The organism is Streptomyces sp. NPDC002690 (assembly GCF_053592415.1).
The window spans coordinates 1-44,118 of the sequence record NZ_JBSFVR010000025.1 but is presented as its reverse complement, the minus strand read 5'-3'; the positions used below and the strand labels follow the sequence as shown (position 1 = coordinate 44,118).

The 44,118-nt window shown below is 72.0% G+C and carries 36 protein-coding genes and 3 pseudogenes; 14 read left to right on the top strand and 25 right to left on the bottom strand.

Translation table 11 applies throughout. The annotated features are described in order from the left end of the window. Positions 1-42 precede the first annotated feature (42 nt). Complete coding sequence (locus ACWD3D_RS06175) at positions 43-735, bottom strand: metal-dependent transcriptional regulator (protein ID WP_451459731.1); 693 nt, start codon at positions 733-735, stop codon at positions 43-45. 217 nt (positions 736-952) lie between these two features. Here ACWD3D_RS06175 and ACWD3D_RS06170 point away from each other — a divergent pair, with 217 nt between their 5' ends. Further along, the gene (locus ACWD3D_RS06170; protein ID WP_451459730.1) at positions 953-1,708 is read left to right on the top strand and encodes a sugar isomerase domain-containing protein; all 756 of its coding nucleotides are present in this window, start codon (positions 953-955) and stop codon (positions 1,706-1,708) included. 57 nt (positions 1,709-1,765) lie between these two features. Here the strand turns inward: ACWD3D_RS06170 and ACWD3D_RS06165 are convergent, their stop codons facing one another. Further along, positions 1,766-3,178 (bottom strand): PAS domain S-box protein, encoded by a 1,413-nt coding sequence (locus ACWD3D_RS06165; RefSeq protein WP_451459729.1) that lies wholly within the window; start codon positions 3,176-3,178, stop codon positions 1,766-1,768. Between the two features lie 468 nt (positions 3,179-3,646). Further along, positions 3,647-4,288: a pyridoxamine 5'-phosphate oxidase gene (gene pdxH / locus ACWD3D_RS06160; protein ID WP_451459737.1), complete on the bottom strand. Its 642-nt coding sequence runs from the start codon at positions 4,286-4,288 to the stop codon at positions 3,647-3,649. Positions 4,289-4,635: 347 nt separating this feature from the next. Here pdxH and ACWD3D_RS06155 point away from each other — a divergent pair, with 347 nt between their 5' ends. Continuing rightward, positions 4,636-5,745: a citrate synthase 2 gene (locus ACWD3D_RS06155; RefSeq protein ID WP_451459728.1), complete on the top strand. Its 1,110-nt coding sequence runs from the start codon at positions 4,636-4,638 to the stop codon at positions 5,743-5,745. 60 nt (positions 5,746-5,805) lie between these two features. Here ACWD3D_RS06155 and ACWD3D_RS06150 read toward each other — a convergent pair whose 3' ends face one another. From ACWD3D_RS06150 to ACWD3D_RS06085, 14 genes are all read right to left on the bottom strand, one after another. Continuing rightward, positions 5,806-6,648: a trimeric intracellular cation channel family protein gene (locus tag ACWD3D_RS06150; protein WP_451459727.1), complete on the bottom strand. Its 843-nt coding sequence runs from the start codon at positions 6,646-6,648 to the stop codon at positions 5,806-5,808. Between the two features lie 67 nt (positions 6,649-6,715). Beyond that, positions 6,716-8,569: an alkyl/aryl-sulfatase gene (locus ACWD3D_RS06145; protein WP_451459726.1), complete on the bottom strand. Its 1,854-nt coding sequence runs from the start codon at positions 8,567-8,569 to the stop codon at positions 6,716-6,718. Positions 8,570-8,856: 287 nt separating this feature from the next. Continuing rightward, complete coding sequence (locus tag ACWD3D_RS06140) at positions 8,857-9,573, bottom strand: TetR/AcrR family transcriptional regulator (protein ID WP_451459725.1); 717 nt, start codon at positions 9,571-9,573, stop codon at positions 8,857-8,859. Then, positions 9,561-10,337, bottom strand: coding sequence for an enoyl-CoA hydratase family protein (locus ACWD3D_RS06135; RefSeq protein WP_451459724.1), 777 nt, complete (start codon positions 10,335-10,337; stop codon positions 9,561-9,563). Before ACWD3D_RS06135 ends, ACWD3D_RS06140 begins: the two co-directional genes overlap by 13 nt. After that, on the bottom strand, positions 10,334-11,962 hold the full coding sequence (locus ACWD3D_RS06130) for an AMP-binding protein (protein ID WP_451459723.1): 1,629 nt from the start codon (positions 11,960-11,962) through the stop codon (positions 10,334-10,336). The genes ACWD3D_RS06135 and ACWD3D_RS06130 overlap by 4 nt, the downstream gene beginning before the upstream one ends. A 125-nt stretch (positions 11,963-12,087) precedes the next feature. Then, on the bottom strand, positions 12,088-13,248 hold the full coding sequence (locus ACWD3D_RS06125; protein WP_451459722.1) for an acyl-CoA dehydrogenase family protein: 1,161 nt from the start codon (positions 13,246-13,248) through the stop codon (positions 12,088-12,090). Further along, positions 13,245-15,287, bottom strand: a complete 2,043-nt coding sequence (locus ACWD3D_RS06120) for an ATP-binding protein (protein ID WP_451459736.1) — start codon at positions 15,285-15,287, stop codon at positions 13,245-13,247. The genes ACWD3D_RS06125 and ACWD3D_RS06120 overlap by 4 nt, the downstream gene beginning before the upstream one ends. A gap of 89 nt (positions 15,288-15,376) precedes the next feature. After that, the gene (locus tag ACWD3D_RS06115) at positions 15,377-16,975 is read right to left on the bottom strand and encodes an acyl-CoA carboxylase subunit beta (RefSeq protein WP_451459721.1); all 1,599 of its coding nucleotides are present in this window, start codon (positions 16,973-16,975) and stop codon (positions 15,377-15,379) included. 66 nt (positions 16,976-17,041) lie between these two features. After that, positions 17,042-18,676, bottom strand: coding sequence for an acyclic terpene utilization AtuA family protein (locus ACWD3D_RS06110; protein WP_451459735.1), 1,635 nt, complete (start codon positions 18,674-18,676; stop codon positions 17,042-17,044). A 305-nt stretch (positions 18,677-18,981) separates the two neighbouring features. Next, positions 18,982-19,842, bottom strand: a complete 861-nt coding sequence (locus ACWD3D_RS06105) for a TIGR03084 family metal-binding protein (protein WP_451459720.1) — start codon at positions 19,840-19,842, stop codon at positions 18,982-18,984. 211 nt (positions 19,843-20,053) lie between these two features. Continuing rightward, positions 20,054-20,884 carry a tetratricopeptide repeat protein gene (locus ACWD3D_RS06100; protein WP_451459719.1) on the bottom strand — a complete coding sequence of 277 codons (831 nt, stop codon included), beginning with the start codon at positions 20,882-20,884 and terminating at the stop codon, positions 20,054-20,056. A gap of 127 nt (positions 20,885-21,011) precedes the next feature. Continuing rightward, positions 21,012-21,638: a hypothetical protein gene (locus ACWD3D_RS06095; protein ID WP_451459718.1), complete on the bottom strand. Its 627-nt coding sequence runs from the start codon at positions 21,636-21,638 to the stop codon at positions 21,012-21,014. A 161-nt stretch (positions 21,639-21,799) separates the two neighbouring features. Then, positions 21,800-22,114 (bottom strand): DUF6924 domain-containing protein, encoded by a 315-nt coding sequence (locus ACWD3D_RS06090; RefSeq protein WP_451459717.1) that lies wholly within the window; start codon positions 22,112-22,114, stop codon positions 21,800-21,802. Between the two features lie 131 nt (positions 22,115-22,245). Then, on the bottom strand, positions 22,246-23,241 hold the full coding sequence (locus tag ACWD3D_RS06085; RefSeq protein WP_451459716.1) for an EamA family transporter: 996 nt from the start codon (positions 23,239-23,241) through the stop codon (positions 22,246-22,248). A gap of 285 nt (positions 23,242-23,526) precedes the next feature. On the opposite strand from ACWD3D_RS06085, the gene ACWD3D_RS06080 reads away from it, so the two are divergent. Both ACWD3D_RS06080 and ACWD3D_RS06075 read left to right on the top strand, forming a co-directional pair. Beyond that, on the top strand, positions 23,527-24,462 hold the full coding sequence (locus tag ACWD3D_RS06080; RefSeq protein WP_451459715.1) for a LysR family transcriptional regulator: 936 nt from the start codon (positions 23,527-23,529) through the stop codon (positions 24,460-24,462). A 95-nt stretch (positions 24,463-24,557) separates the two neighbouring features. Beyond that, complete coding sequence (locus tag ACWD3D_RS06075) at positions 24,558-25,709, top strand: serine hydrolase domain-containing protein (protein WP_451459714.1); 1,152 nt, start codon at positions 24,558-24,560, stop codon at positions 25,707-25,709. An 85-nt stretch (positions 25,710-25,794) separates the two neighbouring features. On the opposite strand, the gene ACWD3D_RS06070 is transcribed toward ACWD3D_RS06075, so the two are convergent. Next, complete coding sequence (locus tag ACWD3D_RS06070; RefSeq protein ID WP_451459713.1) at positions 25,795-26,565, bottom strand: DUF7687 domain-containing protein; 771 nt, start codon at positions 26,563-26,565, stop codon at positions 25,795-25,797. On the opposite strand from ACWD3D_RS06070, the gene ACWD3D_RS06065 reads away from it, so the two are divergent. Next, a complete protein-coding gene (locus tag ACWD3D_RS06065; protein WP_451459712.1) occupies positions 26,541-27,926 on the top strand; it encodes a Dam family site-specific DNA-(adenine-N6)-methyltransferase in 1,386 nt (461 codons plus the stop codon). The genes ACWD3D_RS06070 and ACWD3D_RS06065 overlap by 25 nt on opposite strands. 210 nt (positions 27,927-28,136) lie before the next feature. Here the strand turns inward: ACWD3D_RS06065 and ACWD3D_RS06060 are convergent, their stop codons facing one another. Further along, the gene (locus ACWD3D_RS06060) at positions 28,137-30,992 is read right to left on the bottom strand and encodes an FAD-binding and (Fe-S)-binding domain-containing protein (RefSeq protein WP_451459734.1); all 2,856 of its coding nucleotides are present in this window, start codon (positions 30,990-30,992) and stop codon (positions 28,137-28,139) included. A gap of 331 nt (positions 30,993-31,323) precedes the next feature. On the opposite strand from ACWD3D_RS06060, the gene ACWD3D_RS06055 reads away from it, so the two are divergent. The 8 genes and pseudogenes from ACWD3D_RS06055 to ACWD3D_RS06020 form a co-directional block, all read left to right on the top strand. After that, positions 31,324-32,988, top strand: coding sequence for an ATP-binding protein (locus ACWD3D_RS06055; RefSeq protein ID WP_451459711.1), 1,665 nt, complete (start codon positions 31,324-31,326; stop codon positions 32,986-32,988). Beyond that, the gene (locus tag ACWD3D_RS06050) at positions 32,985-33,431 is read left to right on the top strand and encodes a roadblock/LC7 domain-containing protein (RefSeq protein ID WP_451459710.1); all 447 of its coding nucleotides are present in this window, start codon (positions 32,985-32,987) and stop codon (positions 33,429-33,431) included. Before ACWD3D_RS06055 ends, ACWD3D_RS06050 begins: the two co-directional genes overlap by 4 nt. Next, positions 33,431-33,802, top strand: coding sequence for a DUF742 domain-containing protein (locus ACWD3D_RS06045; RefSeq protein ID WP_451459709.1), 372 nt, complete (start codon positions 33,431-33,433; stop codon positions 33,800-33,802). Before ACWD3D_RS06050 ends, ACWD3D_RS06045 begins: the two co-directional genes overlap by 1 nt. After that, the gene (locus ACWD3D_RS06040) at positions 33,783-34,439 is read left to right on the top strand and encodes a GTP-binding protein (protein ID WP_451459708.1); all 657 of its coding nucleotides are present in this window, start codon (positions 33,783-33,785) and stop codon (positions 34,437-34,439) included. The genes ACWD3D_RS06045 and ACWD3D_RS06040 overlap by 20 nt, the downstream gene beginning before the upstream one ends. Continuing rightward, positions 34,436-35,695, top strand: coding sequence for a cytochrome P450 (locus ACWD3D_RS06035; protein ID WP_451459707.1), 1,260 nt, complete (start codon positions 34,436-34,438; stop codon positions 35,693-35,695). Before ACWD3D_RS06040 ends, ACWD3D_RS06035 begins: the two co-directional genes overlap by 4 nt. Positions 35,696-35,751: 56 nt before the next feature. Further along, a complete protein-coding gene (locus ACWD3D_RS06030) occupies positions 35,752-36,939 on the top strand; it encodes a cytochrome P450 family protein (RefSeq protein ID WP_451459733.1) in 1,188 nt (395 codons plus the stop codon). 158 nt (positions 36,940-37,097) lie between these two features. After that, positions 37,098-38,216 (top strand): phosphoserine transaminase, encoded by a 1,119-nt coding sequence (serC, locus tag ACWD3D_RS06025; protein WP_451459706.1) that lies wholly within the window; start codon positions 37,098-37,100, stop codon positions 38,214-38,216. A 128-nt stretch (positions 38,217-38,344) separates the two neighbouring features. Then, positions 38,345-38,761 (top strand): annotated as a pseudogene (locus tag ACWD3D_RS06020) (Uma2 family endonuclease); the annotation flags it as partial. Between the two features lie 8 nt (positions 38,762-38,769). On the opposite strand, the gene ACWD3D_RS06015 reads toward ACWD3D_RS06020, so the two are convergent. The 4 genes and pseudogenes from ACWD3D_RS06015 to ACWD3D_RS06000 form a co-directional block, all read right to left on the bottom strand. Beyond that, on the bottom strand, positions 38,770-39,387 hold the full coding sequence (locus ACWD3D_RS06015; RefSeq protein ID WP_451459732.1) for a class I SAM-dependent methyltransferase: 618 nt from the start codon (positions 39,385-39,387) through the stop codon (positions 38,770-38,772). A gap of 204 nt (positions 39,388-39,591) precedes the next feature. After that, positions 39,592-40,005, bottom strand: a pseudogene (locus tag ACWD3D_RS06010) (cysteine hydrolase family protein); the annotation flags it as partial. A gap of 231 nt (positions 40,006-40,236) precedes the next feature. After that, the gene (locus tag ACWD3D_RS06005) at positions 40,237-40,944 is read right to left on the bottom strand and encodes an NAD(P)H-binding protein (protein ID WP_451459705.1); all 708 of its coding nucleotides are present in this window, start codon (positions 40,942-40,944) and stop codon (positions 40,237-40,239) included. 64 nt (positions 40,945-41,008) lie between these two features. Continuing rightward, positions 41,009-41,677 (bottom strand): TetR family transcriptional regulator, encoded by a 669-nt coding sequence (locus ACWD3D_RS06000; protein WP_451459704.1) that lies wholly within the window; start codon positions 41,675-41,677, stop codon positions 41,009-41,011. 123 nt (positions 41,678-41,800) lie between these two features. Between ACWD3D_RS06000 and ACWD3D_RS05995 the strand changes: the two genes are divergently transcribed. Then, positions 41,801-43,225 (top strand): aldehyde dehydrogenase, encoded by a 1,425-nt coding sequence (locus tag ACWD3D_RS05995; RefSeq protein WP_451459703.1) that lies wholly within the window; start codon positions 41,801-41,803, stop codon positions 43,223-43,225. Between the two features lie 155 nt (positions 43,226-43,380). Here the strand turns inward: ACWD3D_RS05995 and ACWD3D_RS05990 are convergent, their stop codons facing one another. Together ACWD3D_RS05990 and ACWD3D_RS05985 are read right to left on the bottom strand one after the other, a co-directional pair. Continuing rightward, complete coding sequence (locus tag ACWD3D_RS05990) at positions 43,381-43,743, bottom strand: hypothetical protein (protein ID WP_451459702.1); 363 nt, start codon at positions 43,741-43,743, stop codon at positions 43,381-43,383. Positions 43,744-44,024: 281 nt separating this feature from the next. Continuing rightward, positions 44,025-44,118, bottom strand: a pseudogene (locus ACWD3D_RS05985) (septum formation family protein); the annotation flags it as partial.

Here is a 44,118-nt window from a genome sequence, read left to right as displayed (position 1 = left end):
CCCGGCCCCGGGCACGGAGCGCCGGGCGCCGGGGGCGGTGGCTCAGCGCTTGGCGACGAAGACGTGCGAGGCGACCTCGCTGTCCAGCTCCGCCGCCTCACCGCCCGAGCCGACCAGCACGCCGCCCGCCGCCGCCGTCACACTGACGACGGCTCCCGGCTGGACCCCGGCGCGCCGGAGCGTGTACATGAGCTGGGCGTCGGTCTGGATGGGCTCGCCGATCCGGCGCACCACGACGGTCTTGCCGTCGCTGCCCGGGTCCAGCTCGGCCAGGCTGACCATGCCCTGTTCCAGGAACGGATCGGCTCCGGCGTGCTCGCCCAGCTCCTCCAGACCCGGAATCGGGTTGCCGTACGGGGACTCCGTGGGGTGGCGCAGCAGCTCCAGCACCCGCCGCTCCACGGCCTCGCTCATCACGTGCTCCCAGCGGCAGGCCTCGGCGTGCACCTGCTCCCACTCCAGGCCGATCACGTCGACGAGCAGGCACTCGGCGAGGCGGTGCTTGCGCATGACCCGGGTCGCCAGGCGCCGGCCTTCCTCGGTCAGCTCCAGGTGACGGTCCCCGGCGACCTGGACCAGGCCGTCGCGTTCCATCCGGGCCACCGTCTGACTGACCGTCGGACCGGACTGGTCCAGCCGCTCAGCGATACGGGCGCGCATCGGGACCACACCTTCCTCTTCGAGTTCGAGGATGGTGCGGAGATACATCTCCGTGGTGTCGATCAGTCCGGACATTCGTGCCCCTCATAACTGTGACAGTGAAACGTCATGCTGCCTTGTTGCCGCCGTGCTCTGGCCCTCGTCCAATTCTGACGCATCGCGCCGTGGACCGTGCCGGGTCCGGCCCGGACCCGGCCCGGACCCGGGCGGCACACGGCCGGGACCGCTATTGACAGTGCGGTGGTCCGGACCGCAACGTGATCGCGGTATCCACGACGGAAGGGCTCCCCCGATGAGCGAGAGCAAGCTGGCCGGTCAGTTCTTCGACGCAGCCATCGGGCTGCTGGCCCGGGTCCGCGACGAGGAGGCAGCCTCCGTCGCCGCGGCGGGCGCGGCCGTCGCCGACACCATCGCCGCGGGCGGCCGGCTCTTCGCCTTCGGCGCCGGCCACTCCTCGCTCGCCGCCCAGGACGTGGTGTACCGGGCGGGCGGGCCCGCCCTGATGAACCTCCTCGCCGTGCCGGGCACCGTCGGGGTCGACGTCATGCCCGCGACCCTCGGCTCGGCGCTGGAGCGGGTGGAGGGGCTCGCCACCACGGTGCTCGCGACCAGCCCGGCCACCGCGGGCGACCTGCTGGTGATCATCTCGCTCTCCGGCCGCAACACCCTGCCCGTCGAGATGGCCCGCGAGGCCAGGGCGCGCGGCCTCACCGTGATCGGGGTGACCTCGGTGGCGTACGCCGCCGCCACCTCGTCCCGGGCCGCTTCGGGCGGCTTTCTGCTCGACCACTGCGACATCGTCCTCGACAGCAAGATCGCGGTGGGCGACGCGGAGCTGACCACCGACGGGGTCGGAGCACCCTTCGCCCCCGCCTCCACCGTCGTGACCAGTGCGCTGATGCAGGCGACGATGGCCGCCGCCGCCGAGGAACTGGCCGCACGCGGCATCGAGCCGCCGCTGCTGCGCTCGGCCAACGTGGACGGCGGCCACGAGTGGAACCGGCGCGTCTTCGAGGACAACCGGGACCGGATCTTCTACCAGCACTGACGCGCCCGCGCCGAGCGCCCGGCCGCACCGGGCACCCGCGCGCGTCCGTCCCCCGGATCAGCCGCCCGTACGGCCGTCGAGCAGCAGGGCCAGGTCCACCGCGGAGGCCACCCGGACCGCCGCACTCTCGGCGTGGGCCGCGTCCTCCCGCTCGAAGGCGGGGCGGTCCGCCGTACGCAGGAAGGTCACCACCCCCAGCGTCCGGCCCCGGCTGCGGAGCGCCACGCAGAGGGCGTGCGCGACCTGCCGGGGCCACTGGCGTTCGACCGCCCAGGCACCCCGGGCGGCACTCGCGTCGCCACCGGCGCTCACCCGGACCGGGGCGATCCGGTCCAGCGTCTGGAAGGCCGGGTGGCCGGGGCGGTAACGGGCCGGGAGGGAGCCGCCCGCCACCAGCAGGCAGGGGCCGGGGGCGTCCGTCGGGGTGGCCGCCGTCGGGATCAGCCGTTCCCCCTCCACCAGGTCGAGCAACGCGTGGTCGGCGAAGCCGGCCAGCGAGAAGTCGAGGGTGGTCGTCGCCGCCTCCCACGGGTCCTCACACTCGGCGGCGGCCCTCGCGGCGCGGTGCAGCTGGGCGGAGCGGAACCGCAGCCTGGCCGCGGCCTGCTCGGCGGCGCGCGCCTCCGTCACGTCCTGGAACAGCCAGGCGACTCCGAGCGGTACCGCCTCTTCGGTGAGGGGCGAGGAGAGCCGCAGGAAGCCGCTGCGCCAGCAGCGCCGCCGCCCGCCCTCACGGCTGCGCAGGGTCACCCAGAGTTCGGCGGGGGCGGGCGGTGCCCCGGCGGCGAGCACATGGTGGAAGGCGCTTTCGAGGTCCTCGACACCCTGGAGCACGACCTCTCCGAGGGGGCGCCCGAGCAGGGAGGTCCGGCCGCCGCCGAGCGCGCGCGCCGCGTGCGCGTTGACGACGGTGGGCCGCAGATCGGCGTCGACCAGGACCACGCCCCAAGGCCCGTCCTGGAAGAGCGCCTCGCTCAGCGCGATGGAGCGTTCCAGGTCGATCTGGGCGTGCGCCTCGCTGAACGCGCAGTACACCCCGGCCGGTCCGCCGTCCCCGCCGCGCATCCCGGCGGCCTGCATGCGCACGAGGACCCGGCCGCCGTCCTTGCGGACCAGGGCGAATTCGTGGACCTGCCGGCCCTCGGAGTCCTGGATCGCCATCAGCCGTCGGCGTACCTCGTCGGCGTCCGGTCCACGCACCGCCCAGCCCGCGAAGCCGTCCCGGCCGACCACCTCGGGGGCGGACCAGCCGAGGACGCGTTCGGCCTGGCGGTTCCAGTGGGTGACGGTGCCCCCGGCGTCGAGGGCGAACAGCGCCGTGTCCATGCCGTCGAGGAGCGCGGCAAGGAGTTCGGCGCCGGGTGCGGGTCCGGCCGGTCCGGTGTCGGTGACCGTGGCCTCCGGTACGCCTGTGGCCCCGGTGGCTCCTGTGGCGTCCGACGCGGACGCGTCCGCCGTGCCACTGCCCATGGAAGGACTCATTCCGTACCCCCGCAGAACGTGCCGTCCCCGCCGTACGCACCGCTGCCCCGGCGGTGCGCGCTCAGTGCCGTGTCCGTGCCTGTGCCCGTGCGCGTGTCCGTGCGCGTGTCCGTGCGCGATTCCCCACGCGTTTCCGCATGTCAGAAACCCATTGAACTCGACTGTGACCCGGCGCACACCCCCTTCCGATAAATAGGTTGTGCGGCCCGGACGAGATTCCTAGGCTTCTGGCACACGCTGAAAGGAGGTGATCCGTAAGTGCAGTCTTATCGGATTCGTGAGGTGGCTGCGGGCTGACAGCCCGTCGTCGCACATCGTGCACCTCGGCAGGCTGTCTGCCGAAACCCAAGCAGTCACCGACCCGCAGGCTCGCCGGTAGATCCGGCCGGCTCCTCCTCACGGAGGGACCCGAGCCTGCGGGTTCTGCTTTTCCCGGTCTCCCCGGACCTTTCGGATTCAGGGGCAGAGGCGCTCCACGCGCCAGCCGGGGCCCTGCTCCGGCGTCGCGGGGCGTACGTACCGCAGCCGGTCGTGCAGCCGGTTCTCGTGGCCCTGCCAGAACTCCACCGTCTCGGGCGTCACCCGGAAACCGCCCCAGTGCGGCGGGACGGGCACCTTCTCGCCCTCCGGGTAGCGGGCGGCGAGTTCCTCGTACCGCTCCGTGAGTTCCCGGCGGGAGCCGATGACCGTGGACTGCGCGCTCGCCCACGCGCCGAGCTGCGATCCGTGCGGGCGGGTACGGAAGTACGCCACCGTCTCCTCGCGGCTCACCTGCTCCGCGGTGCCGGTGACGATGACCTGGCGGGCGAGCGGATGCCAGGGGAAGAGCAGCGAGACGTGCGGGTCGGCGGCCAGCTCCCGGCCCTTGCGCGACTCGTAGTTGGTGTAGAAGACGAAGCCGCGCGCGTCGAACCCCTTGAGCAGCACCGTGCGGGAGGACGGGCGGCCGTCCGGCGTGGCGGTGGACACCACCATGGCGTTCGGCTCGTGCAGTGCGCCGTGGGCGGCGACCTGCCGGAACCAGCGGGCGAACTGGTCCATGGGCTCGGGAGCGAGTTCCTGCTCCGTGAACGCCTCGGAGCGGTACTGCTCGCGCATCGCCGCCGGATCGATGGTGCAATCGGAAGCGGGGGACGCGGCCGGACGGGAAGCGGACGGAGGTGTCGGGTCAGCTGTGGGCACGGGCCCATCCTGCCGCAGCGGGCGGGTCGGCCGACGAGGCGGGCAGGAGGGACCACGACCGGTGTGCCACCCGCCCCGCGACACGTACCGCCGCCGCACGACACACGGGACACCGCCGCACCACACCAAGGGGTGCTGTGCGAGACATCACCCTTCCTTGCCCCGGCGGGAGCCGCCACTATCAGGGGTCAGGTCCCATGGAGGGCCTTCGTACCGAGGACCTTCACCGACAGAGCTCGCAGCCGCACAGAGGGAGCCGCCTGATGTCCGCATTCGTACCCGGGCTTGAGGGAGTCGTCGCGTTCGAGACGGAGATCGCCGAACCGGACAGGGAAGGCGGTGCGCTCCGTTATCGCGGGATCGACATCGAGGACCTCGTCGGCAAGGTGTCCTTCGGCAACGTATGGGGACTGCTGGTGGACGGGGCGTTCAACCCCGGTCTGCCGGCCGCCGAGCCGTTTCCCATCCCGGTCCACTCCGGTGACATCCGGGTGGACGTGCAGTCGGCGCTGGCCATGCTCGCCCCGGTCTGGGGCCTGAAACCGCTGCTCGACATCGACGAGGCGACGGCCCGCGACGACCTCGCGCGGGCGGCCGTGATGGCCCTGTCGTACGTGGCGCAGTCCGCGCGCGGGCAGGGACTCGCGATGGTCCCGCAGAGCGAGATCGACAAGGCCGAGTCCGTGGTCGAACGGTTCATGATCCGCTGGCGCGGCGAGCCGGACCCCAAGCACGTCAAGGCCGTCGACGCCTACTGGACGTCCGCCGCCGAACACGGCATGAACGCCTCCACGTTCACCGCCCGGGTCATCGCGTCGACCGGCGCGGACGTGGCCGCGGCACTGTCGGGCGCGGTGGGAGCGATGTCCGGGCCGCTGCACGGCGGTGCCCCCTCCCGGGTGCTCGGCATGATCGAGGAGATCGAGCGGACCGGGGACGCCACCGCGTACGTGAAGCAGGCGCTGGACAAGGGCGAGCGGCTGATGGGCTTCGGCCACCGCGTCTACCGCGCCGAGGACCCGCGCGCCCGGGTGCTGCGGCGCACCGCCCGCGAGCTGGCCGCACCCCGCTTCGAGGTGGCGGAGGCGTTGGAGAAGGCGGCGCTGGAAGAGCTGCACGCACGGCGCCCGGACCGGGTGCTGGCGACGAACGTGGAGTTCTGGGCCGCGATCGTGCTGGACTTCGCGGAGGTCCCGGCGCACATGTTCACCTCGATGTTCACCTGCGCCCGCACGGCCGGCTGGTCGGCGCACATCCTGGAGCAGAAGCGCACCGGCCGGCTGGTGCGTCCCTCGGCCGAGTACGTGGGTCCGGCGGCACGGGACCCGCGCGAGATCGACGGGTTCGACTCGATCAGCCCGATCACGGGCTGACGGCGGCGGGTGCCGTGCGGGGCGCGCCCCGCCCGGCACCCGGTCGCGGGTCCGGAACGCTCAGGGCCGGTGGCGGCCGTTGCGGCGTGTCGATCCGGTTGCCCGGGTCCGGGGCTCGTCGTGGGATTCGACGGTCAGACCGAGCAGGCGCAGTTCGCGGGTGGACTTGCCGGAGATCTTGCGGCCGAGGAGCGGACGTCCGTCGTCGTGGCGGTAGACACCGGACGGCTCGGCGGCCAGTGGCTCTTCCCAGCCCCGGTAGAGAGCCGTGAGGCGGACGGCGAAGCCGACGAGGAAGGCGAGCAGCGCGCTCGCGGTGCGTGGGAGTCCCGCCCGGTCGAGGGCGATCCACACGGCACCGGTCAGAGCGGCGATGGTCACGAACCACTCGCCGCGGACGAACTGCTTGGGCGGGACTCCGCAAGAGATGTCGATGAGGAAGCGACCTGCGGTAGGGCCGACGACGGCGAGGACGAGGGACCCGAGAACGGGCAGGCCGGCCTCCGTCCCGGTCTGGGCGCCGACGATGGCGTACCAGGGCAGGGCGAAAGAGGTGACGAACTGGAACAGTCCCTCGCGGAACAGCTGGCCCTCGGAATAGGCGAGGAGGTGTCCGATCGCCCCGGCGATCAGACACAGCACCACGTAGGAGGAGTTGGTCAGCGCGGCCGGGACCCGGCCGACCATGACGTCCCGGCTGACCCCGCCGCCGATGCCGCCGAGCAGCGCCATGAGCAGGATGCCGATCACCGTGAAGTTCTTGTAGTGGTCGGGGCGGCGGGCCAGCAGCGCCCCGTTCAGGGCGTTGGTGGTCGCCGCGACCAGGTTGATGAACGTGCCGCCGCCGGTGAATTCGAACGATCCGAAGCCGACGGCGCCCACGGCCAGGTGCGCCGGGCTCACCGGGCGACTCCCGCGGGCACCCGGCTCCGGCCGCCGGGCGCGGCCGGAGCCTGCGAGGTGCGGGGGGTCACGGTGTCACGATGGCGAAGTCGGGGTCGGGGGTGTCGAGCAGGCCGACGAGTGTGGCGAAGACCCGCGGATCGCCCTGGACCCGCACCTCGTCGAGTCCCTTGCCTGCCAGGACGCCGAGGAGTTCCGCCTTGGTCAGGGTGAGGGTCAGGTCGGCCCCGGGGCCGGGCCCGTACGCCCCCGTGGCGGTGTCGGTGCCTGTGCCTGTGTCGGTGGCGGCGCTGCGGTAGGTGAGTGCGCCGTTGGACAGCAGGATGTGCCAGGAACGGTGCTCGTCGGTGACGTTCCAGGTCATGGTGAGCCTCTCGTCCCACGCCCGGGGGCCGTCGACGCGGATGGCGAGGGAGTCGATGAGCATGTCGACGGTGAGTGCCATCGCCATCTCGGGGTTGGTCGTCTCCAACGCGGTGTGGGCGATCGCACCGCGCAATTCCTGAGCCCCCATCAGGTAGAAGTTGCGCCACGTGGCGTTCTCCGCGCCGTGCCCGAGCTTCTCGTACACCGAGGCCAGCGCCTGCTTGGCGGGCCCGTCGTCGGGGGCGGCGAAGACCGCGTGCCCCAACAGCGTCGCCGCGAACCGGAGATCCCCCGAGGCCGCGTACTCCTCGCCCTTGGCGATCAGTGCCGGCACACCGCCGTAGTCGGCGGCGAACCGCTTGGCCTGCTCCGTCGGCGGGTGCTCCCACAGGTGGGCCGGATTGCCGTCGAACCAGCCCATGTAGCGCTGGTAGATGGCCTTGACGTTGTGGCTGACCGAACCGTAGTAGCCCCGGTTCGCCCACCGGCGGGCGATCGCCGGGGGCAGTTCGATGAGCTCGGCGATCTCCGTACCCGTTAGTCCCTGGTTGGTCATGCGCAGGGTCTGGTCGTGGAGGTAGGCCCACATGTCGCGCTGCCCGGCCAGATGCTCGACGATGCGGCCCTGACCCCAGGTGGGCCAGTGGTGGGAGGCGAAGGCGACCTCGGCCCGATCGCCGAACAGCGTGATCGTCTCGCCCAGGTAGTGCGCCCAGATACGGGTGTCCCGGACCACCGCGCCGCGCAGGGTCAGGATGTTGTGCATGTTGTGCGTCGCGTTCTCCGCCATGCACAGGGCCCGCCGGTCGGGGAAGTAGAAGTTCATCTCCGAGGGCGCCTCGGTGTCCGGCGTCATCTGGAAGACGATCCGCACCCCGTCGACCGTCTCCTCCTGGCCGGTGCGGGTGATGTCCAGCGTCGGCGGTACGAGGGTGATCGTGCCCTTGGAGGTGGTGATGCCCAGTCCGGCGCTGATGTGCCCGGCAGGGCCCTTGGCCAGTTCGGCGCCGTACATGTAGACCGCCCGGCGGGTCATCGCGCCGCCCGCGTAGACGTTCTCCGCCACCGCGTGCTCCAGGAACCCGGCCGGAGCGACCACCGGGACCGGGGCGTGCCCGTGCGGCAGGACCCCGCGGGAACCGCCGAAGTGGTCGCCGTGGGAGTGCGTGTAGATGAGCCCGGTGACCGGTCGGTCGCCGCGGTGCGCGCGGTACAGCGCGAGAGCGGCGGCCGCGGTCTCGGCCGAGATCAGCGGGTCGATGACGATGACACCGGTGTCGCCCTCGACCAGAGTCATGTTCGACAGGTCCAGGTTGCGGACCTGGTAGATCCCGGTCGTCACCTCGAACAGGCCCTGCTTGTTGCAGAGCAGGCTCTGCCGCCACAGGCTGGGGTGCGCGCTGTCGGGGCAGTCCCCGTCCAGGAATCCGTACGCGTCACCGTCCCAGATCACCCGGCCGTCCCCCGTCCGGATCACCGCGGGAGAGAGGGCGGCGACGAACCCTCGGTCGGCGTCCTCGAAGTCGGACCTGTCGGCGTAGTCGAGATCACTCATGGACAACGAATAGCCCAGAATCCGACTATTCACGCATACCGGCTTCGCGTGCCCCGCCAGGTGTCCCGTTCGAAGGACGGCCGGGGCCGAGTGCGGGGACGGCGGACCGAGGGTGTGTCCGGCGGATCAGGACCGGAGAGGACGCGGCGTCACCGCGGAGTGGAGCCCGGGGTCCGCGATCGTCCGGAAGCAGTCGCACGCCCGCTCCCCCTCGGCCTCGCCCCAAGATCCGGCCCCGGCCCCGGCCCCCGGCATCCGGCGTGCTGGTGAACCTCGGCTCGCGTCCCTCAGTCCAGCGCGCGGTCCACCAGCTCCGCCCACTGGGCCACGACCCTCCGCCGACGCGCGGTGTCGTCGGTGAGGAGGTTGGCCAGGCCGAGGCCCCGGGCCATGTCCAGGAGTCCCTGGACCGTCTCGCGCACCCCGGGGCGGGTCTCGTCGGCACGGAGCAGGGCGACGGCGATGCGGTGGGTCTCCCGGCCGACGCGGGCTTCGAGTTCGGTGACCCGGGGGCGGAGTTGGGGTTCGTTGGAGGCGGCCACCCAGAGCTGGAGCGCGGCGCGGAAGAGCGGGCCGGTGTACAGATCCACGAGCGCCGCGACGACCGAGGCGCGGCCCTGCACGGGGAGCGCCCGCAGCGCGGCGGAGCGTTCCTCCGCGACGTACTCGACGGCCCCGGTGAACAGGTCCTCACGGGTGGGGAAGTGGTGCTGGGCCGCACCCCGGGAGACCCCGGCCCGCTCGGCGACGACGGAGACCGTGGAGCCCGCCCAGCCGTGGACGGCGAGGCAGGCCACGGCGGCCTCCAGGAGCCGCTGCCGGGTGACCCGACTGCGGTCCTGTTTCGGCGACTTGGCGTTGCCGGGAAGCGCGCTGTCCGGTGGCGCGGTGATCGGAGGCTCGTCGATCGAGGGCGCGCCGTTCGTCGCCAAGGCGTTCGGAGGCGGGCCGTTCGGAGGCAGGCCGTCGGCGGGCAGGTCGTTCGGGGGCGTCACCACAGCCATGCGGGGTCCCGTCGTTCGAGGAAGGCCGTCATCCCCTCCCGCGCTTCGTCGGAGGCGAAGAGCGCGGTGGAGAGGGCGATGAGGTCTTCGGCGTGTCGGTCGAAACTCTCCAGCACGGTAGCCGTGACCAGCTGCTTCGACGCCATCAGCCCCTGCGGGGACGCCTTGCGCAGTCCGTCCAGTACGGGTTCGAGCGCCTTGTCCACCTCGTCCGCGCCCTCGCCCGGGGCGACGGCTCCCGCCGGGTCGCCCGCGGCGAGGGTGACCAGGGAGATGCGGGCGGCCTCGGCCGCGTCGAACCGTTCGCCGGTGAGGAAGTAGCGGGCCGCCGCGGAGCGTTCGAGCCTGGGCAGCAGGGTCAGCGAGATCACCGCCGGGGCGAGCCCGAGCCGCGACTCGGTGAGCGCGAAGCTCGCCCCGGGCCCCGCGACCGCGATGTCACAGGCCCCGAGCAGTCCGAGCCCTCCGGCCCGGACATGGCCGGTGACCCGGCCCACCACGGGCTTGGGCAGCGCGACGATCTTCCGCAGCAGCGCGACGAACTCCCTCGGATCGGCCGGCGACTTCAGGTCCGCCCCGGCGCAGAAGGTGGTGCCGGTGTGGGTCAGGACGACCGCGCGCACGGCCGGGTCGGCCGCGCAGGCGTCCAGCGCCTCGGCCAGCTCGCCGACCAGCTCGGCGGAGAGGGCGTTGCGGCGGGCGGGGGCGTCCAGGGCGAGGGTGGTGATGCCCCGGTCGTGGACGGGCGCGGCCAGGCTGCTCATGCGGGGTTCCCTTCGGTGGCGGCCCCGGTTCCGTCCCCGGGGCCGGTGGCGCGTTCGCGGTCGCGGAGTTCGCGGCGCAGGATCTTGCCCGAGGTGGCCCGGGGCACCGCGTCGATGAACTCCACCCGCCGCACCTTCTTGTACGGGGCGACGCGCTCGGCGACGTACCCGATCACGTCCTCCGGGGTGAGCTTCCGCGCCTCCGGGGACGGCGAGCGGACCAGGAACGCCTTGGGGATCTCGTTGCCCGCGTCGTCGTGGACGCCGATGACGGCGGCGTCGGCGAGGAGTTCGTGGCCGAGCAGCAGGGCTTCCAGCTCGGCGGGGGCGACCTGGTAACCCTTGTACTTGATCAGCTCCTTCACCCGGTCGACGACGTACAGCCAGCCGTCCTCGTCGACCCGGCCGACGTCCCCGGTGTGCACCCAGCCGTGCTCGTCGATCATGGCGGCGGTGGCGTCGGGGCGGCCGAGGTAGCCCTTCATCACCTGGGGGCCCCGGATCAGGATCTCGCCCTCGGCGCCGGGCTCGGCGTCCGCACCGGGGTCGGTGAGGTCGACGATCCGCATCTCGGTGCCGGGGATCAGTTTGCCGACCGTGCCGTCCGGCGGGTTCTCCTCGGAGAGCGGCACCACATGGGTGCCCGGGGACAGCTCGGTCATGCCGTACGCCTGGCGGACCGGCGGCAGCCCGAGCCGCTCCGAGCAGGCGCGGGCGAGGTCGGCGTCGAGCGGGGCGGCGGCCGAGACGATGTAGCGGAGCGAGGAGAGGTCGTAACGGGCGACCGCCGGGTGCTTGGCGAGGGCCAGCACGATGGGCGGGGCCACGTACAGCCCGGCGATGCGGTGCTTCTCGATGGTGGCGAGGAACTGGTCGAGGTCGAAGCGGGGCAGCACCACCACGGTGGCCCCGTGCCGGAGCGGCCCGTTCATCAGCGCGGTCAGACCGTAGATGTGAAAAAACGGCAGAACCGCCAAAATGGGTTCACTCTGGAGCAGCGGCACGAACGGCTGGAGCTGTTCCAGGTTGGTCGCGATGGAGCAGTGGGTGAGCATCACGCCCTTGGGCGCGCCGGTGGTGCCGGAGGAGTAGGGCAGGACGGCGACGTCCTCGTCCGGGTCGATCTCCACCTGCGGCTCGGGGGCGGTGGAGCCGAGCATGTCGAGCACGGAGGTGTACCCGTCGGCGGAGTCGCAGACGAATATCTGCCGTATCCCGCCCGCCAGTACGGCGGCCCGCCGCGCGGTGTCCAGGAGCGGCGAGACGGTGACGACCCAGCGCGCGGAGGCGTCGGTGAGCTGCTTGGCGAACTCCTCGGCGGTGGCAAGCGGGTGGACCGTGGTGACGGAGGCGCCGGCCCGTGTCGCCCCGTAGAAGACGGGTGGGTAGGCGATGGTGTTGGGGCTGTGCAGGGCGAGTACGTCCCCCTTGCGGAGTCCGGCCTCGGCGAGCGCGGCGGCGATCCGGCGGTGGAAGTGGTCGAGTTGGGAATAGGTGAGGGCCATCCCGTTGGTGCCGTCGATCAGCGCGACGGTGTCCCCGAACTCGGCGGCCCGGCCGAGCACCGCTTCGTGGATGGGTGTGCTGAGGATGGATACGTCTGCGTACTCACTGCGGAACACCATGGCGGTCCCCTGTCGACGCGTGGGCGGCGGGTGCGGAGGCTGTGCGGCGGTGGCGCACCGCGCCGGGTGGACGGGTGCGCCACGTGGTGCGTACGGGTGCGTAGTGCCGAGGAACAAGCCCCGTGTCAGTACGACTTGGGCAGGCCGAGCGACTGGTGGGAGACGTAGTTGAGGATCATCTCGCGGCTGACCGGGGCGATCCGGGCGACGCGGGCCGCGGTGATGAGCGAGGCGAGTCCGTACTCGCGGGTGAGGCCGTTGCCGCCGAGGGTGTGCACCGCCTGGTCGACGGCCTTCACACAGGCTTCGCCCGCCGCGTACTTGGCCATGTTGGCGGCCTCGCCCGCGCCGATGTCGTCACCCGCGTCGTAGAGGGCGGCGGCCTTCTGCATCATCAGCCGGGCCAGCTCCAGTTCGACGTGGGCGACGGCGAGCGGGTGGGCTATGGCCTGGTGGGCGCCGATGGGGGTCTTCCAGACCTGGCGGGTCTTGGCGTACTCCACGGCCTGGCCCAGAGCGTAGCGACCCATACCGATGCCGAAGGCGGCGGTCATGATGCGTTCGGGGTTGAGCCCGGCGAAGAGCTGGAGCAGCCCGGCGTCCTCGTCGCCGACGAGCGCCTCGGCGGGCAGCCGCACGTCGTCGAGGACCAGCTCGAACTGCTTCTCCGGGGCGTGGAGTTCCATGTCGATCTGCGAGCGTCCGAACCCGGGGGCGTCGCGCGGGACGATGAAGAGGCAGGGCTTGAGCGTGCCGGTGCGGGCGTCCTCGGTCCGGCCGACGATGAGGGTGGCGTCGGCGATGTCGACGCCGGAGACGAAGACCTTCCGGCCGGTGAGCAGCCAGTCGTCGCCGTCGCGGCGGGCGGTGGTGGTGATCCGGTGCGAGTTGGAGCCGGCGTCCGGTTCAGTGATGCCGAAGGCCATGGTCAGGCTGCCGTCGGCGAGCCCGGGGAGCCACTGCCGCTTCTGCGCCTCGGTGCCGAAGCGGGAGATCACCGTGCCGCAGATCGCCGGGGACACCACCATCATCAGCAGCGGCGCCCCGGCCGCGCCCAACTCCTCCAAAACGATGGACAGTTCAGCCATGCCCGCGCCGCCGCCGCCGTACTCCTCGGGGAGGTTCACGCCGAGATAGCCGAACTTGGCGGCTTCGGACCAGAGTTCGTCGGTGTGTCGGCCCTCCGCGATGACGGAGGACATGTACGCGCGCCCGTAGCGCTTGCCGAGGGCGGCGACGGCGGCGCGGAGCGCCTGGTGCTCAGCGGATTCGAGGACGGTGCTCATGGCTGCGGTTCCTCCTGTGGCGTGTCCTGGGCGGGGGGCTCATCGTGCGCGAGGGGCGTGTCCTGTGCGTGGGCTTCTTCGTGGCCGGGGGCCGTGTCCTGGACGACGGCGAGCAGGGCGCCCACCTCCACCTGGAGGCCCGGCGCGACATGGAGCGCGGTGACGGTGCCGGTGGCGGGGGCGAGGATGCGGTGCTCCATCTTCATCGCCTCCAGCCAGATCAGCGGCTGCCCGGCCTCGACGGCCGCCCCGGGCGCCAGCCCCTCCGCGAGGCGGACGACCGTGCCCGGCATGGGGGCGAGCAGGGAGCCGGGTTCGCTGCGGGCCGCGGGGTCGGTGAAGCGGGGCAGGGCGGTGAAGGTGTGGGAGCCGTCCGCCGTGTCCACGTACACCTGGTCGCCGTGCGCGGTGACGGCGAACCGGCGCACCACACCGTCGAGTTCGAGGGCGACCCGGTCGGGACCGGCCTCCACCACGCGGATGCCGGGGGCGTCGTGCGGGACCGGCCCGGTGCGGGTGGCCCGGTAGGCGATCTCGTACTCCCCGGCGTCGGGCTCGGCGCGATAGCGCTTGGTCTGCGGCTGGGAGGGGAGGTTGCGCCAGGCGCCGAAGCGGGCGGGCACGGCGGCGGGCCCCCCGGCTCCGCCCGCCGTGCGGGTCGCCGCGTCGGCGAGGGCGGCGGCCAGGGCGGCGCGGCGGACGGCGTCCTCGTCGGGGGCGGGGGTGAGGGTGTGCAGGTGGCGGTCGTAGAACCCGGTGTCGAGGCGGGCGGCGAGGAAGTCGGGGTGGCGCAGGGAGCGGACCAGCAGGTCCCGGTTGGTGACCGGGCCGTGCACGCGGGCGCGCTCCAGGACGCGGGCGAGGAGGCGTACCGCCTCGGTGCGGGTCGCCGCGTGGGCGACGACCTTGGCGAGCATCGGGTCGTAGTGCACCCCGATGGTGTCGCCGCCGGTGTACCCGGTGTCCAGGCGCACCCCGGGTTCCTCGGGCAGGTCGAGCGCGTGCAGGAGTCCGGTCTGCGGGCGCCAGTCGTGGGCGGGGTCCTCGGCGTAGAGCCGGGCCTCCACGGCGTGCCCCTCGGGGACGGGCGGGGCGGCGGCGGGCAGCGGCTCGCCTTCGGCGGTACGGAGCTGGAGGGCGACCAGGTCGAGCCCGAACACGGCTTCCGTGACGGGGTGTTCGACCTGGAGGCGGGTGTTCATCTCCAGGAAGTACGGCCGCCCGTCGGCGGAGACGAGGAACTCCACGGTCCCGGCACCCCGGTAGCCGACGGCCCGTGCGGCGGCCACGGCCGCGTCGTGCAGCCGGGTCCGCAGTTCCTCGCCGAGACCGGGGGCGGGGGCCTCCTCGACGACCTTCTGATGGCGGCGCTGGAGGGAGCAGTCGCGGGTACCGAGCGCCCACACGGTGCCGTGGTCGTCGGCCATCACCTGGACCTCGACGTGCCGGCCGCGTTCCACGTACGGCTCGGCGAACACCTCGCCGTCCCCGAACGCGGACTCCGCCTCGGCCCGGGCGGCCGTCAACTCGTCGGGAAGTGCGCGCAGTTCGCGGACGATCCGCATTCCGCGCCCGCCGCCGCCCGCCGCCGCCTTGAGCAGCAGCGGCAGATCGGCCTCGGTCGCGGTGGCCGGGTCGACGGGGGCGAGCAGCGGCACCTCGGCGGCGGCCATCAGCTCCTTGGCGCGGGTCTTCGACGCCATCTGCTCGATCGCCTTGACCGGCGGGCCGACCCAGAGCAGCCCGGCGTCCTGCACGGCGGCGGCGAAGGAGGCGTTCTCGGAGAGGAAGCCGTACCCGGGGTGCACGGCGTCGGCCCCCGCCGCGAGCGCCGCGGCGACGACCAGGTCGCCCCGGAGATAGGTGTCGGCGGGCGTCGCCCCCGGCAGCCGTACGGCGAGGTCTGCCTCGCGGACGTGCAGGGCGCCGGCGTCCGCGTCGGAGTACACGGCGACGGTGGTGATGCCGAGCGCCCGGCAGGTGCGGAAGATCCGGCAGGCGATCTCGCCCCGGTTGGCGACGAGCAGCGAAGTGATCACGTCAGTCCTCACGGTGTTCTCGGTGCTCTCGGGCCTCGCGGCTCCCATGGCTCCCACGGCTCCCACGGCTCCCACAGTCCTCACCGCCCTCACATCCGGAAGATGCCGAAGCCGCCGCGGGCGCCTTCGACGGGGGCCGTGTGGATCGCGGAGAGGCACATCCCGAGGACGGTCCTGGTGTCGCGGGGATCGATGACCCCGTCGTCGTAGAGCCGCCCGGAGAGGAACGCCGGCAGCGACTCGGCCTCGATCTGCTGCTCGACCAGGGCGCGGAGCCCGGCGTCGGCCTCGTCGTCGTAGGGGCGGCCCTTCGCGGCGGCGGAAGCGCGGGCCACGATGGAGAGCACCCCGGCGAGCTGCTGCGGGCCCATCACGGCGGACTTGCTGCTGGGCCAGGCGAAGAGGAAGCGGGGGTCGTAGGCGCGTCCGCACATGCCGTAGTGGCCGGCCCCGTAGGAGGCGCCCATGAGTACGGAGAGGTGCGGGACCTTCGAGTTGGAGACCGCGTTGATCATCATCGCGCCGTGCTTGATGATGCCACCCTGTTCGTACTCCTTGCCGACCATGTAGCCGGTGGTGTTGTGCAGGAAGATCAGTGGGATGTCGCGCTGGTTGGCGAGCTGGATGAACTGCGCGGCCTTCTGCGACTCCTCGCTGAAGAGCACGCCCTGCGCGTTGGCGAGGATGCCGACCGGGTAGCCGTGCAGCCGCGCCCAGCCGGTGACCAGGCTGGTGCCGTAGAGCGGCTTGAAGGCGTCGAAGTCGGAGCCGTCGACCAGCCGGGCGATGACCTCGCGCGGGTCGAACGGCACCTTGAGGTCGCCCGGCACGACGCCGAGCAGCTCCTCCTCGTCGTACTTCGGCGGTTCGGCGGGTCCCGGATCGGCGTGTGCCTTGCGCCAGTTGAGCCGGGCGACGATCCGGCGGGCCTGCCGCAGCGCGTCGTGCTCGTCGACGGCGAAGTGGTCGGCCAGCCCGGAGGTGCGGGCGTGCATCCCGGCGCCGCCGAGCGACTCGTCGTCGCTCTCCTCGCCGGTGGCCATCTTCACCAAGGGGGGACCGCCGAGGAAGACCTTGGACCGGTCCTTGATCATGACGGTGTGGTCGGACATACCGGGGACGTACGCGCCTCCGGCGGTGGAGTTCCCGAACACCACGGCCACGGTGGGGATTCCGGCGGCGGAGAGCCGGGTGATGTCGCGGAAGAGCGCCCCGCCGGGGATGAAGATCTCCTTCTGCGAGGGCAGGTCGGCGCCCCCGGACTCCACCAGGCTGATGCAGGGCAGCCGGTTGGCGAAGGCGATCTCGTTGGCCCGCAGCGCCTTCTTCAGTGTCCAGGGGTTGGAGGCGCCGCCGCGTACGGTCGGGTCGTTGGCGGTGATCAGGCACTCGACGCCCTCGACCACCCCGATCCCGGTGACCAGCGAGGCACCCACCGTGTAGTCGCTGCCCCAGCCGGCCAGCGGCGACAGCTCCAGGAACGGGGTGTCCGGGTCGATCAGCAGCTCGATCCGCTCCCGCGCGGGCAGCTTCCCGCGCGAACGGTGCCGGGCCACGTACTTCTCGCCGCCCCCGGCCAGCGCCTTCGCGTGCTCGGCGCCGAGATCGTCGAGCTTGGCGAGGAGGGCGGCGCGGTTGGCGGCGTATTCGGGTCCGGCGGTGTCGAGCCCGGTGGGCAGGACGGTCATGCGGTGCCTCCGGTACGGGGAGTGGGCTCAGGGTCTTCGGGCCGGGTCGGCCGTGGCGGCCGGATCTCAGGCCGGGTCGAGCAGCGAGACGGGTACGGCCAGGTGGCGTGAGCGGAGCCACTCCCCCAGCGCCTTGGCCTGCGGGTCGAACCGGGCCTGTGCGGCGACTCCCTCGCCCAGCAGCCCCCGGACGACGAAGTTCACCGCCCGCAGCTGCGGGAGCACGTGTCGTTCGACCTCCAAACCGGCTGTCTCCGGCAGGAGTTCGCGGAACCGCTCGACGGTCAGCTCGTGCGCCAGCCACCGCCAGGCGCGCTCCTCGCGCACCCACACCCCGACGTTCGCGTCACCGCCCTTGTCGCCGCTGCGCGCCCCGGCGAGCAGCCCGAGCGGCACACTGCGGGTCACCTCCGGCTCCGGCGCGGGCGGCAGCGGGACCTCCACCGGTACGAGGTCGAGCACCCGGGTCACCGTCGGCGCGGGCACCACCTGCCGCGTCCCGTCCGGCAGTACGGCGGTGTGCGTGACCTCCGAGGCCGGCACGTGGGCGGCCTCGAAGACCCCGTACGGGGCGCCTTTTCCGGGCGGGGCGGTGACGTGGAAGCCGGGGTAGCTGCCGAGGGCGAGCTCGACCGCGGCCCCGGAGACCGCCCGCCCCACCGCCTCCGCGTCCTGGTCGCGGACCACGAGCCGGAGCAGCGCGCTCGCGGTCTCCTCGGTGGGCGCGTCGGGGTGGTCGGTGCGGGCCAGCTCCCAGCGGATCTCGGCGGGCGCCTTCCCGGAGCGGTCGAGCGCGTCGGTGAACTGGTCCCGCACGAGACGGGACTTGGCCTCGATGTCGAGTCCGGTGAGGACGAAGACGACCTCGTTGCGCCAGCCGCCGAGCCGGTTGAGCCCGACCTTCAGCGTGGGCGGCGGCGCCTCGCCCCGTACCCCGCTGATCCCGACCCGGTCCTGCCCCTCCTGGACGAGCCGTACGGTGTCGAGTCGGGCGGTCACGTCGGGCCCGGCGTACCGGGCGCCCCCGGTCTCGTAGAGCAACTGCGCGGTGACGGTGGAGAGATCCACCACCCCGCCGGTTCCGGGGTGCTTGGTGATGACGGACGAGCCGTCGGCGTGGATCTCGGCGAGCGGGAAGCCGGGGCGGCGCACGTCGTGGTCGCCGAAGAAGGCGTAGTTGCCGCCGGTGGCCTGCGTGCCGCACTCCAGGACGTGCCCGGCGACGACGGCCCCGGCGAGGGCGTCCAGGTCGTCGGGCCCCCAGCCGAAGTGGGCGGCGGCGGGGCCGGTGACCAGGGCGGCATCGGTGACCCGGCCGGTGACCACGATGTCCGCGCCCGCCCGCAGACAGGCCGCGATCCCGGCGCCGCCGAGGTACGCGTTGGCGGTGAGGAACCCTTCGGGGACGGGCCGGCTGTCGCCCTCGACGTGGGCGACCCGCACCGGCACCCCGAGCTTCTCGGCCAACTCGCGTACGGCGTCGGCGAGTCCGGCCGGGTTGAGGCCGCCCGCGTTGGCGACGATCTTCACCCCTCGCTCGACGGCCAGCCCGAGGCTCTCTTCGAGCTGCCGCAGGAAGGTGGAGGCGTAACCGCGCGAGGGGTCCTTCAGCCGACTGCGACCGAGGATCAGCATGGTGAGCTCGGCGAGGTAGTCGCCGGTCAGGACGTCGAGCGGGCCGCCGGTCAGCATCTCGCGCATCGCGTCGAACCGGTCGCCGTAGAACCCGGAGGCGTTGCCGATCCGCAGCGGGGTGGGCGCGGGCGGATCGAGCGGGTGCGGGCGGGCGGGCTCGGGCTCGGTGACGGAGACGGGGATCGACACGGGCGGGGAGGCGATCAGCGGGGCGGGATTCGCGGGGGCCGCGAGAGGGCCGAGCGGCGCGGCGGGGGTCTGCGCGGGTACGGACTGCGCGGGAGTGGGCCGCACGGATTCGGGTTGTGCGGGCGAGGGCCGCGAGGACAGCGTGGGCTGCGTGGACTGCGTGGACTGCGTGGGCGGGATGGTCATATGGCGTCACTCCCAGGGGCGCTCGAAGGGTCGCTACCGCCCTCTCTCCTGCCCCCGCCCGCGTCCTTGCCCCCGCGTGGCGCGCGCCCCGCACCCGGCAGCCCCGCGAACGCCTGCGCGATGTCCAGCCAGGCGTCCGCCTCGACGCCGACCGCCCGGAGCGCGAGGTCGTCGCGGTGGGCCCGCTGGGTCACCAGCAGGCAGAAGTCCAGCAGCGGCCCGGTGACCCGCTGGGCCGCGCCTTCGGGTCCGAACGCGACCAACCCGCCGTCCGGCGCTTCGAGTTCCACCCGGAACTCCTCACCCGGCGGCGTGAGGCCCCGCACGAAGTACGCGTACTCCCGGGCGCGTACGCCGATCCTGGCGACATGCCGCAACCGGTCGGTCGGGGCCCGTACGGCCCCGAGCGCGTCGGCCACGTCCTGCCCGTGCGCCCAGGTCTCCATGAGTCGCGCGGTCGCCATCGAGGCGAGGCTCATCGGCGGCCCGTACCAGGGGATGCGGGTCCCGGGAACGGCCTCCCGCAATACCCCCTGGAGCCGTTCCCGCCCGGCCCGCCACCGCCGCAGCAGCTCCTTCGGCGAGGCGCCCGTGACGGCCGCACCGGCGGCCTCGTCCACGAAACTCTCCGGCGCGGCGAGCGCGGCCTCCACCTCCGCCTTGAAGGCGTCGGGGTCCGTCGCGGCGGTCACCGCGACCCCGTCGGTCCAGGTCAGGTGGGCGATCTGGTGTGCGATCGTCCAGCCGGGCGCGGGGGTTGCCGCCGCCCACTCCTCGTCGCTCAACTCGGCTACCAGAGCGTCGAGTTCTTCGCTCTCGTCCCGCAGATCGTCGATCACGGCGATGGCATCGGACACGTGCGCTCCCCTCGGGGCATGGCGTGGTGCCCCGGAGCATTCCAGCGGCCGGAGAAACAAGCAAGCGTGCTTGCATGATTTTCTGCGTCCGGGTTCTCGCCGACCTCCCGCCCACCCTCTCAGGATCCCTGAGGGTGGGCAGCGAGCGAGGGCAGCGAGCGAGGGCAGCGGGCGAGGGCAGCGGGCGAGGGCAGCGAGCGGGAGCAGGCGCCTACGGCCGCGCACCGTCCATGCGATCGAGCAGCGTTCGGGCCTCGACCGTGCGGCGATGGTCCGGGCCGAAGGAGGCCAAGCAGGCATCGTAAGCGGCTACAGCCAGGCTGCGGGCCTCGCGGACTCGGTCCAAGCCCGACAGAGCGTTTGCGAGAACGAGTTCGACTGCGCCCCGCTCCGGGAGCCGCTGGCGCTCGGGCAGAGCTCGGTACTGACTGTCTGCGCGCCGCGCCTCGGCGAGGGCTTCTTCGTGGCGGGCTTGGCCGTTGAGACTGCGGGCCAGACCGAGTCGCAGGACGAGTGACGTCGGTTCACGTGCGGGGCAGGCGGCCAGGCCCTCGCGGGCGAGCGCCTCGGCCTCCTGATGGCGCCCCTGCGCGTTGAGGGCGAAGGCCAGTCCGTTGCGGGCAACCGCTGCCAGGCGAGTCATTTCCGGACCGGTTCCGCGGGCCGCGAATGCGGTGACGGCCGCACACTCCGCCTCGCACTCGGCGTACTCACCGAGCGAGATCACATGCTGGGCGCGGTCCGAGCGCAGCTTCCACGTCAGGTAGTGATCGGCGCCGAATATCCTGCTGAAGCGGGCCAGCGCTTCGTCGTAGGTGGCGAGCGCCTCGGCGTTGCGACCTTGAGCGCCCGTCGCGAGAGCGGCGATGTTCAACGCCGCTGCCGCGTATGCCTGGTCGTCTGTCTTCGATCGCGCCACAGCACGTGCTTCGACTTCCGCCTCGGCGTAACGCCCCGCCTCGTACAGCGCTTTGGCCTCGGCCAGGGGTGTTCCCGTCATCTTCTGGGCGTCGCTTCGACCGCGTGGCCGGAAGAATTTCATGACCGGGAGCATACGGATGGCGCGCGGGTCGCCCGGCGAGGCGGCAGAGAGAGCGACCGCTTGCGCCCTGGAGGCGCGTCCCAGCAGGAGTTCTCCTGCGCGGGTGACCTGGTGTTGCCCCCATGCGTCACGGAGCAACGCGTGGTGCCGCCTCGATGAGCGCGGTCACCGTCCCCGCTCCGGCCGCGCGCCCCCGGAAACGGAAGGTGAACGGCCACCCGTTCTCCAGGGCCACCGCCCCGCCCAGGGTGACCGTCACGCGAGCCGTGTGCAGCGGGTGGAGTACGTCGGTCCCGGGCGGCAGCGTCACGGTGCCCCGCACCCCGTCGGAACCGAAGTGAAAGGTGCACTGGTCGCCGGTGCGGATCTGAGCGCCGCCGCGCTCCTCCGCTTCCGCCTCCACCGACAGGGCGATGTCCGCATGGAACGTGCCGTACGCGCCGATCGACCTCGGCCGCGCGAGGACCTGTCCCCTCTCGACCAGGCTCTCCACGGAACCCGGCAGAAGAAGACCGACGTTCGTACCCGCGTCCGCCTGTCCGGCGCGGGCGGTCCGCGACGTCCCGCCGCCCGGCCCTTCGATCCCGGCGACACGGACAGGCACACCGCCGCCCCTGCCGCCGACGACCTCCACGTCGTCGCCGACGCGAACCCGGCCCCGCTCGATCCGGCCGGTGACGAGGAGCGCGCGGCCCTGGCTGTGAGTGAACACGTCCTCGACCCACATCAGAAACGGCTCCGGCCGATCCTCCACCTGTTCCCACTGCTCCTTCGTCGAACGGGCACGAAACCGTCGGTGCGCGAAACCGTCGGCGCGGATCCCGAAGGACGCGTCGGCTGCGTAGAGCACAAGGATCTCAAGGCGGCGCCGAGAGCCGATCACTCCCCCTTGGGGGCGCGGCCGCGAGAAGGGTGTCAGGGCGTCCGGAGCACACCCTCGGGGTCCTCGGAAGCCATGCCGGCGCACTCCTGGAAGTCCACGTTGGCGAGGGCCAGGCCCACCTGGACGCCGTGGACCTCGCCCGGCACGGTACGGAACTCGCGGGCGGGCGGGTCGTCGATCAGGTGGAACCACGCCTCGACCTCGCTGCCCTCGCCCCACAGGCTGCACAGCCCGGCCACCGTGGCCCGCCATGCCTCGTCGTCCGTGTAGTCGGTCCGGATGACGACGGGGTCGAAACCGTCGTCCGCGTACCCTTCGGCCGGCTCGAACGCGGGCAGGTCTCGCACACCGTCTCCCTCACTCGGAACAGGCGGTCACCGGGCATCCTCACACGCCCCACCGACAGAGTCCGGGCGCCCACCGGGGCGCCGTCGCACCCTCGGTGGGCGCCCGGCCCGCATCGTCAGGACACCCCTGGCTAGGGCCGCTTCTTCTTCCGCCCCCCACCGGCCTGCCCCCGTACCGCCCCGACGCTCGCGCCGATGACCAGCGCGATGGCGAGTGCGTCCGTGGTGGAGAGGGCCTGGTCCAGGATGAGGAAGCCGGCCAGCGAGGCGATGGCCGGTTCGAGGCTCATCATGACGGCGAAGGTGGAGGCGGGCAGGCGGCGGAGCGCCATCATCTCCAGGGTGTACGGGAGCACGGAGCTGAGCAGGGCGACCGCGGCGCCGAGCAGGACGGTGGTCGGGACGGCCAGCTTGGTGCCGGACTCCGCGATACCGAGGGGGAGCGAGAGGACGGCGGCCACGGCCATGGCGAGGGCCAGGCCGTCCGCCTTCGGGAAGCGGCGGCCGGTGCGGGAGCTGAACACGATGTACAGCGCCCACATCACGCCGGCCGCGACCGCGAGGCCGGCGCCCAGCAGGTCGAGACGGCCGAAGCCGCCCGCGCCGCCGAGCAGCCCCACTCCGACGAGGGCGAGACCTGCCCACAGGAAGTTGATCAGGCGGCGGGAGGCGATGACGGAGAGGGCGAGCGGGCCGAGTACCTCCAGGGTGACCGCGATGCCGAGCGGGATGCGGTCGAGCGCCTGGTAGAAGAGGTTGTTCATCGCGCCCATCGCCACACCGAACGCGACGACGGTGCCCCAGTCGGCGCGGGTGTAGCCGCGCACCTTGGGGCGGCAGACGACGAGCAGCACCACGGCGGCGACCAGCAGCCGCAGCGTCACCACGCCGAACGCGCCGGCCCTGGGCATCAGCAGCGCGGCGACGGCCGAACCGAACTGGACCGAGACCACGCCGCCGACCACGAGGGCGACCGGTACGAGCGCGGCACCGCGTCCCGCCGACAGCCCGGCGCCGGAGCCGTGCGCACCGCCGGTGGGAGCCTCGGGCGCTCCGTCGATGGCGGTCACCGCCTCGGGGACGGTGACGGCTGCGGCCGGCTCTACGGCGCTGCGCTGGTCGTTCACTGGATGCCTTCCGGAATCGGCGAGTACGGGGGCGGGGCGGGCGCAACCGGGCCGGCAACCGGGCCAGCGGCCCGATCAGCGGCCGGACCAGTGACCCGACCGGCAGCCGGACCAGTGACCCGACCGGCGGCTCGACCGGCTGGGTCGGCCCCCTCCACCCAAGTACAACATATTGAACTACGTAGAACATCAAACCAGACTTCGCGCGGAAGCCCACCCAGTCACCGTAGGCAGCCGCGTGCCGCCCGTGAAATGCCTTCCGCGCTCCGGTTATGCTCCGCACGCATGAGCACCGGTGAGCACGGAGACGACACGCGACGACCCGGCGGCGGGCACTCGATCGAACTGCGGCACCTCCGGGCCTTCCTCGCCGTCGCCGACGAGCGCAACATCACCCGGGCCGCCGCCCGCCTCGGCCTCACCCAGCCCGCCGTCTCCCGCACCCTCGCCGCGCTGGAGGCCCACCTCGGCACCCGGCTCGTCGACCGTTCCACCCACCACCTGGCCCTCACTCCGGAGGGCGTCGCCTTCCGGGACCGGGCGGCGCTCGCGGTCAGCGCCTTCGACGACGCGACGGACCCCGGGCGCCCGCAGCGACGCCCCCTGCGGCTCGGGCACGCCTGGTCGGCGTTCGGCCCCTACACCACTCCGCTGCTGCGCACCTGGCAGGCGCGGTATCCGCAGACCCCGCTGGAGCTGCTGCGCATCGACGACCGTACGGCCGGGCTCGCCCGGGGCGAGGTGGACGCGGCACTGCTGCGCGGTCCGGTGGAGGCGCCGGGGCTGGTCACCGAGGTGCTGTTCACCGAGCCCAGGGTCGCGGCGGTCACGGCGGACGGGCCCCACGCCGGCCGCACCGCGCTGACGCTCGCCGATCTGGCAAGCGGGCCGGTGGTCCTGAACCCGGTGTCCGGCTCCACCACGCCGGCCCTCTGGCCCCCGGACGCGCGGCCCACCGCCACGGTCACCGTCGCCAACACCGACGACTGGCTCACCGCCATCGCAGCGGGTCGCGGCTCGGGCGTCTCGGCCGCGTCCACCGCCGACATGCACCCGCACTCCGGAGTCGTCTTCATCCGGCTCACGGACGCCCCGCCACTGCCTGTCCTGCTCGCCCGCCGCGACGGCCCCGGACACCCCGCGCTGCCCCAACTCGGCGCACTCGCCCGGGAGATCATCGGGCGGGGCGCGGCAGTCGCGCCGGAGAAACGTGGCCTCTGAGGGAATACCCGTGCCCAGCAGAGCGGTTGGCAGTGTCTGAAAGCGCCCCGCCCCCGCAAGGTCCGCCATCCGTTCCGACGTCAGGGGACCATCGCATGACGTACGACATCACCGTGCACGGCACCGTCGCACCCGGCTTCGAGGACGTACGGGACACCTTCGCGGCGGTACTCGCCGAGGACACCACCGAGCCCGGTTCCCAGCTCGCGGTGCGCCTGCACGGCCGGACCGTGGTGGACCTGTGGGCGGGCGAGGGCGTCGAGGCGACCTCGCTGCTCCCCGTCTTCTCCTCCACCAAGGGGGCCGCGCACCTGATCGTGGCCCTGCTGGTGCAGGACGGCACGCTCGGCCTGGACCGTGCGGTGGCTTCGTACTGGCCCGAGTTCGCGGCCTCCGGTACCGACTCGCTGACCCTGCGGGAGCTGCTCGCGCACCGCAGTGGGCTGGTCGGCGCCGACCCCCGGTTCACCGACGAGGAGCTGGCCGACGACCGGCTGGTCGCCGAACGGCTCGTGCGGCAGAAGCCGTTCTGGGAGCCCGGCACGGCGTACGGCTACCACGCCGTGGTGATCGGCGCGTTGACCGGCGAGGTGGTACGCCGGGCCACCGGCCGGTCGATCCAAGAGCTGTACGAGGAGCGTGTCCGGGCCCCGTACGGCCTGGAGCTGTACCTCGGCCTGCCCGAGGCACTCGAACCCCGCTTCGTACCGATACGCCCGATGGCACCGACGCCGGAACAGGCGGAGACCCTGACCGCCTTCCCTCCGGACCCGGAGGGCGTGTTCGCCGCCGCGTTCAACCTGCCGACCGACCTGGCGAGCTGGGCCGCCCTGCCGGTGGTCCGCCGGCTCGGCTCGGCGTCGGCCGGGGGTGTGGGGTCCGCGCGCGGGCTCGCCGGGATGTACGCGGCGGCCGTCTCCGAGGTGGACGGCGCGGCCCCGCTGCTGACACCGGACACCGCCACCGAGTTCGCACGCCTCTCCTGGCCCGGCACCGACCTGGTGACCGGCGCGGAGGACGCCTTCGGGCTGGGCTTCCGGCGGTCGTCGGGCCAGTACCCCGCCTTGAGCGCGTACGCGTTCGGCCACTCCGGCGCGGCCGGATCACAGGCGTTCGCCGACCCGGAACAGGGCATCGCGTACGGCTACACCCGCCGCCGTTACGCCTACCCGGGCGGCGAGGCACCGGAGAACACACCCCTGGTGGACGCGGTGGTACGGGCGGTACGGGCGGTACGGGCCGCCTGACCGGGGGCGGCCCCAAGGTGCGCGTGGAGCCCGTCGGCACCACCGCCGTCCCGCACGCGATCAGCTCCGGGAACGCACTTGCTCGCTACTTCGCCAGCGCACAGCATTCCGCGACGATGCGAGGCCACTCGGTGAGAACCTCTCGACCGACGACCAGTTCATCCAGCAGGCCGGAGTAGAGGAGGTCCACCGCCCTGCGGAGGTCGGCCTTTCGGCTCGCCCACTGGTTGCGGCCATCCAGAATGGCGTAGTGATTCACATGCACACCGAAAGCTTCTTCGAATGTGCGCAGTTCGAGCCCGACGAGGTTGAGCTCGTATATCGCATCAGACATCTTGGACCCACCGCGAGTCTTCCCCCAGTACTCCTTGATCTCCCAGAGCGCGACGGGGTTGAGCAAGTCGGGAATTGCCCCGTCAAGGCGCCGAGGAGACACCCATATATGGTCATCCGAGATCAGCATCGCCCTGCTCTGAGGGTTTGTATTTGCCGGAATTCCACTGCGCTTGCATTCGCGAAACACGACCGCATCGACAGAATTCACGAGGACCTTCGGGGATTTGTGATACCCGTCCAGCTTGACACCGTAGCTCTGGAGGACCTGGTCGGAAAGACTTGCATAGTCCGCCCTGGCCTCTTCTTCCGTTCGCATGAGGGAGAACAGCGTGTCGGATACCTCCCGACGCTTTCCCCAATAGGCGGAAACGCCACTCAGGACGCTTTCACGGCTCTTCAAGTAGCCGACCACCCCTGCGGCCGAAGGAGTTCCCACGGAGCTCAGCAGAGATATTATCTCCCCGGGAGTGATAGCGCTGGAGTACTTTCCACGCTGTGCCGCCCGCTGATCGGCCAGCATGCGGACAGCATGCCAGAAGGGATCATCCCAACGCGCCGCCGCAAACCCCGGTTCCCGCTTCATTCGACTTCCCCACCGTCACCCAGGAGTTCACCTGGCGCTACACCGAGGGCGCGCGCGAGCCGGTGGATGTTGAAAAGGCTGATATTCCGCTCACCACGCTCCACGCTTCCGATATACGTGCGATGGAGGTGAGCGCGTTCGGCAAGCCTTTCTTGAGACAATTCCCTGCTTTCGCGCAGGCTTCTCACTCGCTTGCCGAACTGGATCAAGACCGCACGATCATCCACAAAACCTGTAGACTGCCCGCCGTGACGACGATGGGTCTACAGACGATGAGTAGCACTCGCCAGGGTGACGGCAAGTCCTTCCTGAAGTGGGCCGGCGGCAAGACGAGGTACGCCGAGCAGCTGGCCGCCATCGCCCCGCCTTCGTACGGCCGATACCTTGAGCCTTTCATGGGAAGTGCCGCACTCTTCTTCGAGCTGCGCCCTTCGAACGCATCCCTGTCGGACGCGAACCGGGAGCTGGTTATTTGCTTCCAGCAGGTTGCCGAGGATCCAGAAAAGATCATGGCACTTCTGGACGAGATGCCGAACAACCGCGATTTCTACAACAAAGAGCGCGCCCTCGACGTCGAAACGCTTTCGGACGCGGAGCGAGCCGCGCGAGTGATTTACCTGAACAAGACGGGATTCCGCGGTCTCTGGAGAGTCAACCGTAAGGGCGGCTTCAATGTCCCCTACGGCGAATACGACCGCCCCTACTACAATCGAGCGACTCTCGTAGCGGCATCGGCAAGCCTTGCCGGCGCCGATATTCGTCACAGAGATTTCACGGAGTCCCTCAAGCAAGCACAGTCCGGTGACTGGGTTTACCTTGACCCGCCCTACATCCCCCTGAGCGAGTTTTCGGACTTCAAGCGGTATACGTCGGAGCAGTTCGGCGAGGAGGATCAGCACCGGTTGGCGGCAGCCATGTCCGATGCCAGTGATCGCGGGGTGTACGTGACTATGACGAATAGCGATACGCCGCTCGCTCGTGAAATCTTCAAAAAATTCGACGTCGCACGCATGGCCACACGTCGCGACATCAACCTTCAATCGAAGAGTCGCGGAAGCTGGGATTTGGTCTTCACCAACTATCCGTGCATCCTTCCTGGGAAAACCGACCAGGACGACGCACCGAAGGAAAAGAAGGAACCGGAAGAGACGCTTACCCTTTTCGCGACTCCAGGCCCCAGGGTTCCTTCAGCGGCCGAGGTGCGCGTCTGGGCGCGTGGCGAAGGGCTGGACGTTCCGGCGCGCGGTCGAATTCGCCCGGAAATAATGTCGGCTTGGCACGCCGCCCACCCAGGGTGAAAAATTTACGCCCCTCGGACATCACCCTCGGGCATCACCCTCGGACATCCCTCTCGGGCGTCACCCTCGGACATCGCCTTCGGACGTCACCCTCGGACAGAGTTACGCACACTGCCCGATACGGCATCCGGCCCCCGCCTGCCCCGCATCACCCGTTCCGCCGCTCCTCCACGAAGTCCCCGAACGGGAACCGACGGGGCCGGTGGACGATCAGGGCTCCGGATCGCTCTCACGCTCCAGCCCTTCCGCCAGCACCTCCGCCAGGTGCTTGGCGCGTACGCCCGCGAGCTGCTCCAGCTGAGTGCGGCAGGAGAAGCCGTCGGCCAGGATCTCCGTCCCGGGGGCGGCCGAACGCACGGCGGGGAGCAGTTGCTCCTCCGCGCAGGCCACCGAGACGTCCCAGTGCCCCTTCTCGAAACCGAAGTTGCCCGCGAGCCCGCAGCATCCTCCCGACAACTCGCCTTCCAGTCCGGCCCGTTCGCGCAACCGCCGGTCGGCGGCGTCACCGAGTACGGCGTGCTGGTGGCAGTGGGTCTGGCCGGTCACCTCGCGGTCGAGGCGGGGTGGGTTCCAGTCGGGGGCGTACTCCTCCAGGTACTCGGCCAAGGTCCGCACCGAGGCGGCGAGTTCGGCGGATCGCGGGTCGTCCGGGAGGAGTTCGGGGAGGTCGGTGCGGAGCGTGGCGGCGCAGCTCGGTTCGAGGACCACGAGAGGGCGGCCGAGCGGCTCGCCGAGCGAGGTGCCCAGCCGGTCCAGGGTGCGCCGCATGACCGTACGGGCGCGGTCGAGCCGGCCGGTGGAGACGTAGGTCAGTCCGCAGCAGAGCCCCGCCCCCGGGTGGTGCACGGTCCGCCCGGCGGACTCCAGGACCCGGACGGCCGCGCGCCCCACCTGCGGGGAGAGGTGGGTGGTGAAGGTGTCCGGCCACAGCAGCACAGCCCCGTCCTGCCCCGTCCCGGCCGCCTCCCGCCGGCCCGCCCACCACCGGGTCAGGGTCTGCCGTGCCAGCACCGGGATCGGGCGTTCCGGGGCGATGCCGGCGAGCCGCTTGGCGAGCGCGGCGAGCGGGCGGACCCGGGCCAGGGCGTTGAGTACAGGGGCGAAAGGGGCGGCGAGGCGGAGCCAGCGGGGCAGTGAGCCCATGGCGTAGTGCGCGGCGGGGCGAAGCCGGCCCCGGTAGTGGTGGTGCAGGAACTCCGCTTTGTAGGTGGCCATGTCGACGCCGACGGGGCAGTCGCTGCGGCAGCCCTTGCAGGAGAGGCAGAGGTCGAGCGCGTCGCGGACCTCCGTCGAGCGCCAGCCGTCGGTGACGATCTCGCCCGCGAGCATCTCGTGCAGCAGCCGGGCCCGGCCGCGCGTGGAGTGCTTCTCCTCGCCGGTGGCGCGGAAGGAGGGGCACATGACGCCCGCGCCGGGTGCCGCCGTCGTACGGCACTTGGCGACGCCCACGCAGCGGCTGACCGCCGCCGTGAAGTCGCCGCCGTCCTCGGAGTATCCGAAGGCGACGTCGACCGGGCGTCTGGGCAGGACGCCGAAGCGGAGGTTGCTGTCGAGCGGGTCGGGGCGGACCAGCATGCCGGGGTTCATCCCGCCGTACGGGTCCCACAGGTCCTTGAACCCGCCGAAGAGGGAGACGAGTTCGTCCCCGTACATGAGCGGGAGCAGTTCGGCGCGGGCCTGTCCGTCGCCGTGTTCGCCGCTGAGCGAGCCGCCGTGGGCGGCGACGAGGCGGGCCTGGTCCTCGGAGAAGCGGCGGAAGCGGGCGATGCCGGCGGGGGTGCGGAGGTCGAAGTCGACGCGGACGTGGATGCAGCCGTCGCCGAAGTGGCCGTACGGGGTCCCGCGCAGCCCGTGTTCGACGAGCAGGGCGCGGAACGCGCGCAGGTACGGGCCGAGGCGGGCGGGCGGTACGGCGCAGTCCTCCCAGCCGGGCCATGCCTCGGTGCCGTCGGGCATCCGGGTGGCGGTCCCGGCCGCGTCCTCGCGGAGGCGCCACAGGGCGCGTTGTCCGGCGGGGTCGGTGACGACGGCCGCGTCGAGCGCGTCGGCGGCGCGCACGATCCGGGTCGCGCGGTCCCGGGCCTCGGCGGGGGTGGCGCCGCCGGTCTCCACGAAGAGCCAGGCACCGCCGCGGGGCAGTCCGACCGTTTCGCGCACCAGGTCGGCGGCCATGCCTTCGACGGTGAGCGGGCCGTGGACGAGGAGCCCGGCAGCGGCTTCGGCGGCGGCGGCCTCGTCCGGGTAGCCGAGGACGGCGAGGGCACGGGCCGGCGGCGACTCGACCAGCCGGACGGTGGCCTCGGTGACGACGCCGAGGGTGCCCTCGCTGCCGCAGAAGGCGCGGGCGAGGTCGGGGCCGCCGGGGTGTTCGGGGAGCAGGGCGTCGAGCGCGTACCCGGAGATGCGGCGCGGGAGGTCGGGGAAGCCGGTGCGGAGCGGGGCGAGGTTGCGGTCGACGAACTCCTTCAGCCCGGCGGGGGCGCCCGAAGGGCCCGCTCCCCAGCCCCGGCCGAGGCGCAGGGTGTCGCCGCCGTAGCGGGCGACGGTGAGGGTGTGGACGTTGTCGGCGGTGGTGCCCCAGGCGACGGAGTGCGCACCGCAGGAGTTGTTGCCGATCATGCCGCCGAGGGTGCAGCGGCTGTGGGTGGACGGGTCGGGGCCGAAGGTCAGTCCGTGCGGCGCGGCGGCGGCCCGCAGGTCGTCCAGGACGACGCCGGGCTGGACGACGGCGGTACGGGCTTCCGGGTCCAGCTCCGCGACGGCGTCCAGGTGCCGGGTGAGGTCGAGGACGACGCCACGACCGGTGGCCTGGCCCGCGATGGAGGTACCGCCTCCGCGCGGCACCACGGGCACCCCGTGGGCGCGGCAGACGGCGAGTGCGGTGGCGACGTCGTCGGCGTCGCGCGGGGCGACGACCCCGAGGGGGACACGCCGGTAGTTGGAGGCGTCCATGGTGGTGAGCGCCCGGGCGGTCGCCTCGAAGGAGGTCTCCCCCCGGACCTCGGAGCGGAGGTCCCGGGCCAGGTCCCGGGCCAGGGCGTCGCTGAGGGCGTGCGGTTCGGCCATGGTCACCAGCATGCCGGGCGGGTACGTGCACTCTTCGGACAACACCGCCCGCACGGTCACATACGCAACACAGAACAGACAGAGAACGCCACGATCACTTCCCAAAAGGACCCTCAATTCTCCTATAGTGAGCACGACTTGCGCTGGAACAATCAGCTCCAGTTGTTACGGCCCACTCACTCTCCGCGACGAAGGCCGTGTCCCGACCGCCCCCCACTCGCAGCGTCCGCCGCGCCGCCCGACCGGCCGGCGCCCCGACCAGCGTCGCCCGACCAGCGAGCGTCGCCCGACCGGTCGGCGCCGCCCGTGCCGTCCGCCCCAAGGACTCCGATTGCGCCCCTCAACCCGGTCGACCGCGCTCGCCGCGCTGGTGTCGGCAGTCGTCTCTGGCTCGTTGTGCGTATGGGCCGCCACCGTTGCCCCCGTCTCGGTGCGGACCCCCCTGGCCTGGGGGGCGGGTGCGGCGGCCGTCGCACTGACCGTGGCCGTGACCGTCGCCGCCCACGCCCTGGGCACCGCACGGGCGCTGCGCGAGGCCCGGGCGGCCGACAGCCGGAGGTTCACCGACGACACCACCCGCCTGGTGTCGTCCGCCTCCGCGGACGCGCAGCGCTTCACCGCGGAGGCTGCCCGGATCAAGGCCACCTCCCGCGCCGAGGCCACCCGCGCCGCCTCCGAGGCGGCCACCGCACTCGCCCGGGCCACCGCCGAGGCGGCCACGGCCAAGGAGCGGCTGGCCGCCGAGACCGACCGGCGCGCGGCCGAGAACGAGGCCGACCGGGAACGCTTCGCGGGTGAGAAGGCCGCACTCACCGCCCGCCTCGCCCAGGTCGAGCGGGAGCGTTCCGCCGCCCTCTCGACGGGCGCCAACGCGGCGAGCCGCATGCAGGCACTCGCCACCAGCATGCTGGCCGACCTGCGGGAAATGGAGAACCGGCACTCCGACGAGAACGTCCTCGGCGACCTTCTCCACCTGGACCACCGCACCGCCCAGGCGGGCCGGCTCGCCGACTCCGTCGCCGTCCTGACCGGGGCGCGCTCCGGGCGCCGTTGGGCGCGGCCGATCGTGATGGAGTCCATCCTGCGCGGCGCGATGGGCCGGATCAGTGGATACCGGCGCATCCGGCTGCACTCGACCAGCGACGTGGCCATCGCCGGGCACGCGGCCGAGGGCGTCATGCACGCGCTCGCGGAACTCCTCGACAACGCTGCCAACTTCTCGCCGCCCACCGCCGAAGTACACGTGTACGTCGAAGAGGTACCGGCCGGTGTGGTGATCACCGTGGAGGACAGCGGGCTCGTCATGAGCGACGTGCAGCTCCGCCGCGCCGAACAGGCGGTCTCCCCGGACGACCAGAGCTTCACCGCGCTCTCCGGCACCCGCCTCGGCCTCGCCGTCGTCGGCCGCCTGGCCCGCAAGCACGGCCTGCGGGTCTCCTTCCGGCCCTCCGCGCGCGGCGGCACCGGCGCCCTGCTGATGCTGCCCCAGGAACTCATCTCCCGTACCCCGCAGGGTGCCGCGACCCCGTCGCTCCCGACCGTGGTCCCGAAGCTTCGTACGCCCGAACCGGAGCCCCGTACGCCCGAGCCGAAGCCCCGTACGCCCGAACCGGAGCCCGCCCACTCCTCGGCGGCCCTCCCCGAGGGCGACGCCCGGCCGGGTGTGGACACCGCGAAGGCCGAGCCCGCGAAGGCCGAGGCCCCTGACACCACGCCCGCCGCCGGGTCCCGGGCCGAGGGCGAGGCCACCCCCGTCCCCGAGTCCGAGGCCGAATCGACCGGCTCCTTCCCGAAGTTCGGTGAGAGCGGGCTGCCCCGGCGCCGCCGGGGCCGCACCTTCGCCGCCGCCGAGTCCCGGGCGACGGCCACCGCCCCCGTCGACTCCGCGACCCCCCGGGACCGGGCCAACGACGCGAAGAGGCAGGCCGAGCGCTTCTCCACCTTCAGCCAGGCAGTACGGGCCAACGTAACCCTCCCGGAAGGCAACACCCGATGACCGCGACCACCGACGAGAAGCTGAACTGGCTGCTGGAGGGTCTGCTCGAACGCACGCCGGGCGCCCGGCACGCGCTCGTGCTCTCCCGGGACGGCCTGAAGCTGTGCCGCACACCCGAACTCTCCGTGGACCAGGCCGACCAGCTCGCCGCGATCTCCGCGGGCATCCAGAGCCTCTCGCACGGCGCATCCGTCGAGTTCGGTGACGGCACCGGCGGCGTACGGTCCGCGATGGCCGAGTTCCACGGCGGGGTGCTGTTCATCGTGGAGGCCGGCGCGGGCGCCCATCTGGCGGTCGTCGCCGCCGAGGACTCCGACGTGGGCCTCGTCGGGCACAACATGAGCGAGCTGGTCGAGCAGCTCGGCGAACACCTGGTCGCTCCGCCCCGCGATCCCGCCGTCCCGTCCGACGGGTCGGGCGCCGACACCGGAACCACCGGCTGATGCCCCCGGTGCCGCGCCCCCGCCCCGGTCGTGACGACTCCCCCGACCGGCTCTACACCCTCACCGGTGGTCGCAGCCGGACGGACTCCGACGCCTTCGACCTGGTGACGCTCGTCGTCGCCGAGTGCGAACCGGCCCCCGGCATGCAGTCGGAGCACGTCGCGATCCTGCGGATGTGCGAGCGCCCCACCGCGGTGGTGGAGATCTCCGCGACCCTGAAACTGCCGGTCGGCATCGTCCGCATCATGCTCGGCGACATGCTCGACACGGGCCGCATCAGCGCACGCCATCCCCGTACCGCCCGTGTCTCGGACCGGCTCCCCGCCCCCGACATCCTGGAACAGGTGCTCGTTGGACTCCGCAACCTCTGACCGCGCCGCCCTTCGGGCGACGGCCGACAACGGACTGAAGATCGTCGTCGTCGGCGGATTCGGCGTGGGCAAGACGACCATGGTCCGTTCCGTGAGCGAGATACGTCCGCTCAACACGGAGGAGACGATGACGCGCGCGGGCGAGGCCGTCGATCACCTCGACGGCGTCCAGTCGAAGGCGTCCACCACGGTCGCCTTCGACTTCGGCCGCATCACCCTGGACGAACGCTCTGTGCTGTACCTCTTCGGAGCGCCCGGCCAGGAACGTTTCTGGTTCCTGTGGGACCGGCTCTTCTCCGGCACGCTGGGGGCCGTCGTCCTGGTCGACACCCGTCGGCTCGCGGACTCCTGGTACGCCATCGACCGCCTGGAGCACCACGGCACGCCGTTCATCGTGGCGTGCAACGACTTCGGCGGCCCGCTCCACACCGAGCAGCAGATCCGTGACGCCCTCGACCTCTCGCCGGACGTACCGCTGGTGGAGTGCGACGCCCGCGACCGGTCGTCCAGCAAGTACGTCCTGATCACGCTCGTCGAGCACCTCCACGCGCTGTCCGCCGCCCGCGCCCGGACTCCGGAAGGGGCGCTCGCGGGCGCCCCCGAGGCGGCCGGCAGAACCTCGGAGACCACCTCGTGAACTCGTGTCCCGTCGACCACGGTCAGGGCGCGGCCAAGGACCCCGGTCCCGTACCGCTGTCCGGGCCCCGGTTCGCCACCGAACCGCACCAGCTGTACCGGGAGGTCCGCAGGGACCACGGGCCGGTGGCGCCGATCGTGCTGCCCGGTGACGTACCGGCCTGGCTCGTCCTCGGCTATCGCGAACTGCACCAGGTCACCACCGATCCGGCCCTGTTCACCCGGGACTCGCAGATCTGGAACCAGTGGCCGGACATTCCCGACGACTGGCCCCTGCACCCGATGATCAGCAAGGACCAGCCGTCGATCCTGTACACCGTCGGCGAGCGGCACAGCCGCCGTTCACAGGTGATCAGTTCGGCACTGGAGGGCGCCGATCCCTTCGAACTCCGCAAGTACACCGAGGCGTTCGCGGACGAGCTGATCGACGCCTTCTGCTCCAACGGCGGTTGCGACCTGATCGCGGAGTACGCGATGCTGCTGCCCGTCCGGGTCCTCGCCAAGCTGTTCGGCTTTCCGGACGAGGCGGGCCCCGCCCTCGTCAAGGCGATGAACGACATGATCAACGGCGGTCCGGACGCCCTCGCCGGGCAGCGCCACATCGCCGGCTCCGTCATCGGGCTGGTGGCCGAGCGGTCCGCCGAACCCGAGGACGACGTACCGTCGCGGATGCTCGCCGACGCCGGCGAGTTCACCGACGACGAGGTCTCCCGGGACCTCATGGTCATGATGGCCGCCGCGCACCAGCCGACCGCCGACTGGATCGGCAACTCGCTGCGGCTGATGCTCACCGACGACCGGTTCGCCGCCTCGCTCTCCGGCGGCCGGCACAGCGTCGCCGAGGCGATGAACGAGGTGCTGTGGGAGGACACCCCCACGCAGAACGTGGCCGGCCGCTGGGCGAGCCGCGACACCCACCTCGGCGGCAAGCACATCCAGGCCGGTGACCTGCTGATCCTGGGAGTCGCCGCCGCCAACGCCGACCCCCAGGTCCGCACCGACGGCTCCGCCCTCACCGGCGGCAACAACGCCTTCCTCTCCTTCGGCCACGGCGAGCACCGCTGCCCGTTCCCCGCCCAGGAGACCGCCGAGATCATCGCCCGTACCGGTATCGAGGCGATCCTCGACCGGCTTCCCGACGTCGATCTCGCGGTCCGGGCCGAGGACCTCACCCGGCGCCCGTCCCCGTGGCTGCGCGGGCTCACCGAGTTGCCTGTCCGCTTCACTCCCACTCCCGCCCTTGGAGGCACGCGGTGACCGCGACGACCACGGAACCGACCGGCGCGCGCGACGAGGAGCGGATCGTCCTCGACATGTTCGTCGGCGACCTCAGGGGCGAGAGCGCCCGGCTGCACGCGGCCGGTCCGCTGGTCCCCGTGGAGCTGCCCGGCGGGGTCCACATCTACGCCGTCACCCACCACGCCGAGGCGAAGGCGGCCCTCACGGACCCGCGCCTGGTGAAGGACATCGACGTCTGGAACGCGTGGCAGCGCGGCGAGATCGCCGCCGACTGGCCGCTGATCGGCCTGGTCAACCCCGGTAAGACCATGCTGACCTCGGACGGCGCCGAGCACCGCCGGCTGCGCGGCCTGGTCGCCCAGGCGCTGACCGTACGCCGGGTGGAGCGGCTCCGCGAGGGCATCCAGGCCCGTACCGACGAGCTGCTCGACCGGCTCGCCGGCCGCCCGGCGGGCGAGAGCGTGGACCTGAAGGCCGAGTTCGCCTACCCGCTGCCGATGAACGTCATCAGCGAGCTGATGGGCATCGGCACCGAGGACCTGCCCCGGATGAAGGAGCTCTTCGACAAGTTCTTCTCCAACCTGACGCCGCCGGCCGAGGTCCCGCAGGTGATGGGGGACATCCACAGCCTGTTCACACGCATCCTGGACGAGAAGAAGGAGTCCCCGGCCGACGACCTGACGGGTGCGCTGCTGAACGCCTCCGAGGACGGCGACCGTCTCACCGACGACGAGATCCTCAACACGCTCAAGCTGATCATCGCCGCCGGTCACGAGACCACCATCAGCCTCATCGTCAACACCGTCGTCGCCCTCCAGACCCACCCCGAGCAGCGCGCGCTGGTGCTCTCCGGCGGGGCGACCTGGGAGGGTGCGATCGAGGAGACGCTGCGCTGGTCGTCGCCGACCTCGCACGTCCTGATCCGCTTCGCCACCGAGGACATCACCATCGGCGACCGGGTGCTGCCGAGGGGCGAGGGGCTGATGGTCTCGTTCGCCGCTCTCAGCCTGGACGAGAAGCAATGGGGCCCGGACGCAGCGGAGTTCGACCTCACCCGCTCCCCCAACCGCCACCTCTCCTTCGGCCACGGTCCGCACATCTGCCCGGGTGCCGCGCTCTCCCGCCTGGAGGCGGCCGTCGCGCTCCCCGCGCTGTACGCCCGCTTCCCGGAGCTGGAGCTCGCCGTGCCCGCCGCCGAGCTGCGGAACAAGCCGATCGTGACCCAGAACGACCTCTTCGAACTCCCGGTCACCCTGGGCTGACGCCCCGCCCAGGGGGTGTCCGGTGGATCAGGACCTGGTCGAGATCCGCCGGACGCGCCCTACCGCACCGGCCTCCGTGTTGTCCACGGGTCGGAGCGTCCGTCTCACCGGACGGACAGGGTCTTTCGCCCCGTCCCCGAGGGACTACGCTCCGACTCGTGGCCGATATCCAGATTCCCGCTGACATCAAGCCCGCCGACGGACGCTTCGGCGCCGGGCCCTCCAAGGTGCGGACGGAGGCGCTCGACGCGCTGGCCGCCACCGGAACCTCTCTCCTCGGTACGTCCCATCGCCAGGCCCCGGTCAAGAACCTGGTCGGCGAGGTACGCGACGGTGTGCGCAGCCTCTTCTCCCTCCCCGAGGGTTACGAGGTCGTTCTCGGCAACGGCGGGTCCACCGCGTTCTGGGACGTCGCGACGCACGGTCTCATCGAGACGAAGTCCCAGCACCTGAACTTCGGTGAGTTCTCCTCGAAGTTCGCCAAGGCCGCGAAGCTCGCGCCCTGGCTGGCGGACCCGTCCGTGATCTCCTCCGAGCCCGGCACCCACCCGGAGCCGCAGGCCGAGGAGGGCGTGGACGTCTACGCCTTCACCCACAACGAGACCTCCACGGGTGTCGCGGCGCCGATCAAGCGTGTCGCCGGTGCCGACGAGGGAGCACTCGTCGTGGTCGACGCCACCTCGGGCGCCGGCGGTCTGCCGGTCGACATCACCGAGACGGACGTCTACTACTTCGCCCCGCAGAAGTCCTTCGCCTCCGACGGCGGCCTGTGGATCGCGGCGTTCTCCCCGGCGGCCCTGGAGCGCGCGGCGCGCGTCCACGCCTCCGGCCGCCACGTCCCCGAGTTCTTCTCGCTGCCCACGGCGATCGACAACTCGACGAAGAACCAGACGTACAACACCCCGGCCCTCTCCACCCTCTTCCTGCTCAACGAGCAGCTGAAGTGGCTGAACGGCCAGGGCGGCCTGGACTTCGCGACCGGCCGCACCCGCGCCTCCTCCCAGAACCTCTACGGCTGGGCCGAGGAGTCGAAGCACGCCACCCCGTTCGTCACCGACCCGGCGAAGCGCTCGCAGGTCATCGGCACGATCGACTTCTCGGACGACATCGACGCCGCCGCGATCGCCAAGGTGCTCCGCGCCAACGGCATCGTGGACACCGAGCCCTACCGCAAGCTGGGCCGCAACCAGCTGCGCGTGGCGATGTTCCCGGCGATCGACCCGGCGGACGTCCAGGCGCTGACCGCCTGCATCGACTACGTGATCGAGAAGCTGTAACCGCTGCGGCACCCCGGCTCACCGCCTGGGCGACGGCCCCGTACACCTCGGTGTGCGGGGCCGTCGCCGTACCGCCTCACCCTCGCGAGTGATCTTGCGGCTTCGCGACGGAGGGAGCAGCGGCACGCTTGCTCCAGGGCATCGGCCTCTGGCTCCCCGGTGGTCCACAGGACTACGTGATCCCCGACCTGGGCCTCGTGGACGCCGACTTCGACGCCCATCGGGCCGAGAACCACTGCTACGACCCGGCCGTCTTCCGTCTCGTGCTGGAGGTCACCTCCAGCAACTACCGCAGCGACCTCCACCTGAAGCCGACCGTGTACGCGGAGGCCAAGGTCCCGGTGTACGTGGTCCTGGACCGCCGTCACGGCCGGGTCCACGTGCTCACCGAGCCGGGTGGCTCGTCCTACGACCGGCACGAGGTGTACGCCCCCGGTCAGACGGTCACGCTGCCCGCCTCGATCGGGGCCGAGGTGTCGCTCGACGTGGCGGAACTCGTCGCGGCGGGTACCCGCACGGCCGAGTCGGCACGACCGGCCGACTGACCGCCCGCTCAGCCCAGGGGTTTGCGCGCCAGCACGAACCCCTGCGGGGTCGGCTCCGGGAACGCGCCGTCGGTGTCGGCCTCGCGCACGGTACGTACCCGGGGCTCGAAGCCCGCCGCGTCGAGCAGGGCGGAGACGGCCTCGGGCCGGCGGCGGTGGAAGTCGAGTTCGATCGGGCGCCCCCAGGCGTCGGTGCGGTGGCGGGTACCGTCCCCGGCCTGGAAGCCGAGTTGTACGTGCGCTCCCGGGGCGAGTACCCGGTGGAACTCGGCGAAGACGGCGGGGAGCAGGGCGTCGGTGATGTGGATGACCGAGTACCAGGCGAGCAGCCCGCCCAGCGACCCGTCCGGCAGGTCGAGCGCGAGCATCGAGCCCTCCTCGAACCGGATGCCGGGGTGTTCGGCGCGGGCCACCGCGAGCATTCCGGGTGACAGGTCGATCCCGAACACGTCGGCGCCGAGTCCGTGCAGGTGGCCGGTGACCCTCCCCGTACCGCATCCCACGTCGGCGAGCGGCTTGCCTCCGCCGGTCTCCCGTACGAGGTCCACGAACCCGGCGAGCAGCGCGCGTTCCAGCGGCTTGGCGTCCAGTTCGGCGCGGAACCGGGTGGAGTAGTCGGCGGCCATGACGTCGTAGGAGTTCCGGGTGGCGCGTACGAAGTCGGGTTCGGGGGCCTCGGGCTCGGGCCGTGCGGGGCCCGGCTGCTCGAACTCCACGTCCGAGGCGTTCAGTACCCGGCTGCTGCGTCCGGGGTGGCGGAAGTTCCGGAAGATCGCGTTGTGGTGGCTCACCGCTTGGTCCGGAGCGGCGTACGCACCGTCGTCGGCGCCCCGCACGGAGGTGGTGTGCCCGTCGGCCACCAGCACCAGGTCGTACCCGTGGCTGAGCGCGGAACGTGCGGTGGTGTCCACGCAGATCTCGGTGGCGAACCCGGTGACGACCACCTCGGTGACTCCGTGCGCCTTCAGCAGGGCGTCGAGACCGGTGGAGAGGAAGCTGTCCGGGGCGGTCTTGCGGAGGACGGCCTCCTCGGCGCCGGGGGTGAGTTCGGGCACCACCTGCCAGCCCTCGGAACCGACCTCAGTGCCACCGCCACCGTCCTGCACCGTCACGACCAACGCGCCCGCCTCGTGCGCGCGTCGGCGCAGATCGACGAGGACGGCGACGGTCTCGGCGGCCCGGTGGGCAAGGGCCACCGTGTCGTTCTGCATGTCGATGACGAGAAGAGCGGAGGTGTTCGGCATGGGAGGAAAGCGTAGGGACTCGGTGGGGCGGCCGGAAGGCGGGGCGGCGACGGAGGGCTTGCCGCCCCGCCCGATCGTGGGTCCGGGGCCACGAGACCGTTCGGTACGGTGAGGGCCGTGGCTCCGGGAGGGGTCCCGTCGCCGTCGGGGGGAAGCAGCGCAGGCCCACCGGACTCCGATCCGGTAGAACAGCGGGGCGGTGACGCGCAACCCGGCGTGGGGCTCCCGCGATCAGGTGCGCGCGGCTCCCCGCCCCGGCCCCTGCGCGGGTCCGCCCGCCGCCAGGCGGTTGATGTCGGGGTTGCGCAGGATCGTGGGCCCGGCGCCCGGGTGCCGGACGACAGCGAGCATGGCGCGCCCCACGGCCTCGGTGGTGGTGACGTGACGGGGAAAGGCGCGCCGCAGGAGAGGGAACAGGAATCCGATGACGGCGTACAGGCCGCGGTAGAGCGGGGTACGCGAGACGGCCCCGTCGACGGGCTGGATGTAGCCGGGACGGAACATGCGCGCGTCCATCCCCAGGGCGAGGAGGTCGTTCTCCGTGCGCCCCTTCACCCGCGCCCACATCTGACGGCTCGTCCCGGTGGTGTCCGTGCCCTCACCGGATACGTAGACGAAGGTGAGTGACGGGCTGGCGGCGTGCACGGCCCGGGCGGCGGCGAGCGTGTAGTCGTAGGTGACCCGCGTGTACTCCTCCTCCCCGCGCCCCACGGCGGACACTCCGAGGCAGAAGAAGCAGGCGTCCACGTCCTTCAGCCGGTCCATCACAAAGGTGTAGTCGGTGAAGTCGGCGTGGACGATCTGCCGCAGCTTGGGGTGGTCGAGGTCCAGCGGGCGCCGGACGACGGCGAGCACTTCGGTGACGGTGTCGTCGAGCAGGCAGGCGCGCAGGGCACCGTGTCCGACCATGCCGGACGCTCCGAACACGAGAACGCGCAAAGGGTGCTCCAGGTGAGGTGTGGGGCGCGAAGGCCGGGCTCAGGACCAGTACCGGTGGATCGGGTCAGGCGCGGGCCAGGGCGCCCGCGGTGAAGGTGGCGAGCATCTGCCGCAGCGAGGTGGTGAAGTCCATCCTCAGGGCGGCCAGGGACGGATCGGCCTCGTAGGCGTCGAGCATCGCCTGCGAGGGACGGGCGTGGGTCCACACGGCCCCGGCGACCATGATGACGGAGGCCGCCAACTCCTCCGACTGATCCCCGAGTTCGGGGAGGTGCAGGCGGACGAGAGTGGTGAGCCCCGCCACGTTCCCGAGGGCGGCCCGCTTGTACCGGGCGGCCACGTCCGGCGACACGTTGTGCTCCAGGACGCCGGCCTGCGCGCTGAACAGGTCGCAGAGCACCTGCCGTTCGGCGAGGGAGTCGGTCACCGCGGCCGCGAACCGCTCCCCCCGCTCGTCGGCCGCAGCCTCGTCATCGACGGCCTCGGCCAGCAGTGCGGGCAGTTCGGACGTCCACTCCTTCCACGCGAGGTCGAGCAGTTCCAGCAGGACCGCCTCGCGCGACTCGAAGTACCGCAGCACGTTCGACTTGGCGAGACCGACCCGTCGGCTCAGCTCGTTCAGGCTGACCGCCGCGACGGGCATCTCGTCGAGCATCGCGGCAGCGGTGTCGAGGATCGCCCGTCGCCGGATCTCGCGCTGCTCCTCGCTGCGGGCGCGCTGGAAGTTCGTCATGCCCCCAGTTTACAGACTCCCGGTCTTTTGACATCAGACCGGTGGTCCCTTAAGTTGGAGGACGTAACAGACCGACGGTCTGCAAAACGTCCCCGTCCCGTAGCACCGGAAGCGAGATACGCCATGACGTCGTACGACAAGCTCTTCATCGGAGGCCGCTGGTCGGCTCCGGCCGGTACAGAGGTCATCGAGGTCCACTCCCCGCACGACCGGTCACTCGTCGGCACGGTGCCGCACGCGACCCCGGCCGACGTGGATGCCGCGGTGGCCGCCGCTCGTGAGGCGTTCGACCACGGCCCGTGGCCGCGACTGTCCCCCGAGGAGCGGCAGAAGACGGTGGCACGCCTCCAGGAGCTCTACAGCTCCCGCGCCGCCGAGATGGCCGCGCTGATCACCGCCGAGAACGGCTCACCGATCTCGATCACCACCAGCCTGAACGTGCACGGCCTGCCCGAGCAGACCGCCGCATACCTGCGCGCCGCTGCGGACCTGGACTGGGAGTCGGTGCTGCCGTCCGGGGCACTGCTGCGCCGCGAGGCGGTCGGTGTGGTCGCCGCGATCATCCCGTGGAACGCCCCGCACCAGTCGGCCCTGGTCAAGTTGGTGCCCGCTCTGCTGGCGGGGTGCACCGTGGTCCTCAAGGCGTCCCCGGAGACCGCGGTCGACTCGCTCGCCCTCGCGGAGGTCCTCGCCGAGGCCGGTTTCCCCGAGGGTGTCGTCTCCGTGCTGCCCGCCGGCCGTGAGACGAGCGAGTATCTGGTCGCCCATCCGGGCGTCGACAAGGTCGCCTTCACCGGCTCGACCGCCGCCGGACGCGCGATCGCCGCCACGGCGGGTGCGCAGCTCAAGCGGGTCAGCCTGGAGCTGGGCGGCAAGTCGGCCGTGATCGTGCTGGAAGACGCCGACCCCACGGAAGTGGCCAAGGGGCTGAAGTTCCACTCGCTGGGCAACAACGGAGAGAACTGCCAGGCCCACACCAGGATTCTGGCCCCGCGCAGCCGCTACGAGGAGGTCGTCCAGGCGGTCAAGGCCATGATGGAGACCCTGGTCGTGGGCGACCCGTCCGACCCGGCCACGTTCATCGGCCCGATGGTCCGCGCCGACCAACAGCAGCGCGTGCGCTCGTACATCGAGCTCGGGATCAGCGAAGGCGCCCGACTGGTCACCGGCGGCCCGGAGGTCCCCGAGGGCCTGGAGGGCGGCTACTACGTCACACCCACCCTCTTCGCGGATGTGGACAACACCATGCGGATCGCCCGCGAGGAGATCTTCGGCCCGGTGCTGGTGGTCATCCCCTTCGACGACGAGGACGATGCCGTCCGCATCGCCAACGACTCCGACTACGGGCTCGGCGGCGGTGTCTGGTCCGCCGACCAGGAGCGCGCCCTCGCCGTCGCCCGCCGGATACGGACCGGCATCGTGCTGGTCAACGGCGCGGCGCCCGCTAAGGACGGCCCCTTCGGCGGCTTCAAGTCCAGTGGCATCGGACGCGAGTTCGGTTCGGTGGGCCTGAACCAGTACGTCGAGTACCAGACCATCGCCGTCTGACCGCGCACCGCCACGGCGACCGCGCGGTACCGCGCCGCCCCAGCCGGCGCGCGCTGGACGCGCGGGCGGGGCCGCCGGGTGCGGTGGAGGCCGTGGCGGTGGAGGCAGGAGCGCGTGCTGCCCGGCGCGGGCGCACGCCGCCCCGTACCTGCGGTTCAGTCGTCGCTCGTCGACGGCCCGAAGAAGACCGACCGGACCTTGAGCCGCTCCGTGCCTCCGCCGGTGTGCGGGCGAAGGTTGAAGAAGGCTCCCTCGCAGTCGGCGTCGGCGTAGACCGTCGCCCACACGTCCGTGCGATTCTTCGGCGAGTGGGCGGGCTCGGGGTTCTCCGGGCCTACGCCCGGGAGGTTGATGCACACGCCGCTTCGCGGGTTGTTGAGGAAGCCGGTCGCGTCGTACCCCTCGGCGGTCACGTAGTCGTAGCGGAACTGCCCCTCGGCGGCGGAGGCCGGAGTGGGGACGGTGGCGAAGAGCAGGGCGGCGCCGAGAACGGCGGGGAAGGCGGAGCGAAGACGCATCGGTGGGTCTCTCTGCTGGGGGAGGTTGTCGCGGCCCTCTCCTCCCCAGCAGGAGGAACCCCGCATCCCCGCCTCACTCGTACGAATGGCGACGAAACGAACCTGCACTCCGCCAACCGGTCCACGGCCGACCGGCCGACTCCGCGCGCGTCCCCCGGGCATCGGACCGGCCTCGCGACCCGCACGACCCTTACGGCCTCACGAAGGAGGGACCGGCGCCCCGGCGCCGGTCCCTCCTTCACCACCGCCCCCGGAAAAGGAAGCTTCAGGGCTGTCGGCCGTCAGCCCGCCCAGACCTCCGCTTCGTCGGCCGGGACGGTGGTGGAGAGGCCGAGCTCCTTGCGGGCGGCGACCGTCTTGCCCGGGTCGATGCCC

Bases quoted from the DNA above. Each gene is read 5' to 3' on its own strand.
- ACWD3D_RS06175 (WP_451459731.1), bottom strand. From the start codon at position 735: ATGTCCGGACTGATCGACACCACGGAGATGTATCTCCGCACCATCCTC.
- ACWD3D_RS06170 (WP_451459730.1), top strand. From the start codon at position 953: ATGAGCGAGAGCAAGCTGGCCGGTCAGTTCTTCGACGCAGCCATCGGG.
- ACWD3D_RS06165 (WP_451459729.1), bottom strand. From the start codon at position 3,178: ATGGGCAGTGGCACGGCGGACGCGTCCGCGTCGGACGCCACAGGAGCC.
- pdxH (WP_451459737.1), bottom strand. From the start codon at position 4,288: ATGCGCGAGCAGTACCGCTCCGAGGCGTTCACGGAGCAGGAACTCGCT.
- ACWD3D_RS06155 (WP_451459728.1), top strand. From the start codon at position 4,636: ATGTCCGCATTCGTACCCGGGCTTGAGGGAGTCGTCGCGTTCGAGACG.
- ACWD3D_RS06145 (WP_451459726.1), bottom strand. From the start codon at position 8,569: ATGAGTGATCTCGACTACGCCGACAGGTCCGACTTCGAGGACGCCGAC.
- ACWD3D_RS06140 (WP_451459725.1), bottom strand. From the start codon at position 9,573: ATGGCTGTGGTGACGCCCCCGAACGACCTGCCCGCCGACGGCCTGCCT.
- ACWD3D_RS06135 (WP_451459724.1), bottom strand. From the start codon at position 10,337: ATGAGCAGCCTGGCCGCGCCCGTCCACGACCGGGGCATCACCACCCTC.
- ACWD3D_RS06130 (WP_451459723.1), bottom strand. From the start codon at position 11,962: ATGGTGTTCCGCAGTGAGTACGCAGACGTATCCATCCTCAGCACACCC.
- ACWD3D_RS06125 (WP_451459722.1), bottom strand. From the start codon at position 13,248: ATGAGCACCGTCCTCGAATCCGCTGAGCACCAGGCGCTCCGCGCCGCC.
- ACWD3D_RS06115 (WP_451459721.1), bottom strand. From the start codon at position 16,975: ATGACCGTCCTGCCCACCGGGCTCGACACCGCCGGACCCGAATACGCC.
- ACWD3D_RS06110 (WP_451459735.1), bottom strand. From the start codon at position 18,676: ATGCGCGAGATGCTGACCGGCGGCCCGCTCGACGTCCTGACCGGCGAC.
- ACWD3D_RS06100 (WP_451459719.1), bottom strand. From the start codon at position 20,884: ATGAAATTCTTCCGGCCACGCGGTCGAAGCGACGCCCAGAAGATGACG.
- ACWD3D_RS06080 (WP_451459715.1), top strand. From the start codon at position 23,527: ATGAGCACCGGTGAGCACGGAGACGACACGCGACGACCCGGCGGCGGG.
- ACWD3D_RS06075 (WP_451459714.1), top strand. From the start codon at position 24,558: ATGACGTACGACATCACCGTGCACGGCACCGTCGCACCCGGCTTCGAG.
- ACWD3D_RS06070 (WP_451459713.1), bottom strand. From the start codon at position 26,565: ATGCTGGCCGATCAGCGGGCGGCACAGCGTGGAAAGTACTCCAGCGCT.
- ACWD3D_RS06060 (WP_451459734.1), bottom strand. From the start codon at position 30,992: ATGGCCGAACCGCACGCCCTCAGCGACGCCCTGGCCCGGGACCTGGCC.
- ACWD3D_RS06050 (WP_451459710.1), top strand. From the start codon at position 32,985: ATGACCGCGACCACCGACGAGAAGCTGAACTGGCTGCTGGAGGGTCTG.
- ACWD3D_RS06045 (WP_451459709.1), top strand. From the start codon at position 33,431: ATGCCCCCGGTGCCGCGCCCCCGCCCCGGTCGTGACGACTCCCCCGAC.
- ACWD3D_RS06030 (WP_451459733.1), top strand. From the start codon at position 35,752: ATGTTCGTCGGCGACCTCAGGGGCGAGAGCGCCCGGCTGCACGCGGCC.
- ACWD3D_RS06015 (WP_451459732.1), bottom strand. From the start codon at position 39,387: ATGGCCGCCGACTACTCCACCCGGTTCCGCGCCGAACTGGACGCCAAG.
- ACWD3D_RS06000 (WP_451459704.1), bottom strand. From the start codon at position 41,677: ATGACGAACTTCCAGCGCGCCCGCAGCGAGGAGCAGCGCGAGATCCGG.
- ACWD3D_RS05995 (WP_451459703.1), top strand. From the start codon at position 41,801: ATGACGTCGTACGACAAGCTCTTCATCGGAGGCCGCTGGTCGGCTCCG.
- ACWD3D_RS05990 (WP_451459702.1), bottom strand. From the start codon at position 43,743: ATGCGTCTTCGCTCCGCCTTCCCCGCCGTTCTCGGCGCCGCCCTGCTC.